53 protein-coding genes and 1 riboswitch (1 of these 54 only partly in view) are annotated in these 56,135 nt (G+C 70.9%); of the genes, 29 read left to right on the forward strand and 24 right to left on the reverse strand.

Features of this window, described 5'->3' with window-relative positions; genetic code table 11:
- Positions 1–125: 125 nt before the first annotated feature.
- Entirely contained in the window at positions 126–731 is a 606-nt protein-coding gene (locus tag ACFVV1_RS20820) for a Uma2 family endonuclease (RefSeq protein ID WP_389991034.1), read from the reverse strand.
- Between the two features lie 238 nt (positions 732–969).
- On the opposite strand from ACFVV1_RS20820, the gene ACFVV1_RS20825 reads away from it, so the two are divergent.
- The 4 genes from ACFVV1_RS20825 to ACFVV1_RS20840 are packed head-to-tail and all read left to right on the forward strand — an operon-like array spanning position 970 to position 5,592.
- A complete protein-coding gene (locus ACFVV1_RS20825; RefSeq protein WP_389991038.1) occupies positions 970–1,572 on the forward strand; it encodes a hypothetical protein in 603 nt (200 codons plus the stop codon).
- On the forward strand, positions 1,572–2,237 hold the full coding sequence (locus ACFVV1_RS20830) for an ABC transporter ATP-binding protein (protein ID WP_389991041.1): 666 nt from the start codon (positions 1,572–1,574) through the stop codon (positions 2,235–2,237). The genes ACFVV1_RS20825 and ACFVV1_RS20830 overlap by 1 nt, the downstream gene beginning before the upstream one ends.
- Positions 2,234–2,959, forward strand: a complete 726-nt coding sequence (locus ACFVV1_RS20835; protein ID WP_389991044.1) for an ABC transporter ATP-binding protein — start codon at positions 2,234–2,236, stop codon at positions 2,957–2,959. Before ACFVV1_RS20830 ends, ACFVV1_RS20835 begins: the two co-directional genes overlap by 4 nt.
- Complete coding sequence (locus ACFVV1_RS20840; protein WP_389991047.1) at positions 2,956–5,592, forward strand: FtsX-like permease family protein; 2,637 nt, start codon at positions 2,956–2,958, stop codon at positions 5,590–5,592. The genes ACFVV1_RS20835 and ACFVV1_RS20840 overlap by 4 nt, the downstream gene beginning before the upstream one ends.
- On the opposite strand, the gene ACFVV1_RS20845 is transcribed toward ACFVV1_RS20840, so the two are convergent.
- Positions 5,578–6,984, reverse strand: a complete 1,407-nt coding sequence (locus ACFVV1_RS20845; RefSeq protein WP_389991050.1) for a sensor histidine kinase — start codon at positions 6,982–6,984, stop codon at positions 5,578–5,580. The genes ACFVV1_RS20840 and ACFVV1_RS20845 overlap by 15 nt on opposite strands.
- Positions 6,985–7,095: 111 nt before the next feature.
- Complete coding sequence (locus tag ACFVV1_RS20850; protein ID WP_389991053.1) at positions 7,096–7,782, reverse strand: response regulator transcription factor; 687 nt, start codon at positions 7,780–7,782, stop codon at positions 7,096–7,098.
- A gap of 133 nt (positions 7,783–7,915) precedes the next feature.
- Here ACFVV1_RS20850 and ACFVV1_RS20855 point away from each other — a divergent pair, with 133 nt between their 5' ends.
- Positions 7,916–8,590, forward strand: a complete 675-nt coding sequence (locus ACFVV1_RS20855; RefSeq protein WP_389991056.1) for a response regulator transcription factor — start codon at positions 7,916–7,918, stop codon at positions 8,588–8,590.
- Positions 8,590–9,999, forward strand: a complete 1,410-nt coding sequence (locus ACFVV1_RS20860; protein ID WP_389991059.1) for an ATP-binding protein — start codon at positions 8,590–8,592, stop codon at positions 9,997–9,999. The genes ACFVV1_RS20855 and ACFVV1_RS20860 overlap by 1 nt, the downstream gene beginning before the upstream one ends.
- On the opposite strand, the gene ACFVV1_RS20865 is transcribed toward ACFVV1_RS20860, so the two are convergent.
- From ACFVV1_RS20865 to ACFVV1_RS20875, 3 genes are all read right to left on the reverse strand, one after another.
- Positions 9,980–10,825: a hypothetical protein gene (locus ACFVV1_RS20865; protein ID WP_389991062.1), complete on the reverse strand. Its 846-nt coding sequence runs from the start codon at positions 10,823–10,825 to the stop codon at positions 9,980–9,982. The two genes, ACFVV1_RS20860 and ACFVV1_RS20865, sit on opposite strands and share 20 nt — an antisense overlap.
- 245 nt (positions 10,826–11,070) lie before the next feature.
- Positions 11,071–11,304 carry a hypothetical protein gene (locus ACFVV1_RS20870; protein WP_389991065.1) on the reverse strand — a complete coding sequence of 78 codons (234 nt, stop codon included), beginning with the start codon at positions 11,302–11,304 and terminating at the stop codon, positions 11,071–11,073.
- On the reverse strand, positions 11,294–11,542 hold the full coding sequence (locus ACFVV1_RS20875; protein WP_389991068.1) for a hypothetical protein: 249 nt from the start codon (positions 11,540–11,542) through the stop codon (positions 11,294–11,296). The genes ACFVV1_RS20870 and ACFVV1_RS20875 overlap by 11 nt, the downstream gene beginning before the upstream one ends.
- A 114-nt stretch (positions 11,543–11,656) precedes the next feature.
- Between ACFVV1_RS20875 and ACFVV1_RS20880 the strand changes: the two genes are divergently transcribed.
- Together ACFVV1_RS20880 and ACFVV1_RS20885 are read left to right on the forward strand one after the other, a co-directional pair.
- Positions 11,657–12,499: a Scr1 family TA system antitoxin-like transcriptional regulator gene (locus tag ACFVV1_RS20880; RefSeq protein ID WP_389991071.1), complete on the forward strand. Its 843-nt coding sequence runs from the start codon at positions 11,657–11,659 to the stop codon at positions 12,497–12,499.
- Positions 12,480–12,746: a DUF397 domain-containing protein gene (locus ACFVV1_RS20885; RefSeq protein WP_389991074.1), complete on the forward strand. Its 267-nt coding sequence runs from the start codon at positions 12,480–12,482 to the stop codon at positions 12,744–12,746. Before ACFVV1_RS20880 ends, ACFVV1_RS20885 begins: the two co-directional genes overlap by 20 nt.
- Positions 12,747–13,264: 518 nt before the next feature.
- Here the strand turns inward: ACFVV1_RS20885 and ACFVV1_RS20890 are convergent.
- Positions 13,265–13,780 carry a M23 family metallopeptidase gene (locus tag ACFVV1_RS20890; protein WP_389991077.1) on the reverse strand — a complete coding sequence of 172 codons (516 nt, stop codon included), beginning with the start codon at positions 13,778–13,780 and terminating at the stop codon, positions 13,265–13,267.
- Between the two features lie 307 nt (positions 13,781–14,087).
- Here ACFVV1_RS20890 and ACFVV1_RS20895 point away from each other — a divergent pair, with 307 nt between their 5' ends.
- Positions 14,088–15,710, forward strand: coding sequence for an adenosine deaminase (locus ACFVV1_RS20895; RefSeq protein ID WP_389991080.1), 1,623 nt, complete (start codon positions 14,088–14,090; stop codon positions 15,708–15,710).
- Between the two features lie 81 nt (positions 15,711–15,791).
- Here the strand turns inward: ACFVV1_RS20895 and ACFVV1_RS20900 are convergent, their stop codons facing one another.
- A complete protein-coding gene (locus ACFVV1_RS20900) occupies positions 15,792–16,190 on the reverse strand; it encodes a winged helix-turn-helix transcriptional regulator (RefSeq protein ID WP_389991545.1) in 399 nt (132 codons plus the stop codon).
- A 162-nt stretch (positions 16,191–16,352) separates the two neighbouring features.
- On the opposite strand from ACFVV1_RS20900, the gene ACFVV1_RS20905 reads away from it, so the two are divergent.
- On the forward strand, positions 16,353–17,198 hold the full coding sequence (locus tag ACFVV1_RS20905; protein WP_389991083.1) for an NAD(P)H-binding protein: 846 nt from the start codon (positions 16,353–16,355) through the stop codon (positions 17,196–17,198).
- Between the two features lie 105 nt (positions 17,199–17,303).
- Here the strand turns inward: ACFVV1_RS20905 and ACFVV1_RS20910 are convergent, their stop codons facing one another.
- Positions 17,304–17,774 (reverse strand): RICIN domain-containing protein, encoded by a 471-nt coding sequence (locus ACFVV1_RS20910; protein WP_389991086.1) that lies wholly within the window; start codon positions 17,772–17,774, stop codon positions 17,304–17,306.
- 419 nt (positions 17,775–18,193) lie between these two features.
- Between ACFVV1_RS20910 and ACFVV1_RS20915 the strand changes: the two genes are divergently transcribed.
- Together ACFVV1_RS20915 and ACFVV1_RS20920 are read left to right on the forward strand one after the other, a co-directional pair.
- A complete protein-coding gene (locus tag ACFVV1_RS20915; RefSeq protein WP_389991089.1) occupies positions 18,194–19,078 on the forward strand; it encodes a hypothetical protein in 885 nt (294 codons plus the stop codon).
- 141 nt (positions 19,079–19,219) lie between these two features.
- Positions 19,220–20,461: a hypothetical protein gene (locus ACFVV1_RS20920; protein ID WP_389991092.1), complete on the forward strand. Its 1,242-nt coding sequence runs from the start codon at positions 19,220–19,222 to the stop codon at positions 20,459–20,461.
- A gap of 143 nt (positions 20,462–20,604) precedes the next feature.
- Here ACFVV1_RS20920 and groL read toward each other — a convergent pair whose 3' ends face one another.
- The 4 genes from groL to thrC form a co-directional block, all read right to left on the reverse strand.
- Positions 20,605–22,227, reverse strand: coding sequence for a chaperonin GroEL (groL, locus tag ACFVV1_RS20925; RefSeq protein ID WP_037692815.1), 1,623 nt, complete (start codon positions 22,225–22,227; stop codon positions 20,605–20,607).
- Between the two features lie 353 nt (positions 22,228–22,580).
- Positions 22,581–22,787: a cold-shock protein gene (locus tag ACFVV1_RS20930; protein ID WP_003967346.1), complete on the reverse strand. Its 207-nt coding sequence runs from the start codon at positions 22,785–22,787 to the stop codon at positions 22,581–22,583.
- A gap of 432 nt (positions 22,788–23,219) precedes the next feature.
- Positions 23,220–23,498 (reverse strand): MoaD/ThiS family protein, encoded by a 279-nt coding sequence (locus tag ACFVV1_RS20935; RefSeq protein ID WP_389991095.1) that lies wholly within the window; start codon positions 23,496–23,498, stop codon positions 23,220–23,222.
- Between the two features lie 30 nt (positions 23,499–23,528).
- The gene (gene thrC / locus ACFVV1_RS20940; protein WP_389991098.1) at positions 23,529–24,830 is read right to left on the reverse strand and encodes a threonine synthase; all 1,302 of its coding nucleotides are present in this window, start codon (positions 24,828–24,830) and stop codon (positions 23,529–23,531) included.
- 17 nt (positions 24,831–24,847) lie between these two features.
- Positions 24,848–25,012: riboswitch (SAM riboswitch) on the reverse strand.
- A 153-nt stretch (positions 25,013–25,165) separates the two neighbouring features.
- Here thrC and ACFVV1_RS20945 point away from each other — a divergent pair.
- The gene (locus ACFVV1_RS20945; RefSeq protein WP_389991548.1) at positions 25,166–26,110 is read left to right on the forward strand and encodes a glucosyl-3-phosphoglycerate synthase; all 945 of its coding nucleotides are present in this window, start codon (positions 25,166–25,168) and stop codon (positions 26,108–26,110) included.
- A 62-nt stretch (positions 26,111–26,172) separates the two neighbouring features.
- Positions 26,173–27,564, forward strand: a complete 1,392-nt coding sequence (locus ACFVV1_RS20950; protein ID WP_389991100.1) for a trehalose-6-phosphate synthase — start codon at positions 26,173–26,175, stop codon at positions 27,562–27,564.
- 5 nt (positions 27,565–27,569) lie between these two features.
- Here ACFVV1_RS20950 and otsB read toward each other — a convergent pair whose 3' ends face one another.
- On the reverse strand, positions 27,570–28,448 hold the full coding sequence (gene otsB / locus ACFVV1_RS20955; protein WP_389991103.1) for a trehalose-phosphatase: 879 nt from the start codon (positions 28,446–28,448) through the stop codon (positions 27,570–27,572).
- A 244-nt stretch (positions 28,449–28,692) separates the two neighbouring features.
- Positions 28,693–28,959 (reverse strand): DUF3263 domain-containing protein, encoded by a 267-nt coding sequence (locus tag ACFVV1_RS20960; RefSeq protein WP_389991106.1) that lies wholly within the window; start codon positions 28,957–28,959, stop codon positions 28,693–28,695.
- 378 nt (positions 28,960–29,337) lie between these two features.
- Here ACFVV1_RS20960 and ACFVV1_RS20965 point away from each other — a divergent pair, with 378 nt between their 5' ends.
- The 4 genes from ACFVV1_RS20965 (at position 29,338) to ACFVV1_RS20980 (ending at position 33,691) form a co-directional block, all read left to right on the forward strand.
- Complete coding sequence (locus ACFVV1_RS20965) at positions 29,338–30,270, forward strand: ROK family protein (RefSeq protein ID WP_389991108.1); 933 nt, start codon at positions 29,338–29,340, stop codon at positions 30,268–30,270.
- A complete protein-coding gene (gene nagA / locus ACFVV1_RS20970) occupies positions 30,270–31,502 on the forward strand; it encodes an N-acetylglucosamine-6-phosphate deacetylase (protein WP_389991111.1) in 1,233 nt (410 codons plus the stop codon). The genes ACFVV1_RS20965 and nagA overlap by 1 nt, the downstream gene beginning before the upstream one ends.
- Positions 31,503–31,672: 170 nt before the next feature.
- Positions 31,673–32,713 (forward strand): 1-phosphofructokinase family hexose kinase, encoded by a 1,041-nt coding sequence (locus ACFVV1_RS20975; protein ID WP_389991113.1) that lies wholly within the window; start codon positions 31,673–31,675, stop codon positions 32,711–32,713.
- 126 nt (positions 32,714–32,839) lie between these two features.
- Positions 32,840–33,691, forward strand: a complete 852-nt coding sequence (locus ACFVV1_RS20980) for a ketose-bisphosphate aldolase (RefSeq protein ID WP_389991116.1) — start codon at positions 32,840–32,842, stop codon at positions 33,689–33,691.
- A gap of 84 nt (positions 33,692–33,775) precedes the next feature.
- Here ACFVV1_RS20980 and ACFVV1_RS20985 read toward each other — a convergent pair whose 3' ends face one another.
- Positions 33,776–34,714, reverse strand: coding sequence for a carbohydrate-binding protein (locus ACFVV1_RS20985; protein WP_389991119.1), 939 nt, complete (start codon positions 34,712–34,714; stop codon positions 33,776–33,778).
- A gap of 150 nt (positions 34,715–34,864) precedes the next feature.
- Positions 34,865–36,508 (reverse strand): diguanylate cyclase CdgB, encoded by a 1,644-nt coding sequence (cdgB, locus tag ACFVV1_RS20990; protein ID WP_389991122.1) that lies wholly within the window; start codon positions 36,506–36,508, stop codon positions 34,865–34,867.
- 371 nt (positions 36,509–36,879) lie between these two features.
- Here cdgB and ACFVV1_RS20995 point away from each other — a divergent pair, with 371 nt between their 5' ends.
- The gene (locus ACFVV1_RS20995; RefSeq protein WP_389991124.1) at positions 36,880–37,386 is read left to right on the forward strand and encodes a flavin reductase family protein; all 507 of its coding nucleotides are present in this window, start codon (positions 36,880–36,882) and stop codon (positions 37,384–37,386) included.
- Between the two features lie 105 nt (positions 37,387–37,491).
- On the opposite strand, the gene arfB is transcribed toward ACFVV1_RS20995, so the two are convergent.
- On the reverse strand, positions 37,492–37,917 hold the full coding sequence (gene arfB, locus ACFVV1_RS21000; RefSeq protein WP_389991127.1) for an alternative ribosome rescue aminoacyl-tRNA hydrolase ArfB: 426 nt from the start codon (positions 37,915–37,917) through the stop codon (positions 37,492–37,494).
- A gap of 223 nt (positions 37,918–38,140) precedes the next feature.
- Between arfB and ACFVV1_RS21005 the strand changes: the two genes are divergently transcribed.
- The 3 genes from ACFVV1_RS21005 to ACFVV1_RS21015 all read left to right on the forward strand — a co-directional run bounded on the left by ACFVV1_RS21005 (position 38,141) and on the right by ACFVV1_RS21015 (position 42,369).
- Positions 38,141–38,716 carry a TerD family protein gene (locus ACFVV1_RS21005; protein WP_389991129.1) on the forward strand — a complete coding sequence of 192 codons (576 nt, stop codon included), beginning with the start codon at positions 38,141–38,143 and terminating at the stop codon, positions 38,714–38,716.
- Positions 38,717–39,057: 341 nt separating this feature from the next.
- On the forward strand, positions 39,058–40,560 hold the full coding sequence (locus tag ACFVV1_RS21010; RefSeq protein WP_389991550.1) for a M4 family metallopeptidase: 1,503 nt from the start codon (positions 39,058–39,060) through the stop codon (positions 40,558–40,560).
- A 228-nt stretch (positions 40,561–40,788) separates the two neighbouring features.
- A complete protein-coding gene (locus ACFVV1_RS21015; protein ID WP_389991132.1) occupies positions 40,789–42,369 on the forward strand; it encodes a M4 family metallopeptidase in 1,581 nt (526 codons plus the stop codon).
- Positions 42,370–42,403: 34 nt separating this feature from the next.
- Here ACFVV1_RS21015 and ACFVV1_RS21020 read toward each other — a convergent pair whose 3' ends face one another.
- Together ACFVV1_RS21020 and ACFVV1_RS21025 are read right to left on the reverse strand one after the other, a co-directional pair.
- Positions 42,404–43,813 (reverse strand): M1 family metallopeptidase, encoded by a 1,410-nt coding sequence (locus ACFVV1_RS21020; protein WP_389991134.1) that lies wholly within the window; start codon positions 43,811–43,813, stop codon positions 42,404–42,406.
- A gap of 67 nt (positions 43,814–43,880) precedes the next feature.
- The gene (locus tag ACFVV1_RS21025; RefSeq protein WP_389991137.1) at positions 43,881–44,438 is read right to left on the reverse strand and encodes a heme-binding protein; all 558 of its coding nucleotides are present in this window, start codon (positions 44,436–44,438) and stop codon (positions 43,881–43,883) included.
- Between the two features lie 334 nt (positions 44,439–44,772).
- On the opposite strand from ACFVV1_RS21025, the gene ACFVV1_RS21030 reads away from it, so the two are divergent.
- Together ACFVV1_RS21030 and ACFVV1_RS21035 are read left to right on the forward strand one after the other, a co-directional pair.
- Positions 44,773–46,047 (forward strand): histidine kinase, encoded by a 1,275-nt coding sequence (locus tag ACFVV1_RS21030; protein WP_389991553.1) that lies wholly within the window; start codon positions 44,773–44,775, stop codon positions 46,045–46,047.
- Positions 46,044–46,673, forward strand: coding sequence for a response regulator (locus tag ACFVV1_RS21035; RefSeq protein WP_389991140.1), 630 nt, complete (start codon positions 46,044–46,046; stop codon positions 46,671–46,673). The genes ACFVV1_RS21030 and ACFVV1_RS21035 overlap by 4 nt, the downstream gene beginning before the upstream one ends.
- Position 46,674: 1 nt before the next feature.
- Here ACFVV1_RS21035 and ACFVV1_RS21040 read toward each other — a convergent pair whose 3' ends face one another.
- Positions 46,675–46,923, reverse strand: a complete 249-nt coding sequence (locus tag ACFVV1_RS21040) for a hypothetical protein (RefSeq protein WP_389991143.1) — start codon at positions 46,921–46,923, stop codon at positions 46,675–46,677.
- A 189-nt stretch (positions 46,924–47,112) separates the two neighbouring features.
- Here ACFVV1_RS21040 and ACFVV1_RS21045 point away from each other — a divergent pair, with 189 nt between their 5' ends.
- Positions 47,113–47,610, forward strand: coding sequence for a hypothetical protein (locus ACFVV1_RS21045; protein ID WP_389991146.1), 498 nt, complete (start codon positions 47,113–47,115; stop codon positions 47,608–47,610).
- Positions 47,611–47,632: 22 nt separating this feature from the next.
- On the opposite strand, the gene ACFVV1_RS21050 is transcribed toward ACFVV1_RS21045, so the two are convergent.
- The 3 genes from ACFVV1_RS21050 to ACFVV1_RS21060 are packed head-to-tail and all read right to left on the reverse strand — an operon-like array spanning position 47,633 to position 49,785.
- On the reverse strand, positions 47,633–48,310 hold the full coding sequence (locus tag ACFVV1_RS21050) for a pentapeptide repeat-containing protein (RefSeq protein WP_389991149.1): 678 nt from the start codon (positions 48,308–48,310) through the stop codon (positions 47,633–47,635).
- A gap of 49 nt (positions 48,311–48,359) precedes the next feature.
- Positions 48,360–48,836: a GNAT family N-acetyltransferase gene (locus ACFVV1_RS21055; protein WP_389991152.1), complete on the reverse strand. Its 477-nt coding sequence runs from the start codon at positions 48,834–48,836 to the stop codon at positions 48,360–48,362.
- Positions 48,837–48,867: 31 nt separating this feature from the next.
- Positions 48,868–49,785 (reverse strand): aminoglycoside phosphotransferase family protein, encoded by a 918-nt coding sequence (locus ACFVV1_RS21060; RefSeq protein ID WP_389991556.1) that lies wholly within the window; start codon positions 49,783–49,785, stop codon positions 48,868–48,870.
- 24 nt (positions 49,786–49,809) lie between these two features.
- Between ACFVV1_RS21060 and ACFVV1_RS21065 the strand changes: the two genes are divergently transcribed.
- From ACFVV1_RS21065 to ACFVV1_RS21080, 4 genes are all read left to right on the forward strand, one after another.
- Entirely contained in the window at positions 49,810–50,490 is a 681-nt protein-coding gene (locus tag ACFVV1_RS21065; protein ID WP_389991155.1) for a rhomboid-like protein, read from the forward strand.
- Between the two features lie 61 nt (positions 50,491–50,551).
- Entirely contained in the window at positions 50,552–51,952 is a 1,401-nt protein-coding gene (locus tag ACFVV1_RS21070) for an NAD(P)/FAD-dependent oxidoreductase (protein WP_389991158.1), read from the forward strand.
- A 330-nt stretch (positions 51,953–52,282) separates the two neighbouring features.
- A complete protein-coding gene (locus ACFVV1_RS21075; RefSeq protein WP_389991161.1) occupies positions 52,283–55,591 on the forward strand; it encodes a right-handed parallel beta-helix repeat-containing protein in 3,309 nt (1,102 codons plus the stop codon).
- 77 nt (positions 55,592–55,668) lie between these two features.
- On the forward strand, positions 55,669–56,135 hold the 5' portion of the coding sequence (locus ACFVV1_RS21080) for a S8 family serine peptidase (protein WP_389991163.1). Its footprint extends 724 nt past the window's final position; only the first 467 of its 1,191 coding nucleotides appear in the window; the start codon lies at positions 55,669–55,671; its stop codon lies off the right edge, out of view.

Genomic DNA, 56,135 nt, shown 5'->3' on the forward strand with positions numbered 1-56,135 from the left:
CCCTACCACCCCCCCCTCCGCGCCGGGCCGCGACTGTTTTTTAAACCCCCCCGGGCCGCCCCCCCCCCCCGGCCTGGGCGGGGGGCCCCCCCCGGGGGGGGGGCCCCCCCCACTTCCATGCCTTCTCAGACCGGGAACTCCTCCGTGAGGAGCGTCGTGCCGAACGGCTCCGGCAGCATGAGCGGCTTCCCGAACGGCACCGGGTCGGAGTGCTTGTACGTCCCGTCCTCGTTCGGCTCGGTGAACAGGGTGGCCATCGCGCCACGCGTGTCGAACCGGTCGATCAACAGGTACATGGGTACGCCCGCGCGCGCATAGGCGCGGTACTTCTTCGTCCGGTCGTCCCGGGCATTTCCCTTCGACGTGATCTCGACGATGAGCAGCGCGTCCGACGCGTCCATCGGATCGCTGGTCTCCGGGTCGGCGGCCATGATCAGTTCGCGCTCCATGATGACCAGATCGGGGACGTAGAGCCTGTCGAGGGGCGCAACGTGGACGCCGAGGGTCTGGTAGATGCCCAATTCTTCGGGGAGCGCCCGATACAGGCGATGCTGCACCATTTCGGCGATGCCGTTGTGATGCGCATGAGGCGGAGGTACCAAGACGATCTGCCCTTCGTCGATCTCGGCGCGCCACCCCTCGGGCACGTCCAGTTCACGCCATGTCTGCAGCAGGTAGTCCCACGGGCGGCCCTCAGAGGCCTGGTCGTTCTCGACCATCGCGGCAGTCATCGCGGGTCCCTTCTCCTGTGGCCTGTCAAAGGAGCGTAGATCGACGGTTCTGCGGCAGTTCGCCGCTCCCACCAGCGTCCCACGATCGTGTGACGTACGCAGCGACCCTCCGCCGTGCGCCCGTCGGCGTTAACCCCCCGCTAACCCTCCACGACCACGGCGCTGGCCGGTGGGTTTCTAGCGTCGCAGTGGAGACGGCATCCCGGTCGGCTCCTTCGCTCGCGCAGAGGTGTTCCCCATGCGTCGTACTTTGTCAGCGGTGATGACCGGCCTTGTGGTCGTCACCGGGGCCGCGGCCTGTTCCTCCTCCTCCGGTTCGTCCGGTTCCTCGCACTCGTCGTCCTCCGCCGCGGTCGCGCCTCCGAAGGAGGTGAATCCGGCCGGTGACATCCCCGACGACCAGGTGTACGTCGCGTGGTCGCCGTCCGGCGGCGGCTACACGGTGAAGGTGCCCGAGGGGTGGGCCCGTCAGCAGGTGGGCGGGGCCACGGTGTTCAGCGACAAGTTCAACAGCGTCCGGATCGACCGGAGTCCGGCGAACCGGGCCCCCACGGTCCAGTCGGTCCGCTCGGTCGATCTGCCGGCCGTCGGGCGCAGCGCGAAGAACGTCACGGTGGGGAAGGTCGGTACCGTGAAGCGCTCGGGCGGCACCGCCGTGCTGGCCACCTACCGGGCCGACTCGGCGCCCGACCAGGTGACCGGGAAGAGCGTGCGCCAGGATGTCGAGCGGTACGCGTTCTGGCAGAACGGCACCCAGGTCGTGCTGACCCTGTCCGGTGCCGTGGGAGCCGACAACGTCGATCCCTGGCAGATCGTGACGGACTCCTTCCGGTGGGCGTGATGACCGCGACCCGGCTCACCGCCGATTCCCTGTACCGGTTCTTCCGCGCGGGCGAGGAGGAGACGTTCGCGCTCCAGGGCGTGGGGCTCCAGGTCGAGAAGGGCGAGATCGTCGCGGTGACCGGTCCTTCCGGTTCCGGGAAGACCACGTTGCTGAGCTGTCTGGCCGGGCTCGACGAACCCGACGGCGGCACCGTGCACGTCGCCGGTGAACGCCTCTCCCACCAGCAGGAACACCTGCGCAGCCGGCTCCGTGCCCGCTACATCGGCGTGTTGTTCCAGTCCGGCAACCTGCTGGATCACCTCACCGTCCGCGACAACATCCGGCTGGTGCAGGGAATTTCGGGCGGCACGGACCGCCCCGGAGTGCACGAGCTGCTCCGGGACGTCGGCATCGCCCCCCGGGCGGGCGCACTGCCCCGGCAGCTGTCGGGCGGTGAAGCCGCCCGCGCCGGGCTGGCCGTCGCACTGGCCAACAACCCGGCCGTTCTGCTGGCCGACGAGCTGACCGGCGAGGTCGACGGGGAGACGGAGCGCCGCGTCCTCGCGCTGCTGCGCGAACGCGCGCGTGCGGGCACGGCGATGGTCCTGGTCACCCACTCGCGCGCGGTTGCCGCCGTCGCCGACCGGGTGCTCCGGCTGCGTGACGGGAGGTGGGTGCGATGACCGGCGCCGGCCCCACGTCCGCGAAGCCGCTCGTCGTCTGCGTGGACGCGGCCCGCACCTACGGCTCGGGGCCGAACGCCGTCGTCGCCGTGCACGGGGCGAACTGCGTCGTCCCCGCCGGTGCGCGGATCGCCGTGGTCGGCCCCTCCGGCTCCGGCAAGTCGACCCTGCTGCATCTGATGGCGGCCCTCGACCGGCCCACGGCCGGTACGGTCGGCCACCCCGGGCTGACCATGGACCCCGAAGGCGCCGCGGACATCCTGCAGGCCCGGGACATCGGGGTCGTCTTCCAGGGGCCCAGCCTGCTGCCGCCGCTCACCGCCCTGGAGAACGTCTCCCTGCCTCTGCTCATCGACGGCCTCACGACGGACGAGGCCGCCGACCGGGCGTCCGCCGCCCTGGCCGAGCTGGAGCTCGGCACGCTGGCCGCCAAACTCCCGGACGAGATGTCCGCGGGTCAGGCGCAACGCGTCGCGGTCGCCCGGATGCTGGCCCGCGGGCCGCGGCTGATCCTGGCCGACGAGCCGACCGGCCAGCTCGACCGCGAGACCGCCCGGCACGTGCTGGAGGTGCTGCTGTCGGCCGCCGACTCGCTCGGCGCGGCCGTTCTGATCACCACCCATGACGCCCGGGTGGCGGGCGCCCTCGACGAGCGCTGGTACATGGCCGACGGCCGTCTCGTACAGCCCGAAACCCCCGACCGGGAACGTGAGTTGCGATGATCGGAATCTGGCTCTCGGGCCTGCTGCGGGTGCGCAGCGGACGCCTGATCGGGACGGCGCTCGGTGTCATGGTCGCCGTCGCGCTGCTCGCGGCGCTCGGCGGTTTCCTGTCCACGACCCGCGCCACCATGACGTCCCAGTCGGTGCGTTCGGTGTCCGTGGACTGGCAGGTGCAGGTGGCCACCGGCGCGGACGCACAGCACGTGCTGTCCACCGTACGGGGCCTGCCCGGCACCAGGGCGGCCCTGCCGGTCGGGTACGCACGGACCGGTGGTCTGGGCGCGCACACCGGCGGAACGACACAGAAGACCGGCGCGGGTTCGGTCCTCGGCCTGCCTCCCGGTTACGCCGCCACGTTCCCCGGCGAGATCCGGCTGCTGGCCGGCCGGGAGCAGGGCGTGCTCCTCGCCCAGCAGACCGCCGCCAATCTGCACGCGGCCCCCGGTGACACGATCACCATCGAGCGGGCGGGCGGGCTGCCGCCCGTGCCGGTGAAGGTGGCCGGTGTGGTCGATCTGCCGTTCGCGGACTCGTTGTTCCAGAAGGTGGGCGCCCCGCCCCAGTCGCAGCCCTCCGCGCCGCCGGACAATGTCGTCCTGATGCCCCGGCAGACCTGGGACTCCGTCTTCGGTCCGCTCGCCTCGGCCCGCCCCGACCTGGTGCAGTCGCAGATCCACACCCTGCGCACCCACTCCCTGCCGTCCGACCCGGCCGCCGCGTACGCCACGGCCACCGGCAACGCACACCACGCCGAGGTGCGGCTCGCCGGTACCGGCCTGGTCGGCGACAATCTCGGTTCGGTCCTGGACGCCGCCCGGTCCGACGCCCTGTACGCACAGCTGCTCTTCCTCTTCCTCGGCGTGCCCGGGGCTGTGCTGGCCGCGGCCCTGACCTGGGCGGTCGCCCAGTCCGGTGCGGGCCGTCGCCGCAAGGAGCAGGCGCTGCTGCGGACGCGCGGTGCGACCGTCGGCCGGCTGATGGGCCTGGCCGGTGTGGAGGCGGCCGTGGTCGCGGTGCTCGGCGCGGCCGGTGGTCTGGGGCTGGCCGCGCTGGTGGACCGCTGGGCCTTCCACGGCACGGGCATTCCGCTGTCCTGGATGCTGATCGCGTGCGTCGTCGGCGCCCTCGTCGCGGCGGCGACCGTGCTGGTGCCCGCCCGCTACGACGCCCGCCGGGCCACGATCGTCTCGGGACGCACCGCGGTCGAGCGGCGCACGGTGCCGCGTACCGCGTGGTGGGTGCTGGGACTCGGCCTGCTCGCCGGTTCGCTGGCCGTCTTCCGCGCCACGAGCGCCACCAACTACGCCCTGGTCCTGGCGCCCGAAGGCACGCCGACCCTGTCGGTCGACTACTGGGCGTTCGCCGGTCCCGCGCTGCTGTGGGCAGGCGGCGCGGTGGTGGCGTGGCTGCTGGTGGATCTGCTGCTGCGCCGCGGCAGGCCGGTCCTCGCCCGGCTGTTCCGCCCGGCGGCCGGGGTCCTGTCCGGCACAGTCGCGGCCGGCCTGTCCCGGCAGCGCGGCACCGTGGTCCGCTCGGTGGTGCTGCTGGCACTGGCCTGCGCGTTCGCCGTGTCGACCGGCGTGTTCAACTCCACGTACCGCCAACAGGCGGCGGTGGACGCGGTGTTGACCAACGGAGCCGATGTCACCGTCACCCAGCCGGCCCTTTCCGCGGCGGACACCGCAAAGCTGGCGGCGGTGCCGGGGGTACGGCATGTGGAACCGCTCCAGCACCGGTTCGCCTATGTGGGCGCCGACTTGCAGGATCTGTACGGGGTACGGCCCGCGAGCATCGTGTCGGCGGGCCGGCTCCAGGACGCCTATTTCTCCGGCGGCACCGCACGGTCCCTGATGGACCGTCTGGCCCAGCGCCCGGACGGGCTGCTGGTCAGCGCGGAGACGGCGCACGACTTCCAGTTGCACCCCGGCGATCAGGTGCGGCTGCGCCTGACCGACGCGCGGACCGGTCAACTGCGCACGATCCCCTTCCACTTCCAGGGTGTCGTCAAGGAGTTCCCGACCGCCCCGAAGGACAGCTTCCTGGTCGCCAACGCCTCGTACATCGCGCGTACAACGGGCAGCGGCGCCGCCGGGACACTGCTCGCCGACACCGGGGGCACCGGCCAGCGCCAGGTGGCGGACCTGGCGAAGAAGGCGTTGGGCCCGAGCGCCCATGTCACGGATCTGCCGTCGTCGCAGGCCGTCGTCGGCTCCAGCCTGACCGCGGTCGATCTCGCCGGACTCACTCGGGTCGAGCTGGGCTTCGCCCTGGTGATCGGTGCGGCGGCGGGCGGTCTCGTCCTGGCCCTGGGCCTGGCCGAACGGCGTCGCACGCTGGCGCTGGCCTCGGTTCTGGGGGCCAGGGGCCGGCAACTGTCCGGGTTCGTGTGGAGCGAGGCGGCGCTGGTCGCGGTGGCGGGTGGCGCGGCCGGTGCGGTCATGGGATGGGCCCTGTCGCAGATGCTGGTGAAGGTGCTCTCCGGGGTCTTCGACCCGCCCCCGGACCAGGTCGCGGTGCCGTGGGCGTATCTCGTCGCGCTGGCCGGAGTCACCGCGGCCACGCTGGCGGCGGCGGCCTGGGCGTCGGCGCGGCACGCACGCAGACCTCCGCTGACCGAACTACGGGAGCTGTGAGGCTCCTTGCTCCTCCACCGGTGACGCCGCCAGGAGCCAGGTGAACCGGGGCCGGGGCCGGGGCCGGGAGACGAACAGCCTCCCGCCCTCGGCCTCGGCCAGTGACCGGGCCAGCGCGAGTCCGATCCCATGGCCTCCGGCGGCCGGTCCGCCCGCCCGCACGGCCGCACCGCCCGAGCGGCCTCCGTCACCGCCCCGCCGCTCGAAGACACCGTCCGTACCCGCTTCCGGGATGCCGTCCCCCTCGTCCTCGACATCGACGGCGACGACCCCGGCCGTCTCCTTCGCGTGCACGGTCACCGTGCCCCGACCGTGCGTCGCCGCGTTGGAGAGCAGTACGTCGAGGATCTGGCGGGCGGCCCGCCGCGAGCCGAGCGCCTGCGGCAGGGCGTCGTCGACCCTGATCTCCAGGCGCCGCCCCTGTGCGGCGAGCGGCCCGTGCCAGTCCTCCTGGGCACGGGCGAGCAGGGCCGCGAGGTCGAGCGGCGCCCGTTCGGGTACGTCCCTGGCGAGGGCGAGCAGATCGTCCAGGGTGGCTTCCATGCGTTCGAGCTGCGCCAGGGCCGAGCGGACGGCCGCACGCGACCCGGCACCCGCACCGCCCTCTGCCACATCAGCGTCCGGAACATCTGCGTCCGGACCGGCCGCGAGGGACATCTCCAGTTCCAGTCGTACGCCGGTCAGTGCCGTACGCAGCTGATGCGAGGCGTCCGCACTGAACGCCCGCTCCCGGCGCAGGAGTTCATCGATACGGACAGCGGCCCGCGCCAGCGCATGGCCGACCGCGTCCGGCTCCGGAAGCCCGGACGGCTCCGCCCTGGCCGTCAGATCGCCGCCCTCCATCTCCCGGGCGACCCCGGCCAGCTCCTCCAGCGGGCGGGCCAGCCGCCTGCTCGACCGTACGGCCAGCAGGGCGCCCACACCCACCGCGACCGCCGCCAGCGCCAGCATTCCGGTCCAGGTCAGCGCGGCCCGCCGCAGGGGCTCGGAGGCCGGTGAGGCGACCCGTACGACTGCCCGCACCTGCTCCGATCCCCCCACGGGAACGGCCACGACCAGGCTGTCGCCGATCTGCCGGGTGACGACCCGGCCCGCCTCCGCCTCCCGTACCGGGGCATCACCCGCACCCGGACCCGTCCCGAGGACGCGGCGGGAGCCGGTCCCGTACACCGCGATGTCCGTACCGGACTCGACGGGCGGCAGCTCGATCGGGTCGCCCGTGGCGGTGATCCGCTCGGGCAGGCTGAGCGCGACCTGTTCGCCCAGCGACTGCGCCTCCCGCTCCTCGTCCTGCTGGTACAGCCGCAGCGCCGCGTAACCCAGCGGCAGCGCGAAGAGCAGCACCGCGCACGCCACGGCGAGAACGGTCGCTCTCAGAATGCGACGACGCACGGCACGCCCTTTCTCATGACCGGACTACGGTCACGACCTCTCATGACCGGACCTCGGTCACGGCTTCTCATGACCCGACTACGGCCACCGCTTCTCATGACCCCGCTGCGGTCACGGCCCGGTGGATTCCTCCAGCCGGTACCCGAACTGCCGCAGCGTCGTGATGCGCACCTGGTCACCGAGCTTGCGGCGGAGGGCGGCCACATGGACGTCGAGGGTCTTGGTGGGGCCGAACCAATTCTCGTCCCACACGTCGCTCATCAGAGCCTCCCGGCTCACCGCCTGCCCCGGGTGGACCGCGAGCCGCACCAGCAGGTCGAATTCGCGGGGCCTGAGTTCCACCTCGCCGGCCGGGGTGGTGCAGCGTCGCGCCGACGGGTCGATCACCAGCGCCCCGACACGGAGATGAGGTGCACTGCCGAACGCGCGGGGCGCCGCGCGCCGCAGATGGGCGGTGACCCGTGCCTGGAGTTCGGCGAGCCGGAACGGCTTGGTCAGATAGTCGTCGGCGCCGCACTCCAGCGCCTGGATGACATCCATCTCCGCCGTACGGGCGGTCAGCACGACCAGCACCGCGTCCGGCGCCCGCTCACGGAGTCTGCGGCAGAGTTCGAAACCGTCGATGTCCGGCAGCCCCAGATCGACGAGGAAGAGATCGGCGGCGGGCCGCCGCTCCGTGACGGCGAGGGCGCTCGCCCCGTCGGGGCACCACTGGCTGTCATGGCCCAGCACCCGCAGGGTGGCGACCAGCCGGCTGCCGATCGCCGGGTCGTCCTCGATGACCACGGTGTGCGCCACCCCGTCACGCTACCGCGACCGGGCGGCGCCGGTCCGTCCGCACATACTGCTCCGCCCCGGCCACGCCCCGATGGTGTCGCACGCCACCTGAACGGAACCTGAACGCGCGTGCGGACCGGGTAATACTGGCCGGGTGACCGCTGCACGCATTCTCGTCGTCGAGGACGACCACGGCCTGCGCGATGTCCTGGCCCGTGGCCTGCGCGACGAGGACTTCGACGTCGTGACCGCCGTCGACGGCGCCACCGCCCTGAAGACCGTCGACGAGTCGGTGCACGCGGTCGTGCTCGACGTGGGGCTGCCCGACTCCGACGGGCGCGATGTGTGCCAGGCGATGCGCGGTGCGGGGGTCACCGTTCCGGTGATTTTCCTCACCGCCCACGGCAATCTCACCGACCGGCTCTCCGGGTTCGCCTCGGGCGGCGACGACTACCTGGTGAAGCCGTTCCACCTCAGCGAGCTCGCGGCCCGCGTCCGCGCGGTCCTGAACCGCACCGGTCACCACGACAGCGCCCTCGCCGACAACGCGGGCGCGATGCGGCTGAACCCGATGAAGCACGAGCTGACGGTCCACGGCCGGCCCGTGGCCCTGACGCCGACCGAGTTCCGCCTGCTGGCGTGCCTGATGTCCGGCCCCGGGATCGTGGTGCGCCGCCGGGCCCTGCTGCGGGCGGGCTGGCCGGCGGGGGCGCAGGTCAGCGACAACACCCTGGACCAGTACTTGACCCGCCTGCGCCGCAAACTCCGCGAGGCGGACAGCCCGCAGACCATCAGCACCGTCCGCGGCATCGGCTACCGCTTCGGCTGATGAACCGCTACTTCACCCCCCGCACCCTCCGCGGCCGCCTCGCCCTGATGGCCCTCGCCGCCAGTGCGCTGTGGGTCGGCGTCCTCACCACCGTCTTCAACATCGCCCTCGACAACCGGCTCCACGGACAGGCCGACGACGTCCTGCGCACCCGCGCCGAGGCCGTGGCGGCGACAGTGGACGTGCGCCCGGACGGCCGGCTCGTCGTCCGGGAGCCGACCGAGGACCGGGCCCTGGACGTAGGGGTCTGGATCTTCCGGGGCGGCACGGTGGTCGAGAAGCCTCCCACCGCACCCGCCGGCCTGGAGACCCGGGCGGCCCGGCTCGCGGGAGGACGCGAGACGTTCGCCGACACCGAGGGCCCCGGGTCGTGGCGGCTGTACGCGTTCCCCGTCGACACCCCCGCCCGGCCGGGGCACCCGCCCACGCAGGCCGGCACCGTCGTCAGCTCCGTGAGCCTCGACCCGTACCGCAGCACGGCGGACACCGCCCTGGTCGGTTCGATCGCACTGGCCGTGCTCCTGCTCGCCACCATCTATCTGCTGACCCGCCTCGTCGTACGACGGGCCCTGCGCCCCGTCGCCTCGATGAGCGAACAGGCCAACCGGTGGAGCGCCGCGGGCGCCCCCGAACGGTTCGGTGCCGAGGACCGGCCCGCCGAGCTGGCCGCGTTCGCGACCAGCCTGGACGCCCTGCTGGACCGGCTGGCCGCCGTCCTGCGCCACGAGCAGCAGCAGGCCGCCGAGCTCTCCCACGAACTGCGCACCCCGCTCGCCCGCATCGCCGCCGAAACCGAGTGGCTGACCGGACGCCCGCGCTCCGCGCAGGAGCGGGAGACCTCCCTGGAGGCCATCGGAGGCGCCGCCGCGACCATGCAGCAGATCTGCGACTCACTGCTCTCGGAGGTCCGTACCCGCAACGCGCAGACCCCCGGCCGCTCCCGCTTCGCCGACATCGCGCACCACCTGGCAGAACGCAACGCAACCCTGTTTCCCGCAGCCCCGCCGGTGACCGTCGTGACGAACAGCACAGCACCGCCCAGCACATCACCACCCGGCACACCGCCCCCCGACGTGAGCATCGGCGTCTCGCAGGACGTCGCCGAGCGCATCCTGACGCCGCTCCTGGACAACGCCCGCCGCTACGCCGCCCACTCGATCAGCCTCACCTGCGAGGCGAGCGCGGGCGAGGTCACGGTGTACGTGTCCGACGACGGCCCCGGGGTCCCCGAGGACTTCGTCGCCTCGCTCTTCGAACCCGGCCGCCGCGCCCGCCCCGAGGACGGACACGACGGCGCGGGGCTCGGTCTGGCCCTGGCCCGCCGACTGGCCAGGGCCGCGGGCGGCGACATCGCGCTGGCCGCCGCGGCCCCCGGCGCACGCTTCGTCGTCACCCTTCCCGCGGGCTGACTCCCCGCGCGCCGGCCGTCTCGACGGCACCGTCCTCCGCCACATCGCGCCGGGTCCGGGTCAGGAAGACGACCAGGCCGAGGATGACGACGAGGAACAGGATGCTGGTGCCGACCGTGCCCAGCCCCAGCCCGCCGTCCGCCGTGGGCTGCGACAGGTAGTCGCCCAGCGAGGCACCGAGCGGCCTGGTCAGGACGTACGCGATCCAGAACGACCACACCGCGTTGAAGTCCAGCGTGCGGTGCGCAAGCGCCACGGCCGCGATCAGCGCGGCGAACACGACCGCGGAGAGCCAGTACCCCAGGTTCAGCTTCTCCGCCGTGAGGTCGCCCGCGGACGTGCCCAGCGCGAACGTGAACAGGATCGCCAGCCAGTAGAACGCCTCACGGCGTGTCGTCCGGATCGAGTGGATGGACAAGGTCCGCTCGCTCGCGTACCAGGCGAAGAACGTGACGGCGAGCGCCACCGCGAACACCGCGGTCGTGGTCTGGAGCGGAACGCCGAGGTTGTCGGTCAGGTTGTCGCTGATCAGCGTACCGACGACGCTGATCAGGACCACGGACAACCAGTACAGGCCCGGCACATACTTACGCGCCCGGAACTGGAAGAACAGGGTGACGACCAGCAGCGCACTCATCAGGTACGAGGTGTTGGTCAGCCCCATGCCCAGGTTGTCGTTGAGCAGATCGGCCGCGGTCTCGCCCACGGTGGTGCACAGCACCTTGATCACCCAGAAGTAGAGGGTTACTTCCGGGACCTTGTTCAGCATCTGCCGCGCCCGGGAGCGCGTGCGGGGCGCATACGTGTCAGTCGTGTCGGTTGTCATGGAACGGCACGCTGGCAGGACCTCCCTGAAATTTTCCTGACTGCGTGCGACACCCGATCCGCCACCGATGGCGACTTCAGGTAACCATTGCACTACATTGCGCCACCACCAAGGCTCGTACGCGAAGCCCCCGCTCCGAAAGGCGCGTCGACCGGACCGACCGGACCGCTCGAAGGGCGGCACCCACCCAGGGCGTCGCCCTTCCGCACGTCCGCCGCCGTGTCAGACCTGCCCGGCCGACACCCTCACGGCAGCCGCCCCTCCCGGTTGACCTCCCTGACCCTGGCCCGCAGCACCTCCCCGAGCGGCGCCGGACGCACCGATTCCGGCGGGCAGTCCCACTCCGCCCCGCCCCCCGGCGGCCGCAGCTGTACGTACGGCCCGACGCGCCCCATCACGCGCCCCACCCGCCCGTCCCGGATGTCCACCGCGAACGACCCGGGCTCCGGCTCGCACGGCTCCAGCCCCTCACCCGCCATGACCGGCCAACCCCTGCGCCTCCAGCACCGCACTCAGCCGCAGCGCCGTGTCGAGGTTGCACCGGCCGAGGTCCACCAGCGGCGACGCCGGTTCGCTCCCCGCACACGTCACCGGGTCGATCCGCAGCGAAGGCAACGTGATCCCCACCCCCGAGAACCCCTCCTTCAGCCGCGCCACCGCGTCCTCCGCCGCCCGCACTCTGCCCTCTGCCACGCTGCGCCGTTCCTTGGTCGTCATGGCCCATCCCTTTCCACGCTGAGTAATGACAATGCATACCCAGCGTGTCCAACGCGCAGCTAGCCTGGAAGAGGCGCGGAACCAACAACCGCACGTGTGTCACAGGGAGTTGTCATGCCAGGACCCAAGAAGCTCGACCCCTCCTCCTCTCCACGCGCCCTGCTCGGCGCCGAACTCCGCCACCGGAGAGAGGCCGAGGGCCTCTCGCAGGAGGAGCTGGGCCTTCCGATGTTCGTCAGCGGCTCCTTCATCGGACAACTGGAGTCCGGCACGCGACGGATGCAGGTGGATCAGGCCGAGAAGCTGGACGAGATCCTGAGAGCGGACGGGTTCTTCGTACGCAACTGCGCCGCCCTGAAGAAGTCGAAGTACCCCGATCACTTCGCCGAAGCGGCCGAGGCGGAGGCCGTAGCGAAGGCGATCAAGGAGTACGCACCCCAGCTGATCCCGGGGCTGTTGCAGACGGAGGCGTACGCGCGAGCGGTGTTCCGGGCGTACCGGCCGACGGCTCCGGAAGACGTCATCAACGATCTGCTCGCGGCACGACTCGAACGAACGCAGCTCCTGAACGATCCAACAGAGCCCGTGTTCTGGGCGGTTCTGGACGAGGCCGCATTACGTCGACGGGTGGGCAACCCGACAGTGATGGCCGAGGCACTGCGCCACATCCTGAAGCTGGCACGCGAACACCGGATCATCGTGCAGGTGCTGCCGTTCAGCGAGGGCGCACACACCGCCATGGATGGCGGCTTGAAGCTGATGTCGTTCTCCGACGCACCTCCGCTCGCCTATCTGGACGGGCTCGGTTCAGGCCAACTGCTCGACGACCCGGGGCCTGTCGCTCGCTACGAACTGACCTACGATCTGCTTGCGGCCAGCGCACTGTCACCGGAATTGTCCCTGGCTCTCATCGAGTCGGTGGCGGAGGATTACGCCCATGAAGATCAGCAGTTCTGACTACGACCTGTCCACCGCAACCTGGCACAAGTCCTCATACAGTGGCGGCAGCGGCGGCGACTGCCTCGAAGTCGCGACCTGGCGGAAGTCCACGTACAGCGGCGGCGACGGCGGCAACTGCCTCGAAGTCGCCGACGGCCACCCCGGCATCGTCCCCGTACGCGACTCCAAGGTGACCGAGGGCCCGACGCTCGTGTTCCGGGCCGCCGCGTGGGCCTCGTTCGTCGCGGACTTCAAGCACGTCTAGTGGTGCCGTGACCACAAAGGATCACCTCCGGTGCTGGTGCTCCTTGTGCCGGTTGGATGTCACGGCAGGACCGATCGGCGCGGGGGAGGCGGGGATGCCGGCGATCTGCTGGACGGTCTTCTCCCGGGCGTCGTACAGCCTCTGGGCGAGCTCGGCCCGCCAAGGAGCATTGCCGGAAACTGCCCCAGTGACCGTTCACCGGCGTTGACTTCCGACGCGAGCTGTCGACAGTACCCACCTGCGGGTTCGTGCCCACCGGGGCGAGTGTCGGCAGACGGTCGTCTGCCGACACTCCGGCCGCGGCGCAGAACGCGGACATTGCCGGCTGGACCGGGGCCAGGGCGCGGCTGGTCCACGGTCAGCCACGGATCCGCAAGGGGCTGGGCCTGTCCTGAGGGTGCTGGGGCTGGGCCAGCACCTCAATGTCGGGAAGATGGCGGTCGGCACGATCCTGGCCGCGTTCGGCACGACGCTGCCCGAGTCGGTGGTGACGCTGGTCGCGGGGGCAGGGACGGGAATCAGGCCTGCGTGTTGACGCTCACCGGCCAGGAACCCGTGGGAGGTACCCAGCCCTGGATCGTGGCCGGGATGCCCACGCGGGTGTTGCAGTCGATGACCTGGAAGTGCAGATGCGCGCCGGCCGCCGCCCCCGTGGCGCCCGACCAGCCGATGATCCGGCCCTGCGGAACCCAGGCACCCGCGTTGTAGATCGCCCGGTTGAGGTGCGCGTAGTGGGTGCACTGGCCGTTCGAGTGGCGGATGATGACCTCGATGCCGTTCTCCCAGTACGGCGACCAGTCCGAGACGAGGATCGTGCCGCCCTGCGCGGCGGAGACCTCGTAGTTCGCCGGGAGTCCGAAGTCCCAGGCGTACTCGTTGTACGGGCCGGTGTGCGAGTAGGCACCGTGGTTCCCCTGGGTGACCATGTAGGACTCACCCGCCGGGTAGGGAAGTTCGTAGTAGTAGTCGACGGCCGCTGCGGGCGAGGCCCCCAGCAGACCGATCCCTGCAACTGTCAGTACCGCGATCGCCAATGCGGCGATTCTGTGGAGAACTTTTCTCGCATGACGCATTGCACGCCTCCCGTGGGGGGTCCGATTCAAGCCGATCCACAATGACCCCCAACTACCCTGTCTCGCAAGAGCGTTGAAGCATCTTGCACGGCGGGTGCACTCGTGGGTGGAGTCCGCCCGCGAACGAAAGACGGGATCCGCGTCGTCGTATCAGTCGCCGTGCGGCCAGCCGCACGGCGTGTTCGCCCGCCCACTCGATCGGGTGGACGTTTCCGTCCATGGACGTGGTTCGGTAAGTAATGCCCGCGCCGAACGCGATCATTCGGCCGTGATCTCATCAAACCGGACGGTTCACCGTCCCACGTTCCTGCTCCCGGCCGGGCTCGGCGCACTCGCCGCGCTGACCCTGCTCCCGGCGATCCCGGCCACCGCCGCGACCGCGACCGCACCCGCGAAGGACTCCTCGTCGCGCGTCGCCGCGTACGCGTCGCCCCGTGTGGTGACCGCCGCCGAGCGCAGGACCTCCGCGTACCTCGACTCGCTGCGGAACAGGCCCGAGGGGCTGAAGTCCTTCTTCAAGGCGCTGCCCAAGGGGGGCGACCTCCACAACCACCTCTCCGGCGCGGTCACGACCGAGTACCTGATCGAGCTCGCGACCGAGAACGGCCTGTGCGTCGACGCGACGATGACGGCGGTCGCGCCGCCGTGCGGACCGGGCACGAGGCCCGCCGCCGACGCACGGACCGACGCCGCGTTCGAGCGGGAGATCATCCGGGCCTGGTCGATGCAGGACTTCCCGGCCGGTCAGTCCGGGCACGACCACTTCTTCGACACGTTCAACAAGTTCGGCATGGCGACCTGGTACGCCCGCGGCAAGATGCTCGCCAATGTGGCCAACACCGTCGTCGAACAGAACCAGTTCTATCTGGAGACCATGGTCTCCCCCGCGTCGGACAGCGCCAAGGCGCTTGCCGAGTCCGTGGGTTACGACGCCGACCTGGCGGCGTTCCACCGCAAGCTCGTGGCCGACGGGAAGCTCGACCGGGTCGTCGACGAGGCGGTCAAGGAGGCCGACGACACCGACGTCCAGTTCCGCACGGCCGCGCACTGCGACACCGCGCGCCCCGACCCCGGCTGCCGGCTCCCCGTCAGGTGGATCTCCCAGGTGTCCCGGGGCAGTTCCCCGGCGCGGGTGTTCACGCAGATGGAGGTCGGCATGCGGCTGGCCGAGCGCGACCCGAGGTTCGTCGCCGTCAACCTCGTACAGCCCGAGGACTGGGACAGCTCACTGGCCAACTACAGCCTCCAGATGCGTATGTTGAACTATCTCCGCGGCCAGTACCCCGGCGCCCACCTCACCCTGCACGCCGGCGAGCTGGCCCCCGGCCTGGTCAAGCCCGAGGACCTGACGTTCCACATCCGCGAGGCCGTGCTCGTCGCCGGAGCCGAACGCATCGGACACGGCGTGGACCTGGTCCACGAGGACAACTGGCAGCAGCTCGCCCGGACGATGGCACAGCGCAGGATCGCGGTCGAGGTGCCGTTCAGCAGCAACAAGCAGATCCTCGGCATCGCGGGCGACGACCACCCGTTCAACGCGTACCGCCGCTACGGCGTCCCGGTGGTCCTGTCCACGGACGATCCCGGGGTCTCACGGATCGACATCAGTCACGAGTACCAGTACGCGGCCAAGACGTACGGCCTGCGCTACACCGAACTGAAGGACCTGGCGCGCGCCTCGCTGGAGTACGCGTTCCGCAACGGCCGCAGCCTGTGGGCCTCCGACTCCGCCCCCTCCGGCTACCGCCTGGTCGCCGCCTGCGCGGGCAACCGGCCGGGCGCCGCCCACCCGAGCGCCCGCTGCGCCCGCTACCTCGCCGACAACCCGAAGGCCGCGACCGAGTGGCGCCAGGAGACGGCCTTCGCCACGTTCGAGGCCCGTCACCGGTAACCGCGCACCGCACACGCCGGCACAGGTCAGCACACGTCAGGGCCCGGGGCTCAAGCCCCGGGCCCTGACGTCTTCACCGCGCTACCGGGCGGAATCCGTGTCGTAGTCGTGCCGCGCCACCTCGACCTTGTCGAGGTTGGCGGAGGCCCATTCCGCGAGGTGGGCGAAGAGCGGCGCGAGGCTGCGCCCGAGGTCGCTGATCTCGTACTCGACCCGAGGGGGGACCTCCGGGTGGTAGGTGCGTACGACCATCCCGTCGCGTTCGAGTTGCCGCAGCCGCTGCGTCAGCACCTTCGGAGTGATCCTGGCGATCCGACGTTCCAGCTCGACGAAGCGCTGACGGCCGTGCATGTTGAGCGTCCACAGGATCGGTGTGGTCCAACGGCTGAACACGATGTCCACGACCGGGCCTACCGGACAGGCCAGTTCGGGGTCCGCCGACGCGGACTCCATCAAGGTCGCACTGTCGGCCATGCGCATCCCCTCGGGGTCGTTCGGATCGTTCGGGGTAGTCACTTTCCTCTAGGTACCTACTATACCGACGGTGTTAGCTTCACCGGGTCGCAGCGAAATCACCCGCCCCGCGATGTACCCGCCCGCTCGGGCGTGGACGAACACGTTGAAGTGACACGGGAGTTGTTCATGATCGTAGTGACGGGAGCGACCGGCAACGTCGGCCGACCGCTCGTGCAGGCACTCGCGGCAGCCGGCGAGCAGGTGACGGCGGTGTCCCGGAGCGTCCCGGACGCGCCCGTGCCGGAGGGCGTCCGGCACCGACAGGCCGACCTGGCCGACCCCGAGAGCCTCCGGCCCCTGTTCGACGGCGCCGACGCGCTGTTCCTGCACGACACCGGTGCCGGTGCCCACCTGCTGAGCCCTCGCGACATCATCGACGTCGCGAAAGCCGGCGGAGTGGGACGGATCGTGCTGCTGTCCTCCCAAGGAGTCGCAACCCGGCCGGAGTCGGCCTCCCACGGGAGCACCGGAGGATCCATAGAGGACATCGTCCGGCAGTCGGGCATGGACTGGACGATCCTGCGCCCCGGCGGCTTCGACTCCAACGCGTACGCCTGGGCCGAGTCCGTCCGTACCCGACGGACCGTCGCCGCACCGTTCGCCGACATCGGCCTGCCGGTCATCGACCCGGCCGACATCGCCGAGGTGGCCGCCAAGGCCTTGTACGAGGACGGTCACGCCGGTCAGGTCCACGAGTTGACCGGGCCCACCCTCAGCACGCCCCGGCAGCGGGCCGAGGCGATCGGCGACGCGCTCGGCGAACCGGTCCGGTTCATCGAGCAGACCCGCGACGAAGCCCGTGCGCAGATGCTGCAGTTCATGCCCGAGCCCGTCGTCGAGACCACCCTCGACATCCTCGGCGAACCCACCCTCGCCGAGCAGCGGATCAGCCCCGCCGTCGAGCAGATCCTCGGCCGCGCGCCCCACACCTTCGCGGACTGGGCCGGGCGCCACATCGCCGCGTTCCGGTAGGGCCCGCACCTGCGCTGCCGGACTCCGCCGCGCATGAGAAACCGCCCCGTGCCTGGAAGGACGTTCCAGGCACGGGGCGGCCGCATGCTTTCGACCGGACGGGTATCAGCCGAGCCGCTCCAGGACCCACTGGGGCCCGCCGTCGGGAAGGAGAACCACGCGCCGGCCCTCCGTCGTCAGGGAGCCGAGCTCACCCCGGCCGAGGGCGATGGCGACCGGCTCTTCACCGGCCGCGCCCTGGATCGTCCACTGGTCGGGGTGGCTACCGCACCGGTCCACCCACACGGCCGGCGGGAAGATCCGGATCGGCGAGAGCGCCAGGCAGCGGTTCTCCTGGTTCGCCTCGACGATCTGGGCCAGGCCGTCGCCCTGGTTGCGGATCTCCCACACGGTACGGGGGCTGCAGGGCTCGACGTGACCGCCGAGCGGACCTTCGCCGCCGGCCAGACACTGGCCGGAGCGCAGGTCACGGATGAGGTACGTGCCGTCGGCGGCGTCGGCGGCCTGGGCGGGGGTGGCCAGCGCCGCCACGGCGACGGCGGACGCGGCGAGAGACAGGAACGAACGAATACGCACGGGACTCCTCGTACGAGAGAGAAACATGGAAGACGGGCCGCGTCGGCGGCAGCCCGGAGCCTCCAAGATCACAAAGACGCGGAGCAGTTCGCACGCACCAAAGGCCTGCGGCGCGGATTTCCACCCCACCGGGGACGGGCGCACGGCATCACACACGGCGCACATGCACCACGCACGCACGCCCCTCACGACCAGGCGAATTCCCCCGGAGCTCAAGCCGCGAAGTCCGAGCGCTCTTTCCGAGGAATGGGAGGTGGTCCACTTCCCACCCACCCTCCCTGCCTGGCGAGTTGACTTTTCGTGACCGGCTTGCCACGAACGGTGGTGACGGCTTAGCGTTCCGAATAACGAACGACCCCTGCCGGTGCGGGAACACCGAACAGGGGTCTGACCACTTTGATCGAACAGGACTCGACCTCATGGCTGCCAGCCAGCTTAGTGCTGCCCCGTGCGCCCCGCACGTATCCCTGCCCACGCTTCCGCACCCGATGGCCAACCCGGGCTACGGCAAGCGCTCCGCACCCTCACAACTTCCCGGCACGGACCGCGATTTCGCGCACCTGCCGCCCCGCGAGGCATCCATCGCCGCGTACATCGACCAACTCCCCGACGGCGCCGACATCTCCGTGAAGACCATGGCCAAGGTCCTCCCGTACGGGCAGTGCGCCCTGCGGACCGCCCTCAACCGGCTCCAGGACGCCGGGCATCTGCGGCGCGGCAGCGAGTGCGTGGCCCATGACGAGGTCCTGCTCTGGGTGACCCGTACGTTCTTCTCCCGCACCGCGCGGGACGACGAGTGGTGGGCGGCGTTCGCCCGGGGCGACGTACCGCCCGAGCAGCGTCAACGCGTCACCCGCTCGCGAGCGTTCGTCCTGCTGGCCGCGCTGGGCCGCACCGCACCCACGCTCACGCTGTCGGCGGCGGACTGCGCGGCGCTGGAGTCGCAGGTCACCACCTGGTTCGAGCGTGGCGCCACGGAGGTGGAACTGCTCCACGCCCTCACCGACGGCCTCCCGACCCCCGTCCACCACGCGGCGGCCCTCGTTCGCAGGCGGCTGACCGACAAGATGCCACCCGAACGGGTTGCTCCGGCGCAACAGCGAACGGTGTTGCGCACCCTCGAATGCGGCGAGTGCCGCGCACCCGGCCACGCGGAGGCCCTGATCGGCGGCCGCTGCGGACCGTGCCGGGGCAACTCCGTCGACACTCCCGCGGGCCCGGCCGGAACCGTCCCGCCCACCGGCGTACGCAGCCGCATGAGCGAGGTCCGGGCCGCGATGACCCCACGCTCCGAGAGGAGATAGGGCGGGAGCCCCGAGCTCACCGGATGTCCGAAACCGGCTCCCACCTGGGAGTGGTTTGGTCCACTTTCCTCACCTTTTCGCTACGTTCCGTGTTCTTCTTGGTACGCACCGTAATCAGTCGACTCCAAAGGGGACCGAACCATGTCCGAACCGACCCACGAGCAAATCGTCTCGGAGCTTCACAGCAAGCCCGCCATCACCCTGGCCCCCGGCCCCCGCCTGGACGCCGAGCCGCACGGTGCGCTCCCGTTGCCGCCCAGCACCGTGTGGGACCTGCCGGGCGGCACCGCATGGGTCTACTACGGCGAGGGGAACCCGGGCCTCGTACGGCCCGTGATCTTCGCCGACGGCTTCAACACCGGGCCGAGCAGCCTGGACTTCTCCTGGGAAGTCATGGAGTTCGGCGACTACGCGCTCATCAGCGAACTGCGCCGCCGTGGACGCGACGTCATCCTGCTCGGTTTCCATGAGCGCAGTGCATCGATTCTGGACAACTCCGTCACCGCGCAGGCGGCGATCACGCAGGCCATCATGGAGCGGCAGGGCGACGCACCGCTGGCCGTCGGCGGGTTCAGCATGGGCGGGCTCGTCACCCGGCACGCGCTGGCCAAGATGGAGCGCCGGCGCATCGACCACCAGACCGCGCTGTACTTCTCGTACGACAGCCCGCACCGCGGCGCCTGGATCCCGATCGCGCTCCAGTCGTTCGCGCACTACATCCGCGATCTCGACAGCCGGTTCTCCGACCAGATCAACAGCCCGGCCGCGCGTCAGCTGCTCTGGCGGCACATCGCGAAGTGGGACGGGACGCCGGAACAGAGCGACGAGCGCGCCACGTTCCTCGCGGAGATGGCGGACCTCGGCGAATGGCCGCAGCGGCCGCGGCTGATCGGTGTCGCCAACGGCGTGGGCGACGGCACCGGCACCGACGTGCGGGCGGGCGAACTGGCCCTGGAGGGCAAGGGCCTGTCGGTGGTCGGCACCAAGCTCTACACCCAGTCCCCCGGCGACGACGAACTCGTCGCGAAGCTGCGGGTGGTGACGCTGAAGACCAATGAGGTGCATACGTCCGGACTCCCGTCGGTCGACGGCGCACCCGGCGGCTCGCTGGAAGGCTTCGGCATCCTCGCCGACGCCTTCAACGCCCTCAACCCCATCCTCGGGTTCAAGACCGACGTCCGGATCCGCTCGCACTGCTTCGTGCCAGCGGTCAGCGCGGTCGACATCCGCGGCCTGGACACGGACGAGGAGCTGTACGCGGACATCTCCTCGCTCCCGGAGGAGGAGAGCGGACTGCACGACTTCAAGCTCGCGTCCCGCAACGAGGGGCACACCCTCGTGACGGAGGAACTCAGCACCTGGCTCCTCGACCAGCTGCCGTAACGACGGACCACGCCGTAACGACGGACCGCAACGAGCCGGGGCGGACTGCGCCGGACGCCGACGGAACGACATCGACCCCCGGGACCTGTCGGTCCCGGGGGTCGATGGGGTACAGCTGTACAGGAACTACCGATCCGTCAGGATCAGAAGTCCATGTCACCGCCCGGCATGCCGCCCGGAGCGGCCGCGGAGGCCTTCTCCGGCTTGTCGGCGATGACGGCCTCGGTGGTGAGGAACAGCGCGGCGATGGACGCGGCGTTCTGCAGAGCGGAGCGCGTGACCTTCGCCGGGTCGAGAATGCCCTCGGCGATCATGTCGACGTACTCGCCGGTCGCGGCGTTCAGACCGTGACCGATCGGCAGGTTGCGCACCTTCTCGACGACGACGCCGCCCTCGAGACCACCGTTGACGGCGATCTGCTTCAGCGGGGCCTCCAGCGCCAGCTTGACGGCGTTGGCGCCGGTCGCCTCGTCACCCGAGAGCTCCAGCTTCTCGAAGACGGCCGAGGCCTGGAGCAGAGCCACGCCACCACCGGCGACGATGCCCTCCTCGACGGCGGCCTTGGCGTTGCGCACCGCGTCCTCGATGCGGTGCTTGCGCTCCTTGAGCTCGACCTCGGTCGCGGCACCGGCCTTGATGACGGCCACGCCGCCGGCCAGCTTCGCGAGGCGCTCCTGGAGCTTCTCGCGGTCGTAGTCCGAGTCGGAGTTCTCGATCTCGGCACGGATCTGGTTGACGCGACCCTGGACCTGGTCGCTGTCACCGGCGCCGTCGACGATCGTCGTCTCGTCCTTGGTGATGACGACCTTGCGGGCGCGGCCGAGCAGGTCGAGACCGGCGTTCTCCAGCTTGAGGCCGACCTCCTCGGAGATGACGGTGCCACCGGTGAGGATGGCGATGTCGCCGAGCATGGCCTTGCGGCGGTCACCGAAGCCCGGGGCCTTGACGGCGACGGACTTGAAGGTGCCACGGATCTTGTTGACGACCAGGGTCGACAGGGCCTCGCCCTCGACGTCCTCGGCGATGATCAGCAGCGGCTTGCCGGACTGCATGACCTTCTCCAGCAGCGGAAGGAGGTCCTTCACGTTGCTGACCTTGGAGTTCACGATCAGGATGTACGGGTCGTCGAGCGACGACTCCATGCGCTCCATGTCCGTGGCGAAGTACGCCGAGATGTAGCCCTTGTCGAAGCGCATACCCTCGGTGAGCTCCAGCTCCAGACCGAAGGTCTGGGACTCCTCGACGGTGATGACGCCTTCCTTGCCGACCTTGTCCATGGCCTCGGCGATGAGCTCGCCGATCTGGGTGTCGGCGGCGGAGATGGAGGCGGTCGAAGCGATCTGCTCCTTGGTCTCCACGTCCTTGGCCTGCTCCAGGAGGGCGGCGGAGACGGCCTCGACGGCCTTCTCGATGCCCCGCTTGAGGGCCATCGGGTTGGCACCCGCGGCGACGTTGCGCAGGCCCTCGCGGACGAGAGCCTGGGCGAGAACGGTGGCGGTGGTCGTACCGTCGCCGGCGACGTCGTCCGTCTTCTTGGCGACCTCCTTGACCAGCTCCGCACCGATCTTCTCGTACGGGTCCTCCAGCTCGATCTCCTTGGCGATGGAAACACCATCGTTGGTGATCGTGGGGGCGCCCCACTTCTTCTCAAGGACGACGTTGCGGCCCTTGGGGCCAAGGGTGACCTTGACGGCGTCGGCGAGCTGGTTCATGCCGCGCTCGAGACCGCGCCGGGCCTCCTCGTCGAACGCGATGATCTTGGCCATGTGAAGTGGTCCTCCCGGACAGGGGTGGATTGCTCCGGACCGAGTGGCGCCCGCGACGGACGGCCTGCCTGACCGGTGGTTCCTTGCCCCACCGGACCTGCGGGCCTCACCGGCCCGGTCCAAGTTCTGTCACTCTCACCTGGAGAGTGCTAACGCCAATGATTAGCACTCGACCCCGGAGAGTGCAAGCGTCCGCCTCGGGATGTGGACAACGAAGGCCACCCTCGGACGGCCCCGAACACACGGTCGCGCGGGCGCACGGACGCACGGACACGCAGACGCACGGAAGGCCCGTACCTCTGGGGTACGGGCCCTCCGTGCGTGAGTAGTGTCGTTGGCCGACCGCGTCGAGCTCAGCCGACGGCGAGCTTGACCATGTCCGCCTGCGGCCCCTTCTGGCCCTGCGAGATCTCGAATTCAACTCGCTGACCCTCTTCGAGGGTGCGGTACCCGTCCATCTGGATCGCGCTGTAGTGGACGAAAACATCCGCACCACCGTCGACCGCGATGAAGCCGTACCCCTTCTCCGCGTTGAACCACTTGACGGTGCCCTGAGCCATGCCTAACTCCCCTATTACTGGCCCTTGCACAGGACCGCACTTCGCGGACCCGGGTCAGAACTCACCCTCCGACAGGAGAGGGTGCGTGCGCCGGAACGCGTCGACCGCGGCCGAATGTATCTGCCCAACTGCCCTCTGCAACAGGTCAATCGGACGAGAATTCTGGGCAGCACCGAACGCCCGAATATGAGGAATTCGTGGGATTCCAGGGCAAGTCGGGCCGGGCAAAGGCGACTTATGGCGCAAGGAGATCGAGTACTTTGGCTGCTTCTTGTCGTGACCGGGCGCATTCTCATATGCGGGCGGCACGGGCAGCTGGGGGGACTTCCCACACTGTACCGCGCTCAACCATGCAGAATTGCCCCCTCCGCTTCTCGCAGAGAGGGCAATTCCGATAACGCGGTGAAGCCGGCCCGGGATCCGGACGGGGGGTCAGCAGCCGCCCGCGACCGCCGGGATGATCGAGATGCCGGCGTCGTCCGGCGTGGCCGTCTCCAGGCCGCCCTCGAAACGCACGTCGTCGTCGTTGACGTACACGTTCACGAAGCGGCGCAGCTTGCCCTGGTCGTCCAGGACGCGGGCGGCGATGCCCGGGTGGTTCTGCTCCAGGGACTCGATGACCTGGGAGAGGGTCGAGCCCTCGGCCGGGACCTCGGCCTGGCCGCCCGTGTAGGTGCGGAGGATGGTGGGGATACGGACCTTGACGCTCATGGTGGGTGCCCTTCCTGCAGTCTCGGGTGGTCAGCTGGTGGCGAGTCCGGCGGCGCGGAACGCGTCCAGGCTCGGGCGGATCGTGGCGGTCGCCTGCGAGGTGGCGGCCACCGCGTCCAGGGTCTTGAGGCCGTCACCCGTGTTGAGGACGACGGTGGTCAGCGCCGGGTCGATCAGACCGGCCTCGATCAGCTTCTTCGTGACGCCGACCGTCACGCCGCCCGCCGTCTCCGCGAAGATGCCCTCGGTGCGGGCGAGGAGCTTGATCGCGTCGACGACCTGCTCGTCGTTGACGTCCTCCACCGCGCCGCCGGTGCGGCGGGCGATGTCCAGGACGTACGGGCCGTCGGCCGGGTTGCCGATCGCCAGCGACTTGGCGATGGTGTTCGGCTTCTGGGGCCGTACGACGTCGTGACCGGCCTTGAAGGCGGTGGAGACCGGGGAGCAGCCCTCGGCCTGGGCGCCGAAGATCTTGTACGGCCTGTCCTCGACCAGGCCCAGCTTGATCAGCTCCTGGAGACCCTTGTCGATCTTCGTGAGCTGCGAGCCGGACGCGATCGGGATGACGATCTGGTCGGGCAGCCGCCAGCCGAGCTGCTCGCAGATCTCGTACGCCAGGGTCTTGGAGCCCTCGCCGTAGTAGGGGCGCAGGTTGACGTTGACGAAGCCCCAGCCCTCGCCGAGCGGGTCGCCGATGAGCTCCGAGCAGAAGCGGTTGACGTCGTCGTAGTTGCCCTCGATGCCGACCAGCTCACCGCCGTACACCGCGGCCATGACGACCTTGCCCTGCTCCAGGTCGTGCGGGATGAACACGCAGGAGCGCAAACCGGCGCGGGCGGCGGCGGCACCCACCGCACCGGCGAGGTTGCCGGTGGAGGAGCAGGAGAGGGTGGTGTAACCGAAGGCGCGGGCGGCCTCGACGGCGATGGCGACGACGCGGTCCTTGAAGGAGTGCGTCGGGTTGCCGGAGTCGTCCTTGACGTACAGACCGCCGGTGACGCCCAGCTCACGGGCGAGGTTGTCGGCCTTGACCAGCTTGGTGAAGCCGGGGTTGATGTTGGGCTTGTCCGCGACATCGGCGGGGACCGGCAGCAGCGGCGCGTAACGCCAGATGTTGTCGGGTCCGGCCTCGATGCGCTTCTTCAGCTCGTCGGGGGAGCCGCTCGGCAGGTCGTACGCCACTTCGAGCGGCCCGAAACAGGACGCGCAGGCGAAAATGGGACCGAGTTCGAAACGCTCGCCGCACTCGCGGCAGGAAAGCGCCGCGGCGGGACCCAGATCGACAACCTCGGCGGAAGAGTCGGTGCTTACTGCAACAGTCTGCGCAGCCATGGAGGCGAGGCCCTTTCTCCTCATCTTCCTCGCGGCGCATTTCGCCACGAGACGGAATTGGCACCTTCCCCACCTGACCTCGCGGAGTGGGGTCTCCCCTGTTCGAGCGAAGCCGAGAACAAGGGGATGGGAGGGTTGCCGGGACTTCAACGGGCCGTTCCCTCAGTCCCTCTGGATGAGCGCTATGGCGCTGGATCTTCGATCCAGGCGTTTATTGGCGGACCGACCCCGACATGCGACGGCCGTCCGCGTTGTTCAAGACTGTAACCGAAGCACCGGACGGTCGAGATAGTCGTCCGAACCGCGAGATGGATCACATACAGGGAGTATCGACCGTGCTGGAAGAGGTCGAAAGCTGGCTGGCCAGGCGTTCCTGGTCGGTCGCCGACCGCCCGCTGGACCGGCTCCTCGCCGCCAAGGAACGGGGTCGTGGAAGCGTGAGTGTGGTGCTGCCCGCGCTGAACGAGGAGGCGACGGTCGGTGCGATCGTCGCGACGATCCGGCGCGAGCTGATGGAGAAGGTCCAGCTGGTCGACGAGCTCGTGGTGATCGATTCCGGTTCCACGGACGCCACCGCGAAGGTGGCCCGGGAGGCCGGCGCGCGGGTGGTGCACCGGGACGACATACTGCCCCGGATACCCGCCGTGCCCGGCAAGGGCGAGGTGCTCTGGCGGTCGCTCCTGGTGACCGGCGGGGACATCGTCTGCTTCGTCGACGCCGACCTGAAGGAATTCTCGGCCGACTTCGTCTCCGGCATCGTCGGCCCGCTGCTGACCGATCCGGACGTCCGGTTCGTCAAGGCGATGTACGACCGCCCGCTCGGTGACACGGCAGGTCAGGGTGGTCGCGTCACCGAGCTGGTGGCCCGTCCGCTGCTCAATCTGCACTGGCCGCAGCTGGCCGGCTTCGTCCAGCCGCTGGGCGGCGAGTACGCCGTACGCCGCTCCCTCCTCGAACAGCTGCCCTTCCCCGTCGGGTACGGAGTGGAGCTGGGCCTCCTGGTCGACGCGCTGCACACCGTGGGTCTGGACGCGCTGGCCCAGGTCGACGTGGGAGTGCGCAAGCACCGCCACCAGGACGGGCAGGCGCTCGGCCGGATGGCGGCGGCGATCTACCGGACCGCGCAACTCCGGCTGTCCCGCGGGCACCTGGTACGGCCGTCGCTCACCCAGTTCGAGCGCGGTGAGGACGGTTTCGTACCGCGCACCCATGCCGTGGACACCGAGGAGCGGCCTCCGATGCGTGAGATCGAGGAGTACGTTTCGCGCCGCGCGGCCTGACGCGGCCCGACTTCGCACGTTTGCACGTTTGGACGGTTCGTGATCTGGCTAGATTCCGCAACATGGTCTCCGAGCACGAAGCCCAGTCCGCCGCCCAGGTCCTCGTCGCGTCCAACCGTGGCCCGGTGTCGTACACCCTGGGCACGGACGGATCACTCGACGCGAAGCGGGGCGGCGGCGGGCTCGTCTCCGGGCTGAGCGCCGTCAAGGACAAGCTGTGGGTGTGCGCCGCGCTCGGTGACGGGGACCGGGAGGCGGTCCGGCGCGGGGTCGGTGAGCCCGGCGTACGGATGCTCGACATCGACGCGGCCGTCCACGCGGACGCGTACAACGGCATTGCGAATTCGGTGCTCTGGTTCGTCCACCACATGCTGTACCAGACCCCGCTGGAGCCGGTCTTCGACGCGGAGTTCCGAAGGCGGTGGGCGTCGTTCGAGACGTACAACCGGGCCTTCGCCGAGGCGCTCGCCGAGGAGGCGGGCCCCGGGGCGGCGGTGCTGGTGCAGGACTACCACCTGGCGCTGGTGCCCGGCATGCTCCGCGGTCTCCGCCCCGACCTGCGGATCGGCCATTTCTCGCACACCCCGTGGGCGCCCGTCGACTACTTCCGCCTGCTCCCCGACGACATCGCCGAGCAGCTGCTGCACGGCATCCTGGGCGCCGACCGGGCGGCCTTCCTGACCCGGCGCTGGGCGGACGCCTTCATCGGCTGCTGCACGGAGCTCCTGGGCGGCACCGGGCGGACCAGGATCGGGGTGCACGGGCTCGGCGCGGACGCCGAATTCCTGCGCCGGCGCGCGCACGAGGCGGACGTGGAGGAGCGGATGGCGGCGCTGCGGGAGCAGATCGGCCCCGGGCGGAGGACGATCGTACGAGTGGACCGGACGGAACTGTCCAAGAACATCGTGCGCGGGCTGTTCGCCTACCGCGAGCTGCTCGAAGAGCGGCCCGAATGGCGCGAGCGGGTCGTCCATGTCGCCTTCGCGTACCCCTCGCGGCAGGACCTGGCGGTGTACCGCGACTACACGGCCGAGGTGCGGCAGGTCGCCGACGACATCAACGCCGCGTACGGCACGGCGGGCTGGACGCCGGTCGTGCTCCACGTCAAGGACGACTTCGCCCGCTCGCTCGCCGCGTACCGGCTGGCCGACGTGGCGCTCGTCAACCCGATCCGCGACGGCATGAACCTGGTCGCCAAGGAGGTCCCGGTGGTCTCCGACCACGGCTGCGCGCTGGTGCTGTCGCGGGAGGCGGGTGCGTACGAGGAGCTGGGCAGCGACGCGGTCGTCGTGAACCCGTACGACGTGTCCGCGACGGCCGCGGCGCTGCACGAGGCGCTCACCATGGCGGACGACGAACGGGCGGCCCGCACGGAACGGCTGGCCGCGGCGGCGGTGGCGCTCCCGCCGCAGCAGTGGTTCCTCGATCAGCTGGACGCGCTGCGGCGGGAGTGAGCCGGTCAGATCCGTTCGGCCAGGGCCGCCAGGAAGCCGATGACGGCTCCGGGGCCGTTCAGCAGCAGATCCGCGCGTTCGGCCAGTTCGGGCACTTCGGCGCTGCCGCTGCAGACCAGCAGGCCCGGGATGCCGTCGGGGCCCTCGGTGCGGAGCTTCTCCACGGCGGCGTACGCGGCGAGGTCGCCCAGGTCGTCGCCCGCGTACAGGACGGACTCCGCGTCGGTCTCCCGTACGTACTGTGCGAGCGCCACGCCCTTGTCCATGCCCGGCGGGCGCAACTCCAGGACCAGGCGGCCCGGTTCGACGATCAGCCCGTGCCGGGCGGCGAGCTCGCCGAGGGGTTCGCGCAGGGCGTCGAACGCGGCCTGCGGGTCGGTGGCGCGGCGGGTGTGGACGGCGAGCGCCTGGCCCTTCTCCTCGATCCAGGTGCCGTGCCACGCGTCGAACCGGTCGAGCACGCCCGGGAGTTCGGCGCGGACCGCGGCGACGCCGGGGTGCGGGGCGGGGGTGCGGACGGTGCCGGACACGGCGTCCCAGCGTTCGGTGCCGTAGTGGCCGAGGACGACGAGGTGGTCCAGTCCCCGCACTCCGGCGAAGCCGCCGTGCCGGACCGCGACGCCGGCCGGGCGTCCGGTGATCACGGCGATGGACGCCACTTTCGGGGCGAGCGCGACGAGCGCGTCGACGGCGCCGGGGTGGGCGCGGGCCTGCTCCGGGTCCGGGACGATGTCGGCGAGGGTGCCGTCGAAGTCGAGCGCGATGACGGCGCGGTCGGGGCGCGCGAGGATCGCGGCGAGGGCTTCTCGGCCGGGTGGGGTGGTGGGGGCGGGGAGCTCGGACGGGGATTCGCTCGGCGTGGGTGCGTGCGGGTTGCTGCCCATGGGGCGAGCCTATAGCGGGGTGCCGGGGTTGGGGGTGCACAGCGGGAGGCCAGGGGTGGGGCGCCTGCGGAGGGCGTTCCCGGGGCGGAGTCCCGGTCAGCTCCGACCAGGAGTGGGGCGCCCGGGGGGCGCCCTGCGGGCGTTCCCGGGGCGGAGAGCCACGGTCAGCGCCACCCCCGGTCAGCGCCGTCCCCGGTCAGCGCCGTCCCCGGTCAGCGCCGTCCCCGGTCAGCGCCGTCCCCGGTCAGCGCCGTCCCCGCCTCGCCTCCCGTACCCGGCGCAGGCGGTTCACCGTCACCGGGTCCGTCTCCAGGGCGCGGCGGTCGTCGAGGAGGGCGTTCAGCAACTGGTAGTAGCGCGTGGGCGAGATGCCGAGCTGTTCGCGAATCGCGCGGTCCTTCGCCCCGGGCCCGGCCCACGACTGCCGCTCGACGGCGAGCACGGCACGGTCCCGGTCGGAGAGGCCGCCGGGGCTGTCCGTGGCGTCGGGGCCATTCGGGGGGGTGGTCATATCAGCCAACATATCGCCCGGCCGAAGGGCCGCCACCGGGTCGCCCGTTGCTCCGCGTCCTGCGCTGCTCCGCGTCCTCCGCCGCCGACGACTCCCGTGCGATCCGGCCGAGCACGCTCTCGGGGCTGCCGCCCGGCTCGACCGCCTTGCCGATGCCTCTCCCGGACGATCTCCGAAGGTCTGCACCATCGGGGTATGGCTTTCGCACCGCGTCACCGGATCGGTGTCCGGTCGGCGTCGATGAGGCGGTGGTCACGGCCGAGCGGTGGACGTCACCCAGAGCCATGGGCAGCCCGTCGGCCCCGATTTTGTATGGATGCGCAACAAACCCCAATAGTGGACTAGACCTTTTTGATTCCTCGGGCGAAACTGTTTCCCGTGAAACACGTCATCGCCCTCGATGTGGGCGGCACCGGAATGAAGGCCGCACTGGTCGGGGTCGACGGCACCCTGCTGTACGAGGCGCGGCGGGCAACCGGCAGAGAGCGCGGCCCCGACGCCGTCGTGGAGTCGATCCTCGCTTTCGCCGCGGACCTGCGGGCGTACGGCAAGGAGCACTTCGGCGAGAGCGCCGTCGCGGCCGGTGTCGCCGTGCCCGGCATCGTCGACGCCGAGAACGGCATCGCGGTCTACGCCTCGAACCTGGGCTGGCGTGACGTACCCATGCGGGTACTGCTCGGCGAGCGGCTCGGCGGCGTCCCCGTCGCGCTCGGCCACGATGTACGCACCGGCGGGCTCGCCGAGGGCCGGATCGGCGCGGGCAAGGGCGCCGACCGCTTCCTCTTCGTACCGCTGGGCACCGGGATCGCCGGCGCCATCGGCATCGCGGGCACCATCGAGTCCGGCGCGCACGGGTACGCGGGCGAGATCGGCCACATCGTGGTCCGGCCGGACGGCCCGGACTGCGGCTGCGGCCAGCGCGGCTGTCTGGAGACCCTGGCATCCGCCGCCGCCGTGACCCGGGCCTGGGCCACCGCGTCCGGCGATCCGACGGCGGACGCCGCGGACTGCGCGAAGGCCGTCGAGTCGGGCGACCCGGCGGCCGTGGAGGTCTGGCGGAACGCCGTCGACGCGCTCGCCGCCGGGCTGGTCACCGCGCTGACCCTGCTCGATCCCCGCATGCTCATCATCGGTGGCGGGCTGGCCGAGGCCGGGGAAACCTTGTTCACACCACTCCGTGCGGCCGTCGAGGAACGCGTCACGTTCCAGAAGCTGCCCCACATCGTCCCGGCGGCCCTCGGGGACACCGCCGGATGCCTGGGCGCAGGGCTGCTCGCCTGGGATCTTCTCTCCACGGAGGTATCCGCCTGATGGCCGGACGCGCAGACAGCACCGTTCTCACAGGTGCCCGGGTGGTGCTTCCCACCGGGACCGTCGAGGACGGCCGGGTGATCGTCGAAGGCACCCGGATCGCCGGCTCGACGCCGGAGGGCGCCGGTACCCCGTGGAAACCAGCCACCGACAGCAACCCCCCACGCCCCCCGGCCGCGTCCACCCCGTACCCGGGTGCCGCCCGGGCCATCGACCTGAGCGGCCACTGGGTGGTCCCCGGCTTCGTCGACATGCACAACCACGGCGGCGGCGGCGCGTCCTTCACCTCCGGCACCGTGGACGAGGTCCTCACCGGTATCCGCACCCACCGCGAGCACGGTACGACCACGCTGGTCGCCTCCACCGTCACCGGCGAGATGGACTTCCTCGCCCAGCGGGCCGGCATCCTCTCCGAACTGGTCGAGCAGGGCGACCTGGCCGGCATCCACTTCGAGGGGCCGTTCATCTCGCCGTGCCGCAAGGGCGCGCACAGCGGGGATCTGCTGCGCCACCCGGACCCGGCCGAGGTCCGCAAGCTGATGGACGCGGCGCGCGGCACCGCGAAGATGTTCACGCTCGCCACCGAACTCCCGGGCGGCATCGAGTCGGTGCGGCTGCTCGCCGAGCACGGCGTCATCGCCGCGATCGGGCACACCGACGCCACGTACGAGCAGACCGTCGAGGCGATCGACGCGGGCGCCACCGTAGCCACGCACCTCTACAACGCGATGCCGCCGCTCGCCCACCGCGCACCCGGCCCGATCGCGGCGCTGCTGGAGGACGAGCGGATCACCGTCGAGCTGATCAACGACGGTACGCATCTGCACCCCGCCGCCCTGGAGCTGGCCTACCACCACGCGGGCGCCCACCGCGTCGCGCTGATCACCGACGCCATGGACGCGGCGGGCTTCGGCGACGGCCGCTACCAGCTCGGCCCGCTCGCCGTCGAGGTCAAGGACGGCGTCGCGCGACTGGTGGAGGGCAACTCGATCGCGGGCTCCACGCTCACCCTGGACACCGCGTTCCACCGGGCCGTGACGATCGACAGGATCCCGGTCGGGGATGTCGTGCAGTCCATCTCCGCCAACCCGGCCCGGCTGCTCGGCGTCTACGACAGGGTCGGCTCGCTGGAGCCGGGCAAGGACGCGGACCTGGTGGTCCTGGACGCGGACTTCGCGCTCAAGGGCGTCATGCGCAAGGGCGAATGGATCATCGAGCCCCACATCGGTTGATTTGACCCGTTACTGACGGTGAGTCGAATACGTAACGAAGAGACGGCGGTTGGTCCGGAGGTCTGGGCCGACCGCCACCTCTTTGGCATGATCGCCTGGGAAACAGGCAGAGAAAGCGCATTCCAGCCACGGATTCGCGCTTCGGAGCAGGGATCGAGGGAGCGGCCGCGGTGATCCTCACGGTCACACTGAATACGGCACTCGACCTGACGTACGGCGTCCCGGAGCTCGTCCCGCACGCCAGTCACCGCGTCGGCGACGTGGCCGAACGGCCCGGCGGCAAGGGCCTCAACGTGGCCCGGGTGCTCTCCGCCCTCGGGCAGGCGACCGTGGTCACCGGCTTCGCCGGAGGCTCCACCGGAGCCGCACTGCGCGAACTGCTGGCGCACCTCCCCCCGCGGGACACGACGGGAACGGACACCAGGGCTGCCGCCGCCACCGTCATACCCGCCGCCACCCCCGCAACCGTCATACCCGCCGTCACCCCCGCGCCGATCACCGACGCCCTCGTCACCATCGCCGGGAACACCCGTCGCACGATCGCCGTCGTCGACCGGGCCACCGGCGACACCACCCAGCTCAACGAACCCGGCCCGCTCGTCACCGCCGACGAATGGGCCGCCCTCCTCGGCCGGTACGAGGAGCTCCTCACCGGGGCCGACGCCGTCGCCCTCTGCGGCAGCCTGCCGCCCGGCATCCACGTCGGCGCCTACGCCGAACTGGTCCGGCTGGCCCGCGCGGCGGGCGTCCCCGTGCTCCTGGACACCAGCGGCGAACCGCTGCGCCGCGGCATCGCCGCCCGCCCCGACCTGATCAAGCCCAACGCCGAGGAGCTCGCCCAGCTCACCGGCTCCCGCGAACCGCTGCGCGCCACCCGCGACGCCCGCCGCCGCGGCGCGCACGGCGTCATCGCGTCACTGGGCCCGGACGGCATGCTGGCGGTCACCCCCGACGGCGTCTGGCGGGCGTCGCCGCCCGCCGAGGTCCGGGGCAATCCGACCGGGGCGGGCGACTCCGCGGTGGCCGGGCTGCTGTCCGGCCTCGTCGAGGGGCTGAGCTGGCCGGACCGGCTGCGGCGGGCGGTGGCACTGTCGACGGCGACCGTGCTCTCCCCGACGGCCGGTGACTTCGACCGCGCGGCATACGAGGAGCTGCTGCCGGGCGTCGGCGTCGAGGAACACACCGCGGCGGCCAGAGAGGCTGTCGGGTGACCTCCGATCGGGCGGCCACGCCCTGGCACGCACGCTTCCCGACCGGAGGTCACCCCACAGCCTCTGAGCCGCCACCCGTACCGGACCGCCCGACCGGTCCGTTCAGCAGAAGCAACAGAGGTCAGCATGCCGCTCGTCAGCACCGGTGAACTCGTCTCCGCCGCACAGGCCCAGGGACGCGGAATCGCCGCCTTCAATGTCATCACGCTGGAGCACGCGGAGGCCATCGCGGCCGGCGCCGAGCGCGCCGGAGCACCCGCCATCCTGCAGATCTCCGAGAACGCCGTGAAGTTCCACGGCGGCCGGCTCTCCGCGATCGCCGCCGCGGCCGCCGCCGTCGCCCGCGCCTGCGGCGCCCCCCTCGCGCTCCACCTCGACCACGTCGAGTCCGTGGAGCTGCTGCACCAGGCGCATGCGGAGGGCTTCGGATCGGTGATGTTCGACGCCTCCAAGCTCGGTTACGAGGAGAACGTGCGGGCCACGGCGGAGGCGGTGGCCTGGGGGCACGAGCGCGGCATCTGGATCGAGGCCGAGCTCGGCAAGGTCGGCGGCAAGGAGGGCGAGGCGCCGCTCGACGCCCACGCCCCCGGCGTCCGCACCGACCCGGCCGAGGCCGCCGCGTACGTCCGCGACACCGGCGTGGACGCGCTGGCCGTCGCGGTCGGCTCCTCGCACGCCATGACCGAGCGCACCGCCGCCCTGGACCACGCCCTGATCGGCCGGCTGCGCGACGCGGTCCCCGTCCCGCTGGTGCTGCACGGCTCCAGCGGTGTCCCGGACGAGGAGATCCGCCGGGCCGTCGCCTCCTCCGGCATGGTCAAGATCAACGTGGGTACGGCGCTGAACACCGCGTTCACCGGCGCGGTACGGGCGTACCTGGCCGAGAACACCACAGGCGTGGACCCGCGCAAGTACATCGCCCCGGGCCGCGAGGCCATGGCCGCGACGGTGGCCGGTTTCCTGGCCCTGATGGGCTGAGCCCGCAACACCGGGAGAACGGACCGGCCCCCTCGCCCGTGGAACCGTGGGCGAGGGGGCCGGAACGCGTGCGGGAGGTACGGGTCAGCGCTTCTGGTGCCCGGCCTTCAGCGACAGCTGGTCGAGGTTGGCATCACACTGGTCGCCCTCGTTGCAGGAGATCATCAGCGTGTTCTCACCCTTGTTGAGGTTGACGTAGGCGAACGTCGTCGTCCAGCCCTTCGACAGGTCACCCTCCGGGGCCTGCGCGAAGTTCGTCATGTTGATCGAGCGGGGCTGCTCGGCATTGACCGTGAGCGACGTCTTCGCGTCCTTGCCCGGTACGCCGTACGTCACGAACAGCGTGTACTCACCGGCCTGCGGAACCTCGACCGACCAGGTCGCCGACCTGCCGACCTCATTGAGGTTGATGTACTGGCCGTTGGCGCTCTTGGCACCCTTGGTGGTGTTGTCCAGCTGGGCCGTGCCGCCGAGCTTCAGCGTCGCCGCGTCCTGCTTGGGGAGCTCGGCCGGGGCCTCGGAGCTCGCGGACTCCTGGGGCTTCGGGGACTCCTCGACCTGGCTGCCGGGTCCGGCGGAGGTGGTGGCCTCGTCCTTCTTCTTGTCCTTCTTGTCGTCGCCCGTGAGCAGCGCGGCGCCGATGCCGATGAGCACGACCAGGACCACCGCGACCGCGCCGATCAGCAGGCCCTTGGTGTTCGGGCCGCCCTTGCCGCGGCCGCCCTGCTGCGAAACGTGCGCGGTGGGGGCGCCGCCGGGGTACGTCTCCGGGGCGGCGTACTGCGTGCTCGGCTGGCCGTACGGCTGCTGGTGCGGCACCTGCTGCCCGTACTGGCGTTCGCCGACGGTCCGCACCTGGTTGTACGAGGTCCGGGGCACCCCGGGCTGCGGGGCCGCCGGACCCGGGTAGCCGTAGCCGCCCGTTCTCGGCGGCTGGGCGCCCGCTGCCTGTCCGTCCTCGTACAGATAGCCGAACGGATCGTCGTCCTCGGGCTTGCTTGCGCCGTTGTTCCCGGCCGTCATCCCTGGTCACTCCTCACCATGTCGCCAGCCGTCGCCGAATCGCCAGCCGTGGCCGACCGGCCGAGCCTACCCCGAACGGACCGCACCAAGAATTGCCGTCGCCCGTCCCGGAACCGCCCCCGGGTCGGCGGAGCAGCACCGCCGTGAACGTCAGCCGACCCTGCGGTGAACCTTCGACCGGGACCGCTTCTCCACGTACATCCGCTGGTCGGCGGAGCGCAGCACCTCTTCGGCCGTCATCCCGCAGGCGGCCCAGCCGATGCCGAAACTCGCCCCGACGCGCACTGCCCGGCCGTCGACCCGAATGGGCGGAATGATGGCGTTACGGAGGCGTACGGCCAGGTCCGCGGCGTCCGCGGCACCGAGTCCGTCGGCGAGGACGACGAATTCGTCACCCCCGAGCCGGGCGACGGTGTCGCCGTCGCGGACACAGGTGGTGAGGCGGCGGGCGACCTCGATCAGTACGGCGTCACCGGTGTGGTGGCCGAAGCGGTCGTTGATGGACTTGAAGCCGTCGAGGTCGCAGAACAGGACCGCGAGGCCCTTCGCGCCGTCGTCGTGCCCGGTGTCGGGTGCGACGGCATGCACATGGTGGTCGTACGGGCCGCCGGGCTCCGAGTCCACGTCGTAGCCGTGCGCCCGCGTGTCCGGATCGTCGACGTCGCCGTACGCCGCGTCCAGCGCCTCGACCGCCGTGGTGGCCACGGCGTGCGGACGCTCGCAGAGCCGGGAGCTGAGCCGGGAGCGCAGCTCGGCACTGTTGGGCAGGCCGGTGAGCGCGTCGTGCGACGCGCGGTGCGCGAGATTCAGCTCGTGGCGCTTGCGCTCCTCTATGTCCTCGACGTGGGTGAGCAGGAAGCGGGGACCGTCCGTGGTGTCGGCGACGACGGAGTTGCGCAGCGAGACCCAGAGATAGGTGCCGTCCCGCCGCCCCAGCCGCAGCTCGGCGCGGCCTCCCTCGGCGGAGGTGCGCAGCAGGGTGCCGATGTCCTCGGGGTGGACGAGGTCGGCGAAGGAGTAGCGGCGCAGGACGGACGCGGGGCGGCCGAGCAGCCGGCACAGGGCGTCGTTGGTGCGCAGCAGCCGGCCGTGCTGGTCGCCGCCCATCTCGGCGATGGCCATGCCGCTGGGCGCGTACTCGAAGGCCTGACGGAAGGATTCCTCGCTGGCCCGCAGCGCCTGCTGCTCACGCTCCAGACGGACCAGGGCGCGCTGCATGTTTGCTCTCAGCCGGGCGTTACTGATCGCAATGGCTGCCTGTGACGCGTACATCTGGAGGGCCTCACGGCCCCAGGCGCCGGGGCGGCGGCCGTTGCGCGGGCGGTCGACGGAGATGACACCCAGGAGATCGAGGCCGCCGCCGGACGCGTACATCGGGGCGTAGAGCCGGTCCTGGGGGTGCCACTCGTCCTCGAAGCGGGGCTCGGGACCCTCGGTGTGCCACTGCGGAACGTCGTCGTCGAGGAGGACCCAGCCGTCGGTGTGGGGTATGAAACAGAGCTCGTCCCAGGTCTCCCCCATCGACAGCCTGCGCTCCCAGGAGCTGCGCGAGCCGACGCGGCCGGTGATCAGGGCTTCCGCTGCATTGTTGCCGGCGAAGGAGGCGACGACGAGATCACCGTCGGGTCGGACCAGGTTCACGCAGGCAAGCTCGTAGCCGAGACCGGCGACGATTCCGTCGGCCACGGTCTGCAGTGTGTCGGCCAGGCTCCGCGCCGTGTTGAGATCGGCCACGGCCTGGTGCAGCTGCCGCATCGTCGCAAGACGGACGTACGGCTCCGACTCGGCCTCCATCGCTCGCACTCCCCGAGACCTCGACAGCACTCCAGGTTTCAAATCGACGCACTTACCGCAGTGTCACGGCCACTGAATCACACTGAGCTGTGCAGTCGGTACACAGGGTCAGCAAATACTGCGCTCTGTGACTCAAGTCACAAGAGATGGTAAAGGGGTTCCGGTGTGGTGCGCGACGGCGGTCCGTCCTTTTCTTGAACGCAAATCCGGGCGTTGCAGTGCCGGTCCCCGGCGCTCCGGGCCCGGGGTCCTAGGACCAGGCTGGTCCCCTGGCCCGATGCGACGGCGCGCCGTCCGCGGCTAGCGTGCCGGATGTGTTGCAGACGAAGCCTCCCGCCCCGCGTTCCGAGCCCATCCCCCATGCTGAGGGGGTGAGCAACGATGAGTTCCGGGCCGCCCTCGCCCGGCTGGCCGCCGGTGTCGTGCTGATCACCGCCGAGGAGCCGCCGCTCGACGAGAACGGCCGGGGCGAGGACGTCGGGATGACGGCGACCGCCTTCATGTCCGTGTCGCTGGACCCGCCGCTGGTCCTGGTCAGCCTGCGCAACGACTCACGGATGGACGATCTGCTGTCCGAACAGCCGCTGTGGGCGGTCTCCGTGCTCGCCGAGAGCCAGCGGCACATCGCCGGACGGTTCGCGATGAAGGGCCGGATCAGCGACCGGCTGCTGTTCGAGGGCATCCCCTACAAGAGGGGAGAGGTCACCGGCGCACCACTGGTCGGCGGCGCACTGGCCACGCTGGAGTGCCGCACCGAGCAGCGGGTCCTGGCGGGCGACCACACACTGGTGATCGGCCGGGTCCTGAGCGCGGCCCTGCCGAGCGGGGACGGCTCACCGCTGACGTACTTCCGGGGGCGGTACCGGCAGCTGGGGTGAGGGGGCGTCGGCGTCGCGAGGCCGAGGTGAGGGGGCGTCGGCGGAATCGCGGGGCGTCGGCGTCGCGAGGCCGAGGTGAGGTGGCGTCGGGGCCCCTGGGCGCGGCTACCAGTCGCGGCCGGAGCGGCCGCGCTTCGTCTCGCCGCGTTGCTTCTTCTCGCGCAGGCGGCGTTCGTTGATGCCGCGCGGAATCCTGGTCTTGCGGCGCGGCCTGGGGGGCGGCGCCGTGGCCTCGGCCAGCAGGGAGGCGAGCCGGACGAGAGCCGTCTCGCGGTTGCGCCACTGGGAGCGGTGCTCGGACGCCCGTACCGCGATCACCCCGTCCACGAGCCTGCCCTCCAGACGCTGGAGCGCCCGCTCCTTCCACACCGGGGGGAGCGATTCGGTCGCCGCGACGTCGAAGCGGAGCTCCACCTGGGAGTCGCTGGTGTTGACGTGCTGCCCGCCGGGCCCGGAGGACCGCGAGAAACGCCACATGAGCTCGGCCTCCGGCAGGGAGACCGAACCGCGGATGACATAGGGCCCGGACATGACACCCATGTTCCCCGGCCCACCGGGCGTTCGTCACCTTCTTTTGCCACACGGGTGCCGTACGGGTGCCGTACAGGCCGCATCGGCCGTCGGGCCGACCGGGGGACTTCGGTAAAGAAAGTAAAGGGAGCAGGAACCTCCTGGTCCCTTGTCCGCGTTATGACCTGTGACGGTAGCTTCGTGATGGCATGAAGCCCGCACTCGACGATGAAAGGGACTTCCCATGGCTGTAAGCCTGTCCAAGGGCGGCAACGTCTCGCTCACCAAGGAGGCCCCGGGCCTGACCGCCGTCACGGTCGGCCTCGGCTGGGACGTCCGCACCACCACCGGTACCGACTTCGACCTCGACGCCTCGGCGATCGCGGTCAACCCGGCCGGCAAGGTCGTCTCCGACAGCCACTTCATCTTCTTCAACAACAAGTCGACGCCGGATCAGACCATCGTCCACACCGGTGACAACGTCACGGGCCAGGGCGAGGGCGACGACGAGCAGATCAACGTCAACCTGGCGGGCCTGCCGGCCGACGTCGACAAGATCGTCTTCCCGGTCTCGATCTACGACGCCGAGACCCGCAGCCAGAACTTCGGCCAGGTGCGCAACGCGTTCATCCGCATCATCAACCAGGCCGGAGGCACCGAGATTGCCCGCTACGACCTGAGCGAGGACGCCGCCACCGAGACCGCCATGGTCTTCGGCGAGCTCTACCGCAACGGCGCGGAGTGGAAGTTCCGCGCCGTCGGTCAGGGTTACGCCTCGGGTCTGCGTGGCATCGCCCAGGACTTCGGCGTCAACCTCTGACCTACGGCGTCAGCCTCTGAGCTACCACGTCAGCCTCTGACGCGAGAGCTCGTCCCGGGAACCCCCCGACCGTCACGGCCGGGGGGTTTCGCGTGCGCCGACCGGGTTCGATCCCGGCCCGTTCCGCACAAGTACTCTGCGAACAACCCCAGTTGACCGCATAGCGAACACCGGGTTACCGCCTTCGGACACGATCCGGTCAAGAGATTGACCGACCACTGTCAAATTTGCGGCGACCGGTGCCACTCTCTCCGGGCCCCCCTCACGAAACGTGTGTGCCAAGTGAAGGAGACCGAGTGAGAATCGCTCTGCGTACTGCTGCGATCGCCGCGTCCGCCGCCATGGTCGTCGTCGGAGTACAGGCAGGTTCGGCAGGTGCCGCCCCGGACCGTGCGGCCGGCGCCACCGCCCTGCCGCTCAGCGCCTCTCAGCGCGCCACGGCCATCAAGGAAGCCCAGGGCCGGGCCGCTTCCGTCGCCGCGCAGATCAAGCTGGGCGGCAAGGAGAAGCTCGTCGTCCGCGATGTGATCAAGGACGCCGACGGCACCGTACACACCCGCTACGAGCGCACCTACGACGGACTGCCCGTGCTCGGTGGCGACCTCGTCACCCACGCCAGGAAGGACGGCTCCCTCAAGGGGGTGTCCCGGGCGACGTCGGCCGCGATATCCGTGGCGTCGTCGGACGCCACCGTCAGTGCCGAGGCCGGTGCGCGGAAGGTGATCTGGGCCGCCACCGGAAAGCCCGCGCTCGCGTACGAGAACGTGGTCAGGGGCACCCAGCCGGACGGGACGCCCAGCGAGCGCCACGTCGTCACCGACGCCACCAGTGGCAAGGAGCTCTACGCGTACGAGGCCATCGACACGGGGTCCGGAACCAGCCAGTACAGCGGCACCGTTCCCCTCGGAACCACGGCCTCCGGGTCCGGTTACAGCCTGACCGACGGCGGTCGCGGCAGCCACACCACGTACGATCTGAACGGCGGCACCTCCGGCACCGGGACCCTCTTCACCGACGCCGACGACCTCTGGGGCAACGGTCTGGCCACCAACCGCCAGACCGCCGCCGTCGACGCCCACTACGGCGCCGCCACGACCTGGGACTTCTACAAGAACGAGCTGGGCCGCAACGGCATCGCCGGCGACGGCAAGGCCGCGTACTCCCGGGTCCACTACGGCAACGCGTACGTCAACGCCTTCTGGTCGGACAGCTGCTTCTGCATGACGTACGGCGACGGTTCGGGCAACCTCAAGCCGCTCACCTCGCTGGATGTCGCCGGACACGAAATGAGCCACGGCCTGACCGCCTCCACCGCCGGACTGAAGTACAGCCGTGAGTCGGGCGGGCTCAACGAGGCGACCAGCGACATGTTCGGCACCGCGGTCGAGTTCTACGCCGACAACAGCAGCGACAGCGGCGACTACCTCATCGGCGAGAAGATCGACATCAGGGGCAACGGCACCCCGCTGCGCTACATGGACAAGCCGAGCAAGGACGGCGCCTCGGCCGACTACTGGTCGAAGACGGTCGGCCGGCTCGACGTCCACTACTCGTCCGGGCCCGCCAACCACTTCTTCTACCTGCTGTCGGAGGGCAGCGGCGCGAAGACGGTCAACGGCGTCTCCTACAACTCCCCGACCTCCAACGGCTCCACCGTCACGGGGATCGGGCGCGCCAAGGCCGTCCAGATCTGGTACAAGGCGCTCACCACGTACATGACGTCGTCCACCGACTACGCCGCGGCCCGCGCCGCCACCCTCAAGGCGGCGACCGATCTGTACGGGGCGGGCAGCCCGGAGTACGCGGCCGTCGCCGCCGCCTGGTCGGGGATCAACGTCAACTAGGCAACCAAGCAGCCCAGTAGATGAGCGGTACGCCGCGTCCGGCCGGTCCTCGGGACCGGCCGGACGCGGCGTCAGTTCCTGCCGCCGAATGGCGAACACGGACGAACCCCATTCGGACAAGAAGTGGTCAAAAAAATGTGAGGTCTTTGTTAGTACACCGTCAATTTCGCTCATTCGGTGGCACGCTCTCGGCTCGTAACCCCCCACGGAACGAGCAACGGAGAACGCATGACCCCCCACATGAACACCCGTCGCGCCGCAGCCCTGGCCGCCGTGGCCGCGATGGTCGTCGTCGGCGTCCAGACCGGTGCGGCCAACGCCGCACCCGACAACGGCAACGCCGGCCCCTCCGCCACTCGCAGCGTCGTCCCCTTCGGCGCGAACAACGCCTCGCAGCGCACCGCCGCCATCAAGTCGGCGCAGACCGGCGCCTCCTCGACCGCCGAGTCGCTCGGGCTCGGCAGCCAGGAGAAGCTGATCGTCCGTGATGTGATCAAGGACGCCGACGGCACCGTCCACACCCGCTACGAGCGCACCTACGCCGGACTCCCGGTCCTCGGCGGCGACCTCGTCACCCACACCGCCCGCGGCGGAAAGCTCAAGGGCGTCACCAAGGCGACCAGGGCCCGGATATCGGTGCCGTCGACGACGGCGGAGATCAAGACCGCGGCAGCCGCCCGCAAGGTGATCTGGGCGGGCGGCTCCAAGCCCGTCCTCGCCTTCGAGACGGTGAAGACCGGGGTGCAGAAGGACGGCACGCCCAGCAGGCTGCACATCATCACCGACGCGGCCACCGGCAAGAAGCTCCAGAGCTACGAGGCGATCGAGACCGGCGTCGGCAACAGCCAGTACAGCGGCCGGGTCGACCTGACGACCACCGCGGCCGGCTCCGGATTCGAGCTGACCGACGGCGACCGCGGCGGCCACCAGACGTACGACCTCAACCAGGGCGAGAGCGGCACCGGTGACCTCGTCACGGACGACGACGACACCTGGGGCGACGGCACCGGCAACGACCGCCAGACCGCCGCCGTCGACGCCGCCTACGGCGCCGCGAAGACCTGGGACTTCTACAAGTCGGCGTTCGGCCGCGACGGCATCGCCGGTGACGGCAAGGCCGCCTACTCGCGGGTCCACTACGGCGACGCGTACGTCAACGCGTTCTGGGACGACAGCTGCTTCTGCATGACGTACGGCGACGGCGCCGACAACAAGAGCGCGCTGACCGCTCTCGACGTCGCGGGCCACGAGATGAGCCACGGCCTGACCGCGTCGACCGCCAACCTCGACTACTTCGGGGAGTCCGGCGGTCTGAACGAGGCGACCAGCGACATCCTCGGCACCTCGGTCGAGTTCGCCGCCGACAACAGCACGGACGTCGGCGACTACCTCATCGGCGAGAAGATCGACATCAACGGCGACGGCACCCCGCTGCGCTACATGGACGAGCCGAGCAAGGACGGCGGCTCCGCGGACTACTGGGACAGCAGCGTCGGCGACCTCGACGTGCACTACTCCTCCGGCGTCGCCAACCACTTCTTCTACCTGCTGTCCGAGGGCAGCGGCGCGAAGACGATCAACGGCGTCGACTACGACTCCCCGACCATCGACGGCTCCACGGTCACCGGCATCGGCCGGGACAAGGCCGTCCAGATCTGGTACAAGGCCCTCGCCGAGTACATGACGTCGACCACCGACTACGCGGCCGCCCGCACGGCGACCGAGAAGGCGGCGACCGATCTGTACGGGGCCGACAGCGCCGAGCTCGCGGCCGTCGACGCCGCCTGGAGCGGCGTCAATGTGAAGTAGCGCCACTGCCGTACTTCTTGTACGCGGGAGCCGGTCAGCCCTTCGAGGCGGGCCGGCTCTTCCCGTACAGCCAGGTGTCCCACAGCGCCGTCAGATCCTGCCCGGTCGTCTTCTCCACGTACGCGGTGAAGTCGGCGGTCGAGGCGTTGCCGTGCCGGTGGGCCTTCGTCCAGCCCTTCACGAGCGCGAAGAAACGCTCGTCGTCGTCCACAGCCTGCCGGATCTTGTGGATGACCATCGCCCCGCGTCCGTACACCGGTGCCTTCGAGATGTAAGCGGCCGTCGGCGGATCGGCGGGCGGGAAGGCCCAGTTGTCGTCGTTCTCGAAGGCCGCGTCGAACCGGCCCTGGACCGGCCTGCCCTCCTTGTCGTCCTCCCACAGCCACTCCGCGTAGGTCGCGAAACCCTCGTTGAGCCACATGTCCCGCCAGCTCTCGGGCGTGACCGAGTCCCCGAACCACTGGTGGGACATCTCGTGGACGAGGAGCCCGGCGTCCGGCGTGCCGGGGAAGAACGGCCGGTTCTGGGTCTCCAGGGCGTATCCGGAGTCCCCGGGACGCCCGACGATCGCCCCCGTCGCGGAGAAGGGGTACGGGCCGAAACGTTCCGCCTCCCACTTCACGACCTCGGGGACCCGGGCGAGAATCCGCGCGCTCCGCGCCGCCACCGACGCGTCGGCGGCGCTGAACACCTTGATGCCGTCCGGGGTGGTCGACGTCTTCGTGTCGAAACGGCCGATGGCGACCGTCACGAGGTAGCTCGCCATCGGTTCGGCGACGTGCCAGTGGTACGTGGCGGTGCCGCCCGCGGTCCTACGGGACGTCAGCTCGCCGTTGGAGACGGCCGTCAGACTCTTCGGGACGGTGACGGTGATGTCGTACGACGCCTTGTCGCTCGGGTGGTTGTTGCCGGGGAACCAGGCCATGGAACCCGTCGGTTCACCGAGCGCGACCGATCCGTCCGCCGTCCTCAGCCAGCCCTCCTTCGACGTGTCGGGGTCGGTGAGCGTCCGCGGAGTGCCGGAGTAGCGGACGACCGTACGAAACGTCCTGCCCTTGCGGAGCCGGCTCCCGACGCCGGCGTCGGGGCGCAGCGTCAGCTCGTGGCCCGCCCGGTTGACGGCGGCCGGGCGGCCCTCGACGGTCGCGGACCGGACGGTGAGCCCGGCGAGGTCGAGGTTGAACGCGCTGAGGTCCTGGGTGGCGCGCGCGGTGATCGTGGCGGTGCCGCTCAGGTGGTGGGCGGCCGGGTCGACGTCGAGGACGAGGTCGTAGTGCGTGACGTCGTAGCCGCCGTTGCCGAGCTTCGGGAAGTACGGGTCGCGCAGACCGGCGGCGCCGGGGGTGCCCTCGACGCCGCCGGCGCAGCCGGTGGAGGTCGTCAGAACCAGCAGGACGAGGACGGCGGCGCGCACCGTTCGGCGTACTGGTGTTCGCTGATTCACGCCTGCGATCCTAGGCCGACCCCAGGGGCGGAACCTCTGAACACCGGTACGTCGGCACGGCGGGAACCTACTTCGCGAGGGCGGCGGCGCCGGCGTTCGCGAACTTCTCGTCGAGGTCGCCGCTGGGGGCTCCGGCCACGCCGATGCCGGCGATCGGCGCGCCCTTGGTGGTGACCGGGGCGCCGCCCGCGAGGAACAGGGTGCCGGGGATGTCCTTGAGGTTCGGGGCCTGCTCCAGGCGCTTGGCCAGCTCGGAGGTGGGCGCGTTCCAGGAGACGGCGGTGTACGCCTTCTTCACGGCCGACTCGTACGCCTGCGGGCCCGCTCCGTCGCCGCGCAGCGTGACGATGGTGTTGCCGTTGCGGTCGACGACCGCGACGGAGACGCGCTGGTTCTCCTTCTGCGCGGCGTCGAGGGCGGCCTGCGCGGCCTTGGTGGCGGCGGCCACGGTCAGGTGGGTGGTCTGCTGGAGGTTCCGGTTCGCGGCGTCGGCCTCGACGGCGGCGGCGGGTGCGGCGGCCGGGGCGGAGGCGTTGGCGGACATGGCGCCGAAGGTTCCGGCGCCGAGGGCTGCGGCGACAACGGCACCGGTCAGGACGCGAGTGCGCAGCGACGGCTTCTTCATGGTGGGCTCCTTCGGCAGCGGTGCGGTGGTTGAACTGCATGAGCCCGTTCGGCTCTGCCATCGATCCTCCTGCCGTGTCCGGGGCCGTACGGTCGACGAACCGGCTCGACGCCGAGCGCGGGACGGCCGACGGTCCCATCGGCCGATCGGTTGATGCGGGGGTGGTCGGCCGGGGTGACCATGGATGTGTTCGTGCAGGTCAGCAGCGCTGATGACGGTGAGGAGCGAGGGGTACGAGGTGGAGCACCGACGAACCCGGCCGGCACGCGGCACCGTCACCGGGCGGACCGGCGGCTCCGGGGCGCGCCTGAGCAGGAACGGTGGCGGCGCCGGCGTGAGCGGATACGAGGGCGGCTCGGGGGCCGGCGGGGGCGGGAACGGCGGCTCCGGGGCCGGTGACCCGGATGCGCGCCGGCTCACGCTGCTGATGCATGCCGCGTTCTTCCTGCTGCTCGGCGCCTCGCTCGCCCGCTTCCTGCTGCGGCACCCCGGCGAGGCCCGCACCCCGTGGATCATCGCGCTGTCCGTCGCCCTGGCGGTGCTGTACGTGCTCGGGCCGGTGCTCGGTTCGCGTCCGACGCCGCGCAGTGTGGTGTGGCTGGGGGTGCTGGTCGCCGTGTGGATGGTGCTGGTCGTCCTCGCGCCGAGCTTCGCGTGGTGCGCGGTCCCGCTGTTCTACACCGGGCTGCGGATCCTTCCGCCACGCGCGGCGCTCGTGCTCGTCGCCCTGCTCACCGTGTTCGTCGTCGCCGCGCAACTGCGGCTGGCCCACGGTTTCGACCCGAACCTGGTGCTGGCCCCGCCCGCGGTGGCGGCCGTCGCGACAGCGGTCTTCGTCCACATGCAGCGGCAGGCCGTGCGCCAGCGCGAACTGTCCGAGCGGCAGGGCGAACTGATCGACGACCTGCTGCGCACCCGCCGCGAACTGGCCGCCACCGAGCGGCGCGAGGGAACCCTCGCCGAGCGCCAGCGGCTCTCGATGGAGATCCACGACACCCTCGCGCAGGGCCTGTCCAGCCAGCAGATGCTGCTCCAGGCCGCCGACCGCACCTGGGGCGCCGACCCGGCGACCGCCCGCCGCCATGTCCGTACGGCGACGGGCATCGCGGAACGCAATCTCGCCGAGGCCCGCCGCTTCGTCCACGACCTGGCCCCGGCCGATCTCGCGGAGGGCGGCGGTCTGGAGGCGGCCCTGCACGCGCTGGCCGCACGCGAGACGGCCCAGGCGCAGGGGCGGCTCACCGTCCGCTGCCACGTGGAGGGCGAGCGGCACACCGCACTGCCCGACCGGGTGCAGTCCGCGCTGCTGCGCATCGCACAGGGGGCGCTGGCCAATGTGCGGGAACACGCGCACGCGACGGAGGCCGCGCTGACGCTGACCCATCTCGACGACCGGGTCGTCCTGGACATCGCCGACAACGGGCGGGGCTTCACGCCCGCCGGCCACACCGGGGCGGCCACCGGTGGCGTACGCGGGCACGGGCTGCCCGCGATGCGTGCCAGGCTCCACCAGCTCGGCGGCACACTGACGATCGAGTCGGCACCCGGCGAGGGTACGGTCCTGTCCGCCGCCGTCCCCCTCACCCCCGCCCCGGAGGACCTCGCATGAACGCGACGCCGCCCGTACGCATCCTGCTCTGCGACGACCACGCCGTCGTACGCGCCGGACTGCTCGCCCTCCTCGGCAGCGAACCGGACATCGAGGTCGTCGGGGAGGCCGGCAGCGGTGAGGAGGCCGTCGCCCTGGCCGCCAAACTCGCCCCGGACGTCGTTCTGATGGACCTCCAGCTCGGCGAGGGCATCGACGGCGTCGAGGCGACCCGCCGGATCGCTGCCACGGACGCCCACGTCCTGGTCCTCACCACATACGACACGGACGCCGACATCACCCGTGCCATCGAGGCGGGCGCCACCGGCTACCTGCTGAAGGCCGAGCGCCCGGAGGAACTGTTCGCCGCGATCCGCTCGGCCGCGCAGGGCCGCACGACGCTCTCGCCGCCCGTGGCCAGCCGCGTCATGGCCCGCATGCGCAAGCCCCGGCCCACCCTGACCGACCGTGAACGCGACATCCTGGCCCAGCTCTCCCAAGGCCTGGGCAACCGGGACATCGCCCGCGCCCTGTTCATCAGCGAGGCCACGGTCAAGACCCACCTGGGCCGCATCTACGACAAACTCGGCGTCGACACCCGCGCGGGCGCCGTCGCCGTGGCGAAGGAGCAGCGGCTGCTGCCGTAGATCACCCTTCCGGAACGAAGAGGTCGTCGGCCGTCTGCACCGTGAACGCGCGATCGGCCCAGGTACCGAGCACCCGCAGGTCCTGGCAGGAGCTGATCCGTTCCCTGACCGCGTCATCCACGAGCACCCCACGGTGGTCCAGCGTCCGCAGCACGCTCAGAGCCCGTTCCCTCGCGGTGCCCTCTTCCCGCCCCTCATCGCGGAAACTCTCGGCGACGATGCCGCGGAAGTGGCTGAGGCTCGTACTCATCACATTCCTCCAGATCTCGCGGGCAGGGGTGTCACCCGGACCGGCCTCGGTGAATTCGGCGAAGACCGCCGCAATGAACAAAAATGTGCGTGCAGCATGTGCCAAAGAGCGGGATTCGCCGCCCATCACCCGGCCGAGCGATCGGCCGCCGCGGCGTTGACGCGTCTGCGGGCATGACACCATCGAACTGTGCTCGACATCGGCTACTCCCTCTCCCGACGCTTCCCCGATCCCCCGCAGACCGACTACCGCCGCGCGGACGTCCACGCCCTGCGGCACGATCTGTTCTCCGGGGACGTCTACCTCGCGGACACCAAGGCGGACCGCGAGGTGTCCACAGCCTGGGGATGGGTGCCGGTGCTCGACTTCGCGTGGGCGCTGTGCGACATCGTCGAGCAGATCGACCAGGACCCGCGCGGCAACCGCTCGCACCGGCAGCAGTTCGCCGAGCTGGACTTCACCGAGTCGTCCGACCGGATGCTCTTCGAGCGCCGCTTCGGCTGGGTCGACGTCGAGGCCGACTGGATGCCCGGCGACGAGCCCCCGCTCACCTTCAGTCACTCGCTGCTGCGCCGCGAGGCCCGCGACTTCCTGCACGATCTGATCGCCGACCTCGCCGACATGCACGACGGTCTCGCCGACAACCCCGTGATCTGGGACCTCCAGGCCCGCTTCCCCCGGGTCTGACCCCCTGCCCCCGCTCGGGCGGCTACGCCTCCACCCGCACCCCGATCTGCGCCGCGAACGCCGGTGCCAGCTCCATCAGCTGCGCCGGGCTGATCACCGCACCCGCCAGCCGCTCCACTCCGCGCGCGATGTCCAGCTCCGCGACCGTCCGCAGGTCCACCGCCTCCATCCGCACGGAACTGAAGTCGGCCCGCTTCAGCACACAGTCGCGGAACTCCACCCGCACCAGCTGCGCATCCCCGAAATCCGGCTCGGACAGCACACAGCTCTCGAACACCACGTCCTTCAGCCGCGCCTTCCGCAGATTCAGGTAGTCGATCTTCCCGCCGCGCACCAGCACCCGTTCCAGCACCGCGCCGTGCAGCTGCACCCCGCCCAGCCGCGCGTCCAGCACCTCCACGTCACGCAGTGACGCCCCGGCGAGATCGGTGCCCACCCCCCGTACGCCCGTCAGCACCGAGTCGATGAAGCGGGACCTGACCAGCTCCGTACGGTCCAGTGCGCAGCCGTCCAGCGCGCAGTCCATGAATCTGGCCCCCGGACCCGACTCGTCCGCGAGATCCGTCCCCTCGAAGCGCACCCCGTCGTAGTCCCCGTCGGGCTCCAGCCCCTTCCCCTCGTACGGGACCAGCGGCGGCAGCCTCACCTCAGGCCGCCGTGCCGCTGCGATGGTGTCCGTCTTCCTGCTGCTGCGTGCCATGCCCCCATCGTGAACCACGCCACTGACAACGCTCCCTCCCCCACTCGACCTACCGCCCGCCGAGCTCCGCCAGCGCCCCGTCCGTCAGCCGGTACACCGTCCACTCGTCCTGCTGCCGTGCGCCCAGCGACTCGTAGAACGCGATGGACGGGGCGTTCCAGTTCAGCACCGACCACTCCAGACGCTCGTAGCCGCGCTCCACGCAGATCCGCGCCAGCTCCGTCAGCAGTGCCTTCCCGTGCCCGCCGCCACGCCGCTCCGGACGTACGTACAGGTCCTCCAGATAAATACCGTGCACACCGCGCCACGTGGAGAAGTTCAGGAACCAGAGCGCGAAGCCGACCGCCTCGCCGTCCTCGTCCGACTCGGCGATGTGCGCGTACGCGGCGGGTCGCTCGCCGAACAGCGCCTCGTGCAGCTGCTCCTCGGTGGCCTTCGCCTCGTGCAGGGCCTTCTCGTAGTCGGCCAGCTCACGGACCATGGCGTGGATGACGGGGACATCGGCAGGGGTAGCAGTACGAATCATGAGGGCAGCGTAAGCACGGGCGCGTACCCCGCTACGCCCGCCCCAGCAGCTGCCGGGCGATCTCGGCCTGGTGCGGCTCCAGCCGCCGCTCCCCGTCCGACACCTCCCACAGACCGTTCTGCAGCAGCCGCCCCAGCGTCCACGCCCGCGCCCGCTCCCGGTCCAGGCCCAGCGCCCCCGTCATCAGATCGAACCGCCACCGCACCGCCGCCGCGTCGAACCTGTTGACCAGCGCCGGCAGCAGCTCGAACCCCGGATCGCCGACCAGCGGCTTCGGGTCGATGACCACCCACCGGTGCGCCTCCTCCGTCCCGGCCAGCACATTCCCGTAATGCAGGTCCCAGTGCAGCAACCGGTCCCCCGGCTCCCCCGCGACCTCCCGCACCGCCGCCGCGCAGTCCGCCAGCAGCCGCCGCTCCTCCGCGTCCGCCAGCTCCCCCACTGCCACCGGCGCCGCCTCCAGCATCCGCGCCGCGATGTCCCCGAGCCTCCGCAGCCCGCGATCCGCCGGAGCCGGTACGGACGACAGCCGGGCCAGCAGCCCCGCCAGGATCCGCGCCGCCTCCCGCTCGTCCGCCACTGCCGTCAACGAGCGGCGACCATCCAGCCGCTCCAGCAGCAGCGTCCCCGTCGCCGCATCGTGGTCCAGCAGCTCCACGGCCCCCGCGCCCGCCTCGCCCCACACCCGCAGCGCGACCGGCTCCCCCACCGTCTCCTCGTCCACCGGCTGCAGCTTCAACGCCGCCCGGCGACCGTCCGCCACCCGCACGACCGGAAGCACCAGCGCGCACACCCCGTGGAACGCCTCACCGTCCCGCCGGAGCCCCCACCGCTCCAGGAACCCGGCGGCCCGTCCCGGCAGTGCCGCGACGAAGGCCCGTCCGGCCGCTCCGTTGTATGCGGACTGGGTCTCGATCAGCCCGGCCGGAATGTCAATCACGCGGACGATCGTAGCGCCGTGCGTCAATCGGATATGACTCCGAGCAGCCCCGCCCCGCCCACCCGGCGCCGTACCACCGCCGGTTTGTGGATCCGCAGCGTCGGCTCATGGATCCGCAGCGCACCCGGCACCTACATCTGGCTGACCGCACTCTTCGTCACCACCGTCATCATCCACCAGATGTCACCGGACTTCGAAGAGGACTTCCTGCGCCAGCGCTCGACCAACATCCACGAACTCTCCCGGGACCCCCTACGCGTACTGATCACCAGCGCCTTCTGGATCGACAGCGGCCACTGGGTCCCCTACGCCGTCCTCTACACCGTCTTCCACGCCACCGCCGAACGCTGGCTCGGCACCCTGCGCTGGCTCGCCGTCGTCATCGCCGCCCATGTCCTCGCCACCCTCGTCGGCGAAGGCGTCCTCGCCTGGGCCATCCGGCACGGCCACGTACCGCAGTCCGCCGCCAACACGCTCGACATCGGGGTCAGTTACGCGCTCGCGGGCGTCGTCGCCGTCCTCACGTACCGCGTCCCGCAACCCTGGCGGTACGTGTACCTCTTCGCCGTCGTCGTCTTCTACGGCATCCCGCTCATCACCGGCCGCACCTTCACCGACCTCGGCCACTTCACCTCCGTACTCATCGGCCTGGCCTGCTACCCACTGGCAAGGTCCCGGTCCCGGCCGCAGACGAAAGCCCCTCCGGCGCAGTAACCTCCCGCCCCATAGAGAACAGCTGCAACCACGGCTTCACACCGGACAAAGCAGGGGCAACATGAGCACCGTCAGCACCGCCAACGGCGGCATATCGTTCTGGTACGCGGACCAGGGCACCCCCACCCCCCGGGAACCCCTGCCCGGCGACACCACCGCCGACATCTGCATCGTCGGCGGCGGATACACCGGTCTGTGGACCGCCTACTACCTGAAGAAGGCCGTCCCCTTCCTCAACATCACTCTTCTCGAAGCCAAGTTCTGCGGCTACGGCGCCTCCGGGCGCAACGGCGGCTGGCTCTACAACGGCATCGCGGGCCGCGACCGCTACGCGAAACTCCACGGCCACGAAGCCGCCGTACGCCTCCAGCAGGCGATGAACGACACCGTCGGCGAAGTCGTCCGCGTGGCCGCCGAGGAGAACATCGACGCCGACATCCACCGGGGCGGTGTCCTCGAAGTCGCCTACACCCCCGCCCAGCTGGCCCGGCTCAAGGACTTCCACTCCGTCGAGATCGCCTTCGGCGAGAAGGACCGCGTCCTGCGCGGCGCCCGCGAGACCGGCGAACGCATCAACGTCACCGGAGCCGTCGGCTCCACCTGGACCCCGCACGGCGCCCGCCTGCACCCGGTCAAACTCGTCAAGGGCCTCGCCGCCACCGTCGAGGCGCTCGGCGTCACCATCCACGAGTCGACGCCCGTCACCGAGATCAGGCCCAAGCACGCCCACACCCCGTACGGCACGGTCCGCGCCCCGTACATCCTGCGCTGCACCGAGGGCTTCACCGCGAACCTCAAGGGCCACAAGCGCACCTGGCTCCCCATGAACTCCTCGATGATCGCCACCGAGCCGCTGCCCCGGTCCGTCTGGGACACCATCGGCTGGGACGGCCGCGAAACCCTCGGCGACATGGCCCACGCCTACATGTACGCCCAGCGCACCGCCGACGACCGCATCGCACTCGGCGGCCGCGGCGTCCCGTACCGCTACGGCTCCGCCACCGACAATGACGGCCGCACCCGGCCCGCCACCATCGAGGCCCTCCGCGACATCCTCGTCCGCCTCTTCCCGACCACCGCCAAAGCCCGCATCGACCACGCCTGGTCGGGCGTCCTCGGTGTCCCCCGCGACTGGTGCGCCACCGTCACCCTCGACCGCACCACCGGCCTCGGCTGGGCCGGCGGCTACGTCGGCTCGGGCGTCGCCACCACCAACCTCGCCGCCCGCACCCTGCGCGACCTGATCCAGCAGGACTCCGGCCAGTCCGGTCCCACCGGCCTGACCACCCTGCCCTGGGTGAACCACAAGGTCCGCCGCTGGGAGCCGGAACCCTTCCGCTGGCTCGGCGTCCACGGCATGTACGCCGCCTACCGGACCGCCGACCGCCGCGAACTCACCTCGCCCCGCCCCGGCACGGACCTCGTCGCGAAGGCCGCGGACCGGCTGGCGGGGCGGCACTGACCGGATCGTTCCGTTCAGCACGCCGGTTCGCTTCACAGCTCGAGGATGCGACACATCGCCCATGATCGGTCGCCTCGGCCGGAATGTGGACAACGGACGGCGCGGAACCCTGTTCCCGCCGCGGCGGCCGGCCCCTCCCCTTCGGCTCGCTTCCTCCGGATTCCTCACGGACGGTTCCGCACGGACGGTTCTCACCACCGGTTTCCTCACGGACGACGGTGGCGGGCCGTCCGCCCCGGAAGGCATGATGGGCACATCAGTTCCACACGCCCCGGGAGTGAGCGGACGCCGTACAGCGGAACGACGCCGGGGCGCCCGGGAGGTCAGAACGTGTCACGCCAGCTGCTCACCGTCGCGCAGGACGGGGCGGGCGACTTCCGCACCATCTCCGAGGCTCTCCGCATGGCCCGTACCGGAGCCGTGATCAGCATCGCTCCCGGGCGTTACGAGGAGAGCCTCACGCTCGCCACTTCCCTGACGCTGACCACCACCGAGGGCCGCGGCACTGTGGAGTTGGCCCCCCGCAGGGGCTCGGCGCTGACCCTGGCCTGCGACTCGGCCATGGTCAACTCCCTTGTCCTGCGGGGCCACGACGAGGAACTGCCGGTGGTGGACGTCCCGCGTGGGCAGCTCCTGCTCGACCGGTGCGATGTGTACGGCGCCTCCTGGGCGGCGCTGTTCGCCCGGGGCGCCGGCTCGCTGGCGGTGCGTCAGTGCCGGATCGAGAACCCCAAGGGCGCCGGGGTGGTGTCCACTTCGGCGGTGGAGAGCCTCCTGGAGGAGTGCGTCGTCGAGCACCTGGGCACCTCCGCCGTGGTCGCCGGCGAGCGGGGCAACGTCTCGGTGCGCGCGAGCAGACTCCGTGACGCGCGCGGCAACGGCGTCCTCGCCAACGGCCGCGCCCAGGTGCTGGTGGAGACGTGCGAGATCTCCGCCGCCGACAAGCCCGGGGTCGCCGCCGAGGAGGAGAGCACCGTCACCGTGGCGCGGTCCACCGTGACGGACTCGGTGGTGGGCGTGTTCATGAGCACCACCGGCGCGACCGTCCTGGAGGACGTGACCGTACGGAACACCACCGGACACGGGTTCGTGGTCAGCGCCGGTTCCTCGCCCACCCTGCGCCGCTGCCGCACGGAACGGACCGCGGGGCACGGGCTGTTGGTGACGGAGCGCAGCCGCGGCTTGTTCGAGGAGTGCGTGTTCGTCGCCGCCCGGGACTCCGCGATCCGCGTCACCGACTTCTCGTCCCCGGTGCTCACCGGGACCTCGGTCCGTGAGCCGGAGGGCATCGGCGTACTGCTGGAGGAGGACTCCGCCGCGGAGATCGACCGGCTGGAGGTGGTCGGCAGCGGCGGCAGCGGGGTGCTGATCCGCGCAAGTGCCAATCCGCTGCTGCGGCGCACCACCGTGGCGCGCTCCGCGTCGCACGGAGTGGAGGTCCTGGGGGACGGCCGCGGCCGGCTGGAGGACTGCCGGATCGAGGAGTCCGAGGGCGCGGGACTGCACGTGTCCGGGCACGGGAACCTGTACGTCGGGCAGGGCAGGCTGCTGTCCGCGAAGGGCGCCGGTGTGCACGTGGGCGCCCTCGGCACGGTGACCCTGCGCGACACCGAAGTGAGTGACTGCCAGGCCGCGGGGGTCCGCGTCGAGGAGCAGGGCGAACTGACGGCGGCCCGGACGCGGGTGCGGGACGCGGGCGAGCACGGGGTGCTAATCGCGGCAGGCGCGCGGGCGTCCCTGAACTCCTGCGAGGTGACCGGTTCGGCCGCCGACGGCGTCCGGGTGGAGGGCCCGGATCCGGTCTCGGTGATCGGGTGCACCCTGCGGGACAACCGGGGCAGCGGGCTGCGCCAGTCCGTGCCCGGCGACCGGCTCGCGGTGGAACAGCTGACGAGCGCCGACAACGGCGCCCCGGACGCCTGGGGCAGCGCCGCCGAGGCGGCGGCGGCCGGCGACGGCCGGCTGCCGGGCGGGGCGGCCGTCGTGACCGCTGCCGAAGCCGACGCGGAGAGCGGCGCGGTGACGGAGCTGCATTCCTTGATCGGCCTCGACGACGTCAAGGACCAGGTACTGACGCTGATCAACCTGAACCGCATGGCGCAGCGCCGGGCCGGTCTCGGCATGCCGGCTCCGCCGATGAGCCGCCACCTGATCTTCGCGGGCCCCCCGGGCACCGGTAAGACCACGGTGGCCCGCCTCTACGGTTCGATCCTCGCCTCGCTCGGGGTGCTGCGCTCGGGCCATCTGGTGGAGGTCTCCCGGGCCGATCTCGTCGCGCAGATCGTCGGCGGGACGGCGATCAAGACGACGGAGACCTTCAACAAGGCGCTCGGCGGGGTGCTGTTCATCGACGAGGCGTACACGCTCCTGTCGGACTCCGCCGGTTCGGGGGCGGACTTCGGCCGGGAGGCGATCGACACCCTGGTGAAGCTGATGGAGGACCACCGCGAGGACGTCGTGGTGGTGGCGGCCGGCTATCCGAAGGAGATGACGGACTTCCTCGCCTCCAACCCGGGGCTGGCCTCGCGATTCACCCGCAGCGTGGAGTTCTCCGACTACACCTCGCAGGAACTGGTCACCATCGTGGAGCGGATGTGCTCCGCCCACCGTTACGAGCTGGACGGGGAGGCCCGTTCGACGCTGCTCACGCACTTCGAGCGGATGCCCCGTGACGCCGGCTTCGGCAACGGGCGCACCGCGCGGAAGGTCTTCGAGGAGATGGTGGACCGGCAGGCGTCCCGGCTCGCCGCCCGCGGCGATGTCGGCGAGCGCGACCTGACGCTGCTGACCGCCGAGGACGTGGGCCTCCCCCCGGCCGCCGCGGCCGCGGACGACCAGGACCCGCTGCTGCGCCTGGACGCGCTCACCGGTCTGGCCGCGGTCAAGCGCGAGGTGAGCGACCTCGTCAACCTGCTGGCGACGGCGCGGCGCCGGGCCGCGGCCGGGCTGCCGGCCCCCCGGATCAGCAACCACCTCGTGTTCGCCGGCCCGCCCGGTACCGGAAAGACCACGGTGGCCCGCCTGTACGGCGAGCTGCTGGCCTCCCTGGGTGTGCTTCCGCGCGGGCAGCTGGTGGAGGTGGCCCGGGCGGACCTGGTGGGCCGGTACGTCGGACACACGGCGCAGTTGACCAAGGAGGTCTTCCAACGCGCCCTCGGCGGTGTCCTCTTCGTCGACGAGGCGTACACGCTGACACCCGGAGCGGCCGGCTCCTCCTCCGACTTCGGCCAGGAGGCGGTGGACACGCTGCTGAAGCTGATGGAGGACCACCGTGACGAGGTGGTGGTGATCGTGGCCGGTTACACGGAGGAGATGGACCGCTTCCTCAACTCCAACCCGGGTCTGGCCTCGCGTTTCACCCGGCACGTCGAGTTCCCGGACTACTCCTCGGACGAGTTGGTCACCATCGTGCGCCAGAGCGCGGTGGACAACGGCTACGAGTGTGCCCCGGGGGCGGCCTCGGCGCTGCGGACGTACTTCGAGGCGATCCCGCGCGGCCGTACCTTCGGCAACGCCCGTCTGGCGCGTCAGACGCTGGAGGCCATGATGACCCGGCAGGCGCGTCGGCTCAGTGCCGTGGCCGCGCCGAGCCTGGACGATCTGCGGCTGCTGCTGCCCGAGGACCTGCGCGAGAACTGAGCGTACGGGCCGGACCCGTACGCGACCGAGAAGAAGCCCCCGCCCCGCCCGGCGGCGGCCCGAACCGAGGACGTGCCATGCGTCGCCGTACCAGTCTGCTGCTGTGTGTCACCGCCCTCGCGGCGCTGGCCGGACCGGCTCCCCTCGCCGTGGCGCACGTCGCCGAGGACGGCGGCACCACGCTGCCCGGCATGCCCGACCGGCTTTCCGAGGGCCAGGGCTGTACGACCGTGCGGGGCAAGAACACGGCGGCGGCTCCGTGGACCCGGGGCGCCCTGGGGCTGGACCAGGTGTGGCGTCTGTCGCGAGGGCGCGGGGTGACGGTGGCGGTGGTCGGCACCGGGGTGAGCGACCAGCCGGCCGTGCTCGCGGGCCGGGTGCGGGTGCTGGGCGCGGCGGGCGACGACTGCGTGGGCCGGGGCACCTTCCAGGCGGGGCTGGTCGCCGGGGCCGCGCTGTCCGGCCAGGGCTTCTCCGGGGTGGCGCCGGAGGCACGGATCCTGGCCGTGCGGGGCACCGGGGAGCGCGGCGAGCCGGACGCGGA

This window comes from Streptomyces sp. NPDC058092, assembly GCF_042884935.1.
Classification (GTDB): domain Bacteria; phylum Actinomycetota; class Actinomycetes; order Streptomycetales; family Streptomycetaceae; genus Streptomyces.

Bases quoted from the DNA above. Each gene is read 5' to 3' on its own strand.
- otsB (WP_389991103.1), bottom strand. From the start codon at position 28,448: ATGGGCAGCAACCCGCACGCACCCACGCCGAGCGAATCCCCGTCCGAG.
- ACFVV1_RS20880 (WP_389991071.1), top strand. From the start codon at position 11,657: ATGCCAGGACCCAAGAAGCTCGACCCCTCCTCCTCTCCACGCGCCCTG.
- ACFVV1_RS20950 (WP_389991100.1), top strand. From the start codon at position 26,173: ATGGTCTCCGAGCACGAAGCCCAGTCCGCCGCCCAGGTCCTCGTCGCG.
- ACFVV1_RS21050 (WP_389991149.1), bottom strand. From the start codon at position 48,310: ATGGCACGCAGCAGCAGGAAGACGGACACCATCGCAGCGGCACGGCGG.
- ACFVV1_RS21025 (WP_389991137.1), bottom strand. From the start codon at position 44,438: ATGAAGAAGCCGTCGCTGCGCACTCGCGTCCTGACCGGTGCCGTTGTC.
- ACFVV1_RS21015 (WP_389991132.1), top strand. From the start codon at position 40,789: ATGACCCCCCACATGAACACCCGTCGCGCCGCAGCCCTGGCCGCCGTG.
- nagA (WP_389991111.1), top strand. From the start codon at position 30,270: ATGGCCGGACGCGCAGACAGCACCGTTCTCACAGGTGCCCGGGTGGTG.
- ACFVV1_RS20835 (WP_389991044.1), top strand. From the start codon at position 2,234: ATGACCGGCGCCGGCCCCACGTCCGCGAAGCCGCTCGTCGTCTGCGTG.
- ACFVV1_RS20930 (WP_003967346.1), bottom strand. From the start codon at position 22,787: ATGGCTCAGGGCACCGTCAAGTGGTTCAACGCGGAGAAGGGGTACGGC.
- ACFVV1_RS21005 (WP_389991129.1), top strand. From the start codon at position 38,141: ATGGCTGTAAGCCTGTCCAAGGGCGGCAACGTCTCGCTCACCAAGGAG.
- cdgB (WP_389991122.1), bottom strand. From the start codon at position 36,508: ATGGAGGCCGAGTCGGAGCCGTACGTCCGTCTTGCGACGATGCGGCAG.
- ACFVV1_RS20900 (WP_389991545.1), bottom strand. From the start codon at position 16,190: ATGCGCATGGCCGACAGTGCGACCTTGATGGAGTCCGCGTCGGCGGAC.
- ACFVV1_RS20920 (WP_389991092.1), top strand. From the start codon at position 19,220: ATGTCCGAACCGACCCACGAGCAAATCGTCTCGGAGCTTCACAGCAAG.
- ACFVV1_RS21035 (WP_389991140.1), top strand. From the start codon at position 46,044: ATGAACGCGACGCCGCCCGTACGCATCCTGCTCTGCGACGACCACGCC.
- groL (WP_037692815.1), bottom strand. From the start codon at position 22,227: ATGGCCAAGATCATCGCGTTCGACGAGGAGGCCCGGCGCGGTCTCGAG.
- ACFVV1_RS20905 (WP_389991083.1), top strand. From the start codon at position 16,353: ATGATCGTAGTGACGGGAGCGACCGGCAACGTCGGCCGACCGCTCGTG.
- ACFVV1_RS21055 (WP_389991152.1), bottom strand. From the start codon at position 48,836: ATGATTCGTACTGCTACCCCTGCCGATGTCCCCGTCATCCACGCCATG.
- ACFVV1_RS20985 (WP_389991119.1), bottom strand. From the start codon at position 34,714: ATGACGGCCGGGAACAACGGCGCAAGCAAGCCCGAGGACGACGATCCG.
- ACFVV1_RS21010 (WP_389991550.1), top strand. From the start codon at position 39,058: ATGGTCGTCGTCGGAGTACAGGCAGGTTCGGCAGGTGCCGCCCCGGAC.
- ACFVV1_RS20840 (WP_389991047.1), top strand. From the start codon at position 2,956: ATGATCGGAATCTGGCTCTCGGGCCTGCTGCGGGTGCGCAGCGGACGC.
- ACFVV1_RS20915 (WP_389991089.1), top strand. From the start codon at position 18,194: ATGGCTGCCAGCCAGCTTAGTGCTGCCCCGTGCGCCCCGCACGTATCC.
- ACFVV1_RS20825 (WP_389991038.1), top strand. From the start codon at position 970: ATGCGTCGTACTTTGTCAGCGGTGATGACCGGCCTTGTGGTCGTCACC.
- ACFVV1_RS20820 (WP_389991034.1), bottom strand. From the start codon at position 731: ATGACTGCCGCGATGGTCGAGAACGACCAGGCCTCTGAGGGCCGCCCG.
- ACFVV1_RS20875 (WP_389991068.1), bottom strand. From the start codon at position 11,542: ATGACGACCAAGGAACGGCGCAGCGTGGCAGAGGGCAGAGTGCGGGCG.
- ACFVV1_RS20885 (WP_389991074.1), top strand. From the start codon at position 12,480: ATGAAGATCAGCAGTTCTGACTACGACCTGTCCACCGCAACCTGGCAC.
- ACFVV1_RS20980 (WP_389991116.1), top strand. From the start codon at position 32,840: ATGCCGCTCGTCAGCACCGGTGAACTCGTCTCCGCCGCACAGGCCCAG.
- thrC (WP_389991098.1), bottom strand. From the start codon at position 24,830: ATGGCTGCGCAGACTGTTGCAGTAAGCACCGACTCTTCCGCCGAGGTT.
- ACFVV1_RS21040 (WP_389991143.1), bottom strand. From the start codon at position 46,923: ATGAGTACGAGCCTCAGCCACTTCCGCGGCATCGTCGCCGAGAGTTTC.
- ACFVV1_RS20960 (WP_389991106.1), bottom strand. From the start codon at position 28,959: ATGACCACCCCCCCGAATGGCCCCGACGCCACGGACAGCCCCGGCGGC.
- ACFVV1_RS20935 (WP_389991095.1), bottom strand. From the start codon at position 23,498: ATGAGCGTCAAGGTCCGTATCCCCACCATCCTCCGCACCTACACGGGC.
- ACFVV1_RS20870 (WP_389991065.1), bottom strand. From the start codon at position 11,304: ATGGCGGGTGAGGGGCTGGAGCCGTGCGAGCCGGAGCCCGGGTCGTTC.
- ACFVV1_RS21070 (WP_389991158.1), top strand. From the start codon at position 50,552: ATGAGCACCGTCAGCACCGCCAACGGCGGCATATCGTTCTGGTACGCG.
- ACFVV1_RS20865 (WP_389991062.1), bottom strand. From the start codon at position 10,825: ATGACAACCGACACGACTGACACGTATGCGCCCCGCACGCGCTCCCGG.
- arfB (WP_389991127.1), bottom strand. From the start codon at position 37,917: ATGTCCGGGCCCTATGTCATCCGCGGTTCGGTCTCCCTGCCGGAGGCC.
- ACFVV1_RS21065 (WP_389991155.1), top strand. From the start codon at position 49,810: ATGACTCCGAGCAGCCCCGCCCCGCCCACCCGGCGCCGTACCACCGCC.
- ACFVV1_RS20830 (WP_389991041.1), top strand. From the start codon at position 1,572: ATGACCGCGACCCGGCTCACCGCCGATTCCCTGTACCGGTTCTTCCGC.
- ACFVV1_RS20860 (WP_389991059.1), top strand. From the start codon at position 8,590: ATGAACCGCTACTTCACCCCCCGCACCCTCCGCGGCCGCCTCGCCCTG.